The organism is Adhaeribacter rhizoryzae (assembly GCF_008629685.1).
GTDB lineage: Bacteria > Bacteroidota > Bacteroidia > Cytophagales > Hymenobacteraceae > Adhaeribacter > Adhaeribacter rhizoryzae.
The window spans coordinates 1-52,052 of the sequence record NZ_VWSF01000033.1; the positions used below are offsets into that span (position 1 = coordinate 1).

The 52,052-nt window shown below is 43.2% G+C and carries 42 protein-coding genes and 1 pseudogene; 22 read left to right on the forward strand and 21 right to left on the reverse strand.

The genetic code is table 11. The features are described 5' to 3' along the window. Positions 1 to 180: pseudogene (locus tag F0145_RS26380) on the forward strand (IS4-like element ISSysp3 family transposase); the annotation flags it as partial. A 135-nt stretch (positions 181 to 315) separates the two neighbouring features. Here the strand turns inward: F0145_RS26380 and F0145_RS24470 are convergent. From F0145_RS24470 to F0145_RS24480, 3 genes are all read right to left on the reverse strand, one after another. Continuing rightward, positions 316 to 825: a hypothetical protein gene (locus tag F0145_RS24470; RefSeq protein ID WP_150093016.1), complete on the reverse strand. Its 510-nt coding sequence runs from the start codon at positions 823 to 825 to the stop codon at positions 316 to 318. A gap of 76 nt (positions 826 to 901) precedes the next feature. Continuing rightward, positions 902 to 2,302: a dihydrolipoamide acetyltransferase family protein gene (locus F0145_RS24475; RefSeq protein WP_150093018.1), complete on the reverse strand. Its 1,401-nt coding sequence runs from the start codon at positions 2,300 to 2,302 to the stop codon at positions 902 to 904. Positions 2,303 to 2,402: 100 nt separating this feature from the next. After that, positions 2,403 to 3,644: a competence/damage-inducible protein A gene (locus F0145_RS24480; RefSeq protein WP_150093021.1), complete on the reverse strand. Its 1,242-nt coding sequence runs from the start codon at positions 3,642 to 3,644 to the stop codon at positions 2,403 to 2,405. 69 nt (positions 3,645 to 3,713) lie between these two features. On the opposite strand from F0145_RS24480, the gene F0145_RS24485 reads away from it, so the two are divergent. The 3 genes from F0145_RS24485 (at position 3,714) to F0145_RS24495 (ending at position 7,345) form a co-directional block, all read left to right on the forward strand. Further along, complete coding sequence (locus F0145_RS24485; RefSeq protein WP_150093023.1) at positions 3,714 to 4,445, forward strand: DUF4197 domain-containing protein; 732 nt, start codon at positions 3,714 to 3,716, stop codon at positions 4,443 to 4,445. Between the two features lie 221 nt (positions 4,446 to 4,666). Then, entirely contained in the window at positions 4,667 to 6,445 is a 1,779-nt protein-coding gene (locus F0145_RS24490; RefSeq protein WP_150093025.1) for a DUF885 domain-containing protein, read from the forward strand. Positions 6,446 to 6,874: 429 nt separating this feature from the next. Beyond that, the gene (locus F0145_RS24495; protein WP_150093027.1) at positions 6,875 to 7,345 is read left to right on the forward strand and encodes a nuclear transport factor 2 family protein; all 471 of its coding nucleotides are present in this window, start codon (positions 6,875 to 6,877) and stop codon (positions 7,343 to 7,345) included. Positions 7,346 to 8,068: 723 nt separating this feature from the next. Here F0145_RS24495 and F0145_RS24500 read toward each other — a convergent pair. Then, positions 8,069 to 11,167: a T9SS type A sorting domain-containing protein gene (locus tag F0145_RS24500; protein WP_150093029.1), complete on the reverse strand. Its 3,099-nt coding sequence runs from the start codon at positions 11,165 to 11,167 to the stop codon at positions 8,069 to 8,071. Between the two features lie 578 nt (positions 11,168 to 11,745). Here F0145_RS24500 and F0145_RS24505 point away from each other — a divergent pair. Together F0145_RS24505 and F0145_RS24510 are read left to right on the forward strand one after the other, a co-directional pair. Further along, positions 11,746 to 12,063, forward strand: coding sequence for an amidohydrolase family protein (locus tag F0145_RS24505; RefSeq protein WP_150093031.1), 318 nt, complete (start codon positions 11,746 to 11,748; stop codon positions 12,061 to 12,063). 60 nt (positions 12,064 to 12,123) lie between these two features. Next, complete coding sequence (locus F0145_RS24510; protein WP_150093033.1) at positions 12,124 to 12,432, forward strand: amidohydrolase family protein; 309 nt, start codon at positions 12,124 to 12,126, stop codon at positions 12,430 to 12,432. On the opposite strand, the gene F0145_RS24515 is transcribed toward F0145_RS24510, so the two are convergent. The 5 genes from F0145_RS24515 to F0145_RS24535 form a co-directional block, all read right to left on the reverse strand. Further along, positions 12,402 to 12,797 (reverse strand): DUF423 domain-containing protein, encoded by a 396-nt coding sequence (locus tag F0145_RS24515; protein ID WP_150093035.1) that lies wholly within the window; start codon positions 12,795 to 12,797, stop codon positions 12,402 to 12,404. The genes F0145_RS24510 and F0145_RS24515 overlap by 31 nt on opposite strands. A gap of 3 nt (positions 12,798 to 12,800) precedes the next feature. Next, on the reverse strand, positions 12,801 to 13,478 hold the full coding sequence (locus F0145_RS24520; protein WP_150093037.1) for a YggS family pyridoxal phosphate-dependent enzyme: 678 nt from the start codon (positions 13,476 to 13,478) through the stop codon (positions 12,801 to 12,803). Between the two features lie 254 nt (positions 13,479 to 13,732). After that, positions 13,733 to 14,782: a vWA domain-containing protein gene (locus F0145_RS24525; protein WP_150093039.1), complete on the reverse strand. Its 1,050-nt coding sequence runs from the start codon at positions 14,780 to 14,782 to the stop codon at positions 13,733 to 13,735. Continuing rightward, positions 14,745 to 15,680: a hypothetical protein gene (locus tag F0145_RS24530; RefSeq protein ID WP_150093041.1), complete on the reverse strand. Its 936-nt coding sequence runs from the start codon at positions 15,678 to 15,680 to the stop codon at positions 14,745 to 14,747. The genes F0145_RS24525 and F0145_RS24530 overlap by 38 nt, the downstream gene beginning before the upstream one ends. After that, positions 15,673 to 16,551: a DUF58 domain-containing protein gene (locus tag F0145_RS24535; RefSeq protein WP_150093044.1), complete on the reverse strand. Its 879-nt coding sequence runs from the start codon at positions 16,549 to 16,551 to the stop codon at positions 15,673 to 15,675. Before F0145_RS24535 ends, F0145_RS24530 begins: the two co-directional genes overlap by 8 nt. 61 nt (positions 16,552 to 16,612) lie before the next feature. Between F0145_RS24535 and F0145_RS24540 the strand changes: the two genes are divergently transcribed. Then, entirely contained in the window at positions 16,613 to 17,005 is a 393-nt protein-coding gene (locus F0145_RS24540; protein WP_150093046.1) for a DUF4296 domain-containing protein, read from the forward strand. Here the strand turns inward: F0145_RS24540 and F0145_RS24545 are convergent. Beyond that, complete coding sequence (locus tag F0145_RS24545; RefSeq protein WP_150093048.1) at positions 16,997 to 17,335, reverse strand: tRNA-binding protein; 339 nt, start codon at positions 17,333 to 17,335, stop codon at positions 16,997 to 16,999. The genes F0145_RS24540 and F0145_RS24545 overlap by 9 nt on opposite strands. 210 nt (positions 17,336 to 17,545) lie before the next feature. On the opposite strand from F0145_RS24545, the gene F0145_RS24550 reads away from it, so the two are divergent. Next, positions 17,546 to 19,099 carry an FAD-dependent oxidoreductase gene (locus F0145_RS24550; RefSeq protein ID WP_150093050.1) on the forward strand — a complete coding sequence of 518 codons (1,554 nt, stop codon included), beginning with the start codon at positions 17,546 to 17,548 and terminating at the stop codon, positions 19,097 to 19,099. A 235-nt stretch (positions 19,100 to 19,334) separates the two neighbouring features. On the opposite strand, the gene F0145_RS24555 is transcribed toward F0145_RS24550, so the two are convergent. The 4 genes from F0145_RS24555 to egtB all read right to left on the reverse strand — a co-directional run bounded on the left by F0145_RS24555 (position 19,335) and on the right by egtB (position 23,860). Then, entirely contained in the window at positions 19,335 to 19,907 is a 573-nt protein-coding gene (locus F0145_RS24555) for a DUF922 domain-containing protein (RefSeq protein ID WP_150093052.1), read from the reverse strand. Between the two features lie 60 nt (positions 19,908 to 19,967). After that, positions 19,968 to 21,302 carry an MATE family efflux transporter gene (locus F0145_RS24560; RefSeq protein WP_150093054.1) on the reverse strand — a complete coding sequence of 445 codons (1,335 nt, stop codon included), beginning with the start codon at positions 21,300 to 21,302 and terminating at the stop codon, positions 19,968 to 19,970. A gap of 277 nt (positions 21,303 to 21,579) precedes the next feature. Continuing rightward, positions 21,580 to 22,554, reverse strand: coding sequence for an L-histidine N(alpha)-methyltransferase (gene egtD / locus F0145_RS24565; RefSeq protein WP_150093056.1), 975 nt, complete (start codon positions 22,552 to 22,554; stop codon positions 21,580 to 21,582). A gap of 31 nt (positions 22,555 to 22,585) precedes the next feature. Continuing rightward, the gene (gene egtB, locus F0145_RS24570; protein WP_150093058.1) at positions 22,586 to 23,860 is read right to left on the reverse strand and encodes an ergothioneine biosynthesis protein EgtB; all 1,275 of its coding nucleotides are present in this window, start codon (positions 23,858 to 23,860) and stop codon (positions 22,586 to 22,588) included. A 159-nt stretch (positions 23,861 to 24,019) separates the two neighbouring features. On the opposite strand from egtB, the gene F0145_RS24575 reads away from it, so the two are divergent. Next, complete coding sequence (locus tag F0145_RS24575) at positions 24,020 to 25,108, forward strand: o-succinylbenzoate synthase (protein ID WP_150093060.1); 1,089 nt, start codon at positions 24,020 to 24,022, stop codon at positions 25,106 to 25,108. 66 nt (positions 25,109 to 25,174) lie between these two features. On the opposite strand, the gene F0145_RS24580 is transcribed toward F0145_RS24575, so the two are convergent. Both F0145_RS24580 and topA read right to left on the reverse strand, forming a co-directional pair. After that, positions 25,175 to 25,873: an SIR2 family NAD-dependent protein deacylase gene (locus F0145_RS24580; protein WP_150093062.1), complete on the reverse strand. Its 699-nt coding sequence runs from the start codon at positions 25,871 to 25,873 to the stop codon at positions 25,175 to 25,177. A 92-nt stretch (positions 25,874 to 25,965) separates the two neighbouring features. Continuing rightward, complete coding sequence (gene topA / locus F0145_RS24585) at positions 25,966 to 28,416, reverse strand: type I DNA topoisomerase (protein WP_150093064.1); 2,451 nt, start codon at positions 28,414 to 28,416, stop codon at positions 25,966 to 25,968. Positions 28,417 to 28,573: 157 nt separating this feature from the next. On the opposite strand from topA, the gene F0145_RS24590 reads away from it, so the two are divergent. The 10 genes from F0145_RS24590 to F0145_RS24635 all read left to right on the forward strand — a co-directional run bounded on the left by F0145_RS24590 (position 28,574) and on the right by F0145_RS24635 (position 41,225). Then, positions 28,574 to 29,050 carry a SixA phosphatase family protein gene (locus tag F0145_RS24590; RefSeq protein ID WP_150093066.1) on the forward strand — a complete coding sequence of 159 codons (477 nt, stop codon included), beginning with the start codon at positions 28,574 to 28,576 and terminating at the stop codon, positions 29,048 to 29,050. 304 nt (positions 29,051 to 29,354) lie between these two features. After that, complete coding sequence (locus tag F0145_RS24595) at positions 29,355 to 30,104, forward strand: ParA family protein (protein ID WP_150093068.1); 750 nt, start codon at positions 29,355 to 29,357, stop codon at positions 30,102 to 30,104. Between the two features lie 98 nt (positions 30,105 to 30,202). Beyond that, entirely contained in the window at positions 30,203 to 34,900 is a 4,698-nt protein-coding gene (locus tag F0145_RS24600; RefSeq protein WP_223816226.1) for a HAMP domain-containing protein, read from the forward strand. 5 nt (positions 34,901 to 34,905) lie between these two features. After that, positions 34,906 to 35,424, forward strand: coding sequence for a chemotaxis protein CheW (locus F0145_RS24605; RefSeq protein ID WP_150093070.1), 519 nt, complete (start codon positions 34,906 to 34,908; stop codon positions 35,422 to 35,424). Between the two features lie 39 nt (positions 35,425 to 35,463). After that, entirely contained in the window at positions 35,464 to 35,829 is a 366-nt protein-coding gene (locus F0145_RS24610) for a response regulator (protein ID WP_150093072.1), read from the forward strand. An 84-nt stretch (positions 35,830 to 35,913) separates the two neighbouring features. Further along, the gene (locus tag F0145_RS24615) at positions 35,914 to 36,978 is read left to right on the forward strand and encodes a chemotaxis protein CheB (protein ID WP_223816227.1); all 1,065 of its coding nucleotides are present in this window, start codon (positions 35,914 to 35,916) and stop codon (positions 36,976 to 36,978) included. 18 nt (positions 36,979 to 36,996) lie between these two features. Continuing rightward, positions 36,997 to 38,649, forward strand: coding sequence for a chemotaxis protein CheA (locus F0145_RS24620; RefSeq protein ID WP_150093076.1), 1,653 nt, complete (start codon positions 36,997 to 36,999; stop codon positions 38,647 to 38,649). 44 nt (positions 38,650 to 38,693) lie between these two features. Beyond that, on the forward strand, positions 38,694 to 39,326 hold the full coding sequence (locus tag F0145_RS24625; protein WP_150093078.1) for a chemotaxis protein CheC: 633 nt from the start codon (positions 38,694 to 38,696) through the stop codon (positions 39,324 to 39,326). Between the two features lie 385 nt (positions 39,327 to 39,711). Beyond that, a complete protein-coding gene (locus F0145_RS24630; protein ID WP_150093080.1) occupies positions 39,712 to 40,821 on the forward strand; it encodes an agmatinase family protein in 1,110 nt (369 codons plus the stop codon). A 65-nt stretch (positions 40,822 to 40,886) separates the two neighbouring features. Beyond that, a complete protein-coding gene (locus tag F0145_RS24635; RefSeq protein WP_150093083.1) occupies positions 40,887 to 41,225 on the forward strand; it encodes a phage holin family protein in 339 nt (112 codons plus the stop codon). A 76-nt stretch (positions 41,226 to 41,301) separates the two neighbouring features. On the opposite strand, the gene F0145_RS24640 is transcribed toward F0145_RS24635, so the two are convergent. Then, positions 41,302 to 41,649 (reverse strand): four-helix bundle copper-binding protein, encoded by a 348-nt coding sequence (locus F0145_RS24640; RefSeq protein WP_150093085.1) that lies wholly within the window; start codon positions 41,647 to 41,649, stop codon positions 41,302 to 41,304. Positions 41,650 to 41,786: 137 nt separating this feature from the next. On the opposite strand from F0145_RS24640, the gene recQ reads away from it, so the two are divergent. Continuing rightward, positions 41,787 to 43,919, forward strand: coding sequence for a DNA helicase RecQ (gene recQ, locus F0145_RS24645; protein ID WP_150093087.1), 2,133 nt, complete (start codon positions 41,787 to 41,789; stop codon positions 43,917 to 43,919). Between the two features lie 53 nt (positions 43,920 to 43,972). On the opposite strand, the gene F0145_RS24650 is transcribed toward recQ, so the two are convergent. After that, positions 43,973 to 45,133 carry a S8 family serine peptidase gene (locus F0145_RS24650; protein ID WP_150093089.1) on the reverse strand — a complete coding sequence of 387 codons (1,161 nt, stop codon included), beginning with the start codon at positions 45,131 to 45,133 and terminating at the stop codon, positions 43,973 to 43,975. A 599-nt stretch (positions 45,134 to 45,732) separates the two neighbouring features. On the opposite strand from F0145_RS24650, the gene F0145_RS24655 reads away from it, so the two are divergent. Together F0145_RS24655 and F0145_RS24660 are read left to right on the forward strand one after the other, a co-directional pair. After that, positions 45,733 to 46,509, forward strand: a complete 777-nt coding sequence (locus tag F0145_RS24655; RefSeq protein ID WP_150093091.1) for an XRE family transcriptional regulator — start codon at positions 45,733 to 45,735, stop codon at positions 46,507 to 46,509. A 159-nt stretch (positions 46,510 to 46,668) separates the two neighbouring features. Continuing rightward, positions 46,669 to 47,385 (forward strand): pirin family protein, encoded by a 717-nt coding sequence (locus F0145_RS24660; protein ID WP_150093093.1) that lies wholly within the window; start codon positions 46,669 to 46,671, stop codon positions 47,383 to 47,385. A 272-nt stretch (positions 47,386 to 47,657) separates the two neighbouring features. Here the strand turns inward: F0145_RS24660 and F0145_RS24665 are convergent, their stop codons facing one another. The 3 genes from F0145_RS24665 to rmuC all read right to left on the reverse strand — a co-directional run bounded on the left by F0145_RS24665 (position 47,658) and on the right by rmuC (position 51,790). Next, the gene (locus F0145_RS24665) at positions 47,658 to 49,445 is read right to left on the reverse strand and encodes a M2 family metallopeptidase (RefSeq protein ID WP_150093095.1); all 1,788 of its coding nucleotides are present in this window, start codon (positions 49,443 to 49,445) and stop codon (positions 47,658 to 47,660) included. Positions 49,446 to 49,467: 22 nt separating this feature from the next. Further along, positions 49,468 to 50,346 carry a substrate-binding domain-containing protein gene (locus F0145_RS24670; protein WP_150093097.1) on the reverse strand — a complete coding sequence of 293 codons (879 nt, stop codon included), beginning with the start codon at positions 50,344 to 50,346 and terminating at the stop codon, positions 49,468 to 49,470. Positions 50,347 to 50,440: 94 nt separating this feature from the next. Beyond that, positions 50,441 to 51,790, reverse strand: a complete 1,350-nt coding sequence (gene rmuC, locus F0145_RS24675) for a DNA recombination protein RmuC (RefSeq protein WP_150093099.1) — start codon at positions 51,788 to 51,790, stop codon at positions 50,441 to 50,443. Positions 51,791 to 52,052: the final 262 nt, after the last annotated feature.

Genomic DNA, 52,052 nt, shown 5'->3' on the forward strand with positions numbered 1-52,052 from the left:
GCCAAGCAGCGGAATCCTTACCCCCAAGACTCTTTACAATGGTGCTACTGGATAATAGCCCGATTAGGCGGGTGGAAACCCCACGAAAAGCAGGCGGGGGTGATTACCCTTTTGCGCGGTTGGAATTACTTCCAGCATATCTTGCACGGGTGGACCCTGGCCCAAAAATTTGTGTCCTAATCGTAGCCCTAATTTAGGGAAGGTGCCCGGAGGGCGGAAGGGTTAAGATATTCCAGAATAAAGGTAAATGCTCCTTGCGCCGGCGGAAGCAAACGAATAAAAAAGCTCAAATATTATTATAAAAAAGGTTTTAAACTAAATCTTGTAACTATCCACAACAACCCAATTAATACGGCCTGTAGCTGGTTGCACTTCGTACTTTAAGATCATGTAACCACCTTGGTGCCCATCTTCGAAGTAGGCCAGGGCATAGCGTTCGTTTAATATTTGTATATCCCGGATAGCCATAGTGCCGCCCAGGGTACCTTTTTGTGGGACAATATTTTGCTGATTTTCGGTTAAGTTTGTCTTTAAATCGGCTTCCGGGTTTTTTAACCCTTTGGCTTTTAACCGGTTTATTTCACTGGTGCTTAATTTACCAAGTGTGCTGGGGCTAACAACTACTTCGGGTTCTTTATTAAGGGTAGTATCTTTTATGCCGTTTTGTTCAACTTTCTTTTGCAGTCCGTAAATCATCGAATCACGATCAAGCACCCGCCGGTTGGCTAAAGTTAATTGTCTTTGTGTTTCAGCATATTGCCGGTAATAGTAAATGGCCAGAAATAAACTAAAGGCGCAAAACAGCAGGAATATTATATTCTTCATAGCTATAATTTGTTTAAACTCAAAAGAGCCTGCTTTTAATTAAAACAGGCTCTTTTAAGTTTTCTTAATGCTTAAATTAAATAGTAGTATTAATATCAAACGATTCGAGGTAATGCGCTACCCGCTGCACAAACATACCGCCCAGCGAACCATCTACTACCCGGTGGTCGTAGGAGTGCGACAAAAACATGAAGTGCCGGATACCAATTAAATCGCCTTCGGGGGTTTCGATAACGGCTGGTTTCTTCTTGATAGCGCCCAAAGCCAGAATAGCTACCTGTGGTTGTACAATAATGGGCGTACCCATTACATTACCAAAAGTACCTACGTTCGAAATAGTATAGGTACCATCCGATAAATCATCGCCGGTAAGTTTGTTTATACGGGCGCGGTTAGCCAAATCGTTTACTTTTTTAGCTAAACCATTCAGGTTCATTTGGTCGGCGTTTTTAATTACCGGCACAATCAGGTTACCGGATGGTAGCGCTACGGCCATACCAATATTAATATCACGTTTTTTAATAATATTATCTTCTTCCACCGAAACGTTTATCATTGGGAAGTCTTTAATGGCTTTAGCTACAGCCTCAACAAATATGGGGGTAAACGTGAGCTTTTCACCTTCCCGTTTCTGGTAAGCATCTTTGTGCCGGTTACGCCACAATACCATATTTGTAACATCGGCTTCTACAAACGAAGTAACGTGAGCCGATATCCGTTTACTTTCTAACATGCGCTGCGCTATCATTTTGCGCATCCGGTCCATTTCAATTACTTCGGCGTTACCACTTACCGATACGGCTGGTTTAGGCGCTGCTGTAGCTGGTGCCGATGTTGGTTTTTGCGTTACCGACACTTCTGTTTGCGACGCTGATGGGGCAGGAGCGGATTCCGATTGGGGAGCTTTCCGGTTTTCCAGGTAAGCCATTATATCGTGTTTTGTTACGCGGCCTTCTAAACCGGTGCCGGGTACCTGGTCCAGTTCCCGCATGGCAATACCTTCCTGGCGGGCAATATTCATTACTAACGGCGAATAAAACCGGCCTTCGGTTATTCCCGTGTGGGTGGCTGCCGGGGTTGGCTCAGGTGCTGACGCTAGTTCTGTTTCGGGTTCTGGTTCCGGGCTTGGTTGGGGCGCAGGAATTGCTGCCGTTTGCGGTTCCTTATCGGTATTTACCGGAGCCTGCAGGTTGGCCTGGGTAATGTGGGCAGCCGGGTTTACCAATGTATCACCTTCTTCCGTTTCGATAATAGCAATGGGTTTGCCAATGGTTATTACTTCGCCTTCCTGGGCCAATATTTCGTGTAATTTGCCGGCGTGAATAGCCGGTACTTCGGTATCAACTTTATCGGTGGCTACTTCCAGCACCGATTCATCTTCTTCAATATTATCACCAACTTTTTTAAGCCATTTCAGAATGGTGCCCTCCATGATACTTTCTCCCATTTTGGGCATCAACATTTCAACCAGTGCCATTTATATTTGGTTTAGAGTTTAGTTCTTCTTGTTCCGCATACGGTTTTAAAGAAAAGTGCGGGTCCGGAAACAGACCAAAGGTATAAAAAATAAAATATTCTTATACCCCCATTATTTGCTGCCTTACCAGGTTTAAAGCGGTATACGTTGTATATTCGATATTTAGCAGCCGTTCTTTGTTATAAAATATTTTTTTGGCTACAGTTTTTTCGGCATCGGCGTAAGCTACCCAAATGGTGCCAACGGGCTTTTCGGGCGTGCCGCCGCTGGGGCCGGCAATGCCGCTGGTGGCAACACCAATATCGGTGTTCAGGAGTTTACGCACATTAGCCGCCATTTGGCTTACTACTTCTTCGCTCACCGCGCCGTATTGCGCCAAATCATCGGCGCTTACGCCCAACTGATTTATTTTTACATGATTGTGATAGGCCAGCACACTGCCCATAAAATATTCCGAAGAGCAGGCAATACTAGTAAGTTTATGCGCCAGGTGGCCGCCCGTACAGCTTTCGGCGGTGGCAATGGTAAATCCTTTTTCTTTAAGTAAACGGCCTAAAGCTTCTTCCAGGGGTACTTCGCCGAGCGCAAATATATGTTCGGGAATCAAGGACTGTAATTTTTGCACTTGCGCATCCATTTGTTCTTCCAGGTTAGTAGCGCTGGTAGCCCGGCCGGTTAACCGTAACCGCACCCCAGATAACGATGGCAAATAAGCAAGTTTAATATTGGGCGGTAAAGCTTCTTCCCAATCAGCAATCCGGTCGGCCAGGAAAGATTCGCCTAAACCAACAGTTTGAATTACCCGATGAACTATCTGCGTTTTATTAGAACGTTTTTGCAATTCCGGTAAAACAGTATCCAGCATAATGCGCTTCATCTCGAATGGTACCCCCGGCATCGAAACAAATATTTTACCTTCTTCTTCGAACCACATACCTGGCGCAGTACCTAAAATATTGGGTACGGGCTTACAGTTGGCGGGTAATAATGCCTGCTGGCGGTTCAGTTCCGTTAGTTCGCGTCCGCGAGATCGAAATAATTCGGTAACGTGCTGCAAAGAGCCTGCATCTAATATTAACTGGGTGTTAAAGTACTTACAAAGCGTGTGTTTGGTTAAATCATCTTTGGTAGGGCCTAAGCCGCCGGTTATTAATATTACATCGCTTTGGGTTTTTACATCATCCAGCGTTTTTAAGATGTGCTCGGTGTTATCCGAAATAGAAGTAATTTGCCGGACTTTTATGCCAATTTTGGCTAATTCGGTGCCTAGCCAGGCCGAATTGGTGTCTACAATCTGGCCATAGAGGATTTCGTCTCCAATGGTAATAATATCAGCAAGCATTTATTTGTTTTTTGGTTCGATTTATGCAGAAACAGTAATATTACAGCTCAAAATTAATAGTAAGATTTTATGAAGAACTACCTGGTACCCGCTTTGTTTTTTATTGCCATGGGTTTGTTTTCCTGTGCCACTACTTCTCAGGGTATACAAATTCCGCCTTCAGTTAGCGATGCCGTGCTTAAAAACGTGCCGGTTTCGGATGCCGAAGTTGCCAGTGGCTTAAAAGAAGCATTATCTATTGGTATTTCCAAAGGCGCTACCACTGCTTCCCAAACCGATGGATATTTTAAAAATTCTTTAATCCGGATTCCTTTTCCGCCAGAAGTAAAAAAGGTAGAATCTACCTTACGGACAGTAGGCATGGGTAGTTTGGTTGATGATTTTGTTTTATCGCTGAACCGGGCCGCCGAAGATGCCGCCCAGAGTGCCAAACCTATATTTTTAGATGCCATTAAAAAATTGACTATCCGGGATGTGTGGGGAATATTAACCGGCGGAAAGGATGCCGCTACGCAATACCTGAAACGTACAACCAGCGAAGAATTAACCGCTGCTTTTACCCCCCGTATTCAAACCTCCTTGGAGAAAGTAAATGCAACTAAATATTATACCGATATTATTACGGCTTACAACCGGATTCCGACGATGCAACGCGTAAACCCCGACCTGACCGGCTATGCCACCGAAAAAGCCATTGACGGGTTGTTTTTACTCGTTGCCCAGGAAGAAGCAAATATTCGGGAAAATCCGATTGCGCGCACTACCCAACTATTAAAAAGGGTTTTCGCGAAGCAAGATTAATTGTAATTCCTCTTTTATTCTTTAAAAAGGCACTGGCGTAAGTTGGTGCCTTTTTTATTTTCTGGCAGGTATATGAAATTTCAACCACATCTAATGTAGGGGCGCTAGTGTCAGGCAATAAAGAAATAGCTTTAGATAATATAAAGATTAGTCTGTAAATAATTAAATAATTAAGTTTTATATAGGAATTATTATGTACATTTCAGCATACTAGTATTACTATGAAATATTTTTCCTTAATGCTCCTGGTTCTATTTCTTTTCGTTTGCTCTGTAATACGGGCCCAAACAACCGAAAAAGAAAATAATAAAGAACTGTATAAATTATTTGCTTCTTATAGTGAAGAAGAATTAAAGCTCTTTCCCATGCAGGCCACCTCCCGGGGCGACAACCGCTATAATGATTTATTACCCGCCACCTTTACCGATAATTATCAATTTGAACTGAAAGCCTTTAATACAAATTATTTAAACGCGTTGTCCAAATTCAAAAGAGCGGACCTGAATGAAAATGACCGGCTTAGCTATGATATATTTAAATGGAGCCTTAACATGAATGTAGAAGGGCTTAATCAGAAAAACAACCGCCTGCCCTTTGACCAATCTGTTTTTAGCTTTCCTTTACAATTTGCTCAATTGGGCAGTGGCACCGTAACACAACCCTTCAAAACCGTAAAGGATTACCATAATTGGATTAGCCGCGCAACCGCTTTTTCTGCCTGGGCCGACAGTGCCATTGTTTATTTTAGAAAAGGGATGGACGAGGGCATCGTACTGCCCAAAGCATTGGTAACCAAGATGATTCCGCAGATGGAGAGTTTTGTCACGGCTGATGCTACCAAGAGTGTATTCTATGGCCCAATCACTAATTTACCTCAAGATTTCAGTGCTGCCGAAAAGCAGCAACTAACCACGGCTTATATAAAACTGATTAAAGAGCAGCTCGTGCCGGCTTATAAAAAGCTCCATGCTTTTTTACAGAACGAATATTTGCCCAAAGCCAGAACCACTAGTGGTTTAAGCACTTTACCCGGTAGCGCGGCCTGGTACAATTACCAAGTACGCTTGATGACCACTACGGATAAAACGGCCACTGAAATATATACCACCGGTCTGGCGGAAGTAAAAAGAATCAGAGCCGAGATGGAGAAAGTAAAAAACTCGGTGGGCTTTAAAGGTGATTTAAAAGCTTTTTTTGAACACCTGCGCACCGACCCTAAATTCTTCCCCTATAAAACCCCGGAAGAAGTATTAACAGCTTACCGGGCTATCCAGCAGAAGATTGACCCAAACCTGTCCAAAATGTTTCGGCAAACGCCTAAAACTTCTTTTGAAATACGGCAGACAGAAGCCTTCCGGGCCGCTTCCGCCGCGGCGCAGTATAATGCTGGTTTAACTGATGGGAGCCGCCCAGGTATATTTTACGTTCCGATTGTAGATGCTACCAAACAAAGTTATGCCCGGGAAAGCCTTTTTATTCATGAAGCTATTCCGGGTCATCATTACCAGATTATGTTGCAGCGTGAAAATAAAAGTTTACCAGATTTTAGACGCTTTGGTCAATTTATTGCTTATTTGGAAGGCTGGGGATTGTATAGTGAAAGTTTAGGAAAAGAATTAGGCTTATACACAGACCCTTATCAGCAGATAGCTGCTCTGGGAGATGAAATCCACCGGGCCATCCGGCTGGTAGTTGACCCAGGCCTGCATAGCAAGGGCTGGACCAGAGAAAAGGCGATTAGTTATATGCTGGAAAATGAACCCATGTCGGAACAGGAGGTTACGGCGGAAATTGAAAGGTACATGGCTATGCCGGGCCAGGCCCTCGCTTACAAAGTAGGGGAGTTGAAACTGCAGGAACTAAGAAAGAAATATACCAGGCAATTAGGCGTGGCTTTTAATCTGGCCGACTTTCATGAGCAAGTGTTGAAAGATGGTGCCATGCCCCTTGGCATACTGGAAAAAAAAATTGATGAATGGGCGAAACGGCAAAAGAAATAAATATTAGCGGTTTGTCTTTGTACATTCTTGCCCTTTAGGTTTGCCCAAAGTAGTTACAGCTCAAAGCCAAATACTTTATGAAAAAATATGTGTAGGCATTAATGCTCTTCTTTGTCTGTAAAGATGCAATCGGACAAACTAGCGCTCTTGATGTAAGTCTTGTACAACTGAATAAGCAAAATAAGAGTGCAAAAGCACCGGCCGACACTATCGTACTAATGCCTATTGCTCTCTTCAACGGTATTCATTATTAATATTGGAGTTGATATTTTTCAATAACACCATGGTAGTTAGTTTGCTGACTGGCCCAACACTTTTGAGGGTGCTTTATTACGGTTATTGATGCGGCACGAGCTTCTTCCCGGATGCTCTTGCACCATGTAGGAAATTTAATAACTTAGCCCCTAGAGAAACGCAAAATCACTCTTCATGAAAAAAGAAATCTATTTTGTCTTAGCATTCCTTTCTGTGGTAGGCGGCTGTTCCGACAATACTTCCACCAGGGTACAGGATTCAAATAACAGTCAACGGGTGGAGGCGCCTAACCCTATAAGCGAGGATAAGACCAAGCAGGTACTCGATCACCATTGGGACGCTTTTACCCAGAATAATATGGAAGCCGTAATGGCTGATTATACCGAAGAGTCAGTTTTAATTACGCCCGATGCAACATTTAAAGGGTTAGATGAAATCCGGAAGAACTTTGAAAATGCTTTCATCACCTTCCCCAGAGATATAACTTCCTTTCAATTAAATAAATCCGTAGTTGATAGGGATGTGGCCTATATTCTTTGGCAAGCCAAAACGCCTACCCTTAATCTCTCTTACGCCACCGACACCTTCGTTATTAGAGACGGAAAAATTATTCGCCAGACCTATGCCGGAGTTGCTAAAGATTAACCTGTAGCCCTGGAATTATAGATGGTGCTAATACAGTTTTCCCTGTTTTCATATGCGATTTAATGGATTGAATATTTAAGAAGGTGGTGTTTTATGTCAATGCTTCTTTACGATATTCCTTAAATAGCTTGGTCTTCCTGTTTATCTTTTGAAAGATTACATCTTTCAATGCCTAAGAGCTAACTCTCTTTATAAGCCTAAGTTTGCTCCCGGCCGCGGGGCCCCGTTTGGTCATTCGGGCTGTTGATATTTCTTTTCCTCGTACCTCGGAATGCTAAAGCACCACAACCTTAGAAGGTCCTCATCGCCCAAACTGCTGTAGTTTGCTCCGTAGCTACTGCTTTTCTAAGCCTAAATTATTGTTAATAATTAACAAGCCATCTCAACAAAGCAAATCCGCAACTTTCCGGTTCGGCCGAGTTCCTTCCCTAATTTAGGGAAGGTGCCCGGAGGGCGGAAGGGTTAGAGCTACTCCAGCAGAAAAGCCGCACCGGCAAAAGCTAAACAGGTCGCAGAAGTACTACAGCTTACCAAATTGTACTGAATACACAACAAAGAACTTTAATTTTAAAATAATGCCTGAACAGCCTTCCTACGGAATATTGATTATTTGAATTGGTATTATATTGTATCTTACAATTTAAAGTAAAGCCCTAACTACAATGACTAGTTAGGGCTTTATTAAATATTCAAAAATATACTATATCTGAACTTTATTTAAGCTTAGCGTTCTACTACCAGGCGTTTAGAGGAAATACCTTTGTCTGTAATGAGCCTGAGTAAATAAATACCTTTAGAGTATCTAGCTACATTTATTTTGAGTTCAACTGTTTTATCAGCTGCAGCTTTTCCGGTAGCAAGAGTTTTTACTTTGGCACCCCGAATATCATACAACTCTAAGCTATACGCGCCAACTGGTAAATGTAAAGCTATAGTAGTATGGTTTTGGGTAGGATTAGGATAAACAGCTAAGCCGCTTACTTCTTCGGCAAACGTCTCTGTTAAAGTTGGCTTTTTGGTTGTAGTTAAGTGGGTTGTACCTGGTTCAAGTACTTGCACGGTTAAGGTTGCAGTTCGGCCAAAAGCATCGGTTACCACTACCGTATAAGTACCGGCGGCCAGGTTGGTTAAATCTTCGGTGGTGGCGCCATTGCTCCAGCGGTAAGTAGCCGGTACTACTCCGCCCATTACACTTAAATCAATAGACCCATCCTGCTGGCCTGTTCCGGAAACATTAATAGGCGAAGCAGCTAAAGTTAAAGGGCCATTTTTACGACCAACGTATACCGTAGTAGTGGCCGTGCAGCCTTTGGCATCGGTTACCGTTACGACGTACTTGCCCGGCGATGCAGCCGGAATATCCTGGGTAAAGAGCCCGGCATTCCAGCGGTAAGTATAAGGCGCGGTACCACCACTAACGCTTAAATCTATAGAGCCCGCTCCAGAAAAAGCACCCCACATGCCGTACCAGGGTTCGGCTTGCGTAACTTTAGAGGTAAGCACTAATGTGCAAGCTAAGTCCTTTATGGTAAGATTAACGCCATTGTCGGTGCCCACTACTACCGGATCATAACTTACTACCCTGATGCGATAATTATTTCCTGCCGGCGTATTAGCCGGAATAATGGCATCTATTGTACCGGACGTTGTACCCGCAATTGTTCCTATGTCTATCGGCGCATTAAAATTACCGGCGGCATCCGATAATTGGGCGGTAAAAGTGTTCCACGAACGGAAATTCCCGTTAGCGGCAAAAGGAACTGCAATGGCCTGGCCTTTACTGAAAACATTCCCGGACAAAGCAGACGTAGCGACTAAGCTTTGCGGTACAAAAGAATAAGAAATATCATCTATGGCAACACCTCTAATGGCAATACCTGAACCTGATCCCGAACCGCCACTATTAGCATATCTTGACTTTAAATAAGCTAGTTCTGTTACGCCATCTGAATCATAAACTCTGCCTTCAATAAACCCTGGAATAAAAGTTACTTCCAGCCGATACCATTTACCGGGTTGGGTATTAAATTCTGCCGCTGCCAATTGCTGCCAGGAATAATCTAAATACCCTGGAATAGAATGAAACGATATTCTATTGCCTCTTAATCCAAAGTAATAAGTCTGTAAATAAGATGATAAAAATCCCAGAGAGGCATTATCCTTCGCCCACATCGAAATTTTGTCTCCGGTCGCACCAATCGAAACATCAGTTCTTTGGGCCCAATCACCAATACTAATTCCATAATTACCAGAATGTGCCGCAGCAGAATTAAGGGTTCCGCTTACAGTACCAATATCGCCGGGAGCACTCCACGGTGACCAGGGCCAGGAATTTGATTGCTCAAAATCTTCCAGTATTTGCCACGAAATATTAGCCGGCGAAGCAATAACATGCAGGTCAGCGCCATTGTTAGAAACAATTACCCCTGCATTGGAATCTATTACCCGGATGCGGTACCCGGAGCCCGGAGGAGTGTTAGCCGGAATAGTGCCGCTGAACTGAAAATAGTTGCCGGAGTAGCCTAAAGAAGTACCAATATTTACCGGTGAACTAAAACTTCCCGTAGCATCGGATAACTGAGCAATAGGTTTACCTTTTACCTGGTAGTTGTTTGCTTTTACATTAGTCATCAGCTTTTGACCAGCGTAAAAAATGCTACTCGACAAAGAAAGAACCGGCGTGGCAGTAGCAGTGCCTAGTTGTACAGCTGCCTGAACTGGCACGGCGCTATCGGTAGTAGTTCCATTCCCCAGTTGACTGTAACGATTAGAGCCCCAGGCATAAACACGACCATCCGACTTAAGAGCCAGAGAATGAAAAAGTCCTCCCGCAATATCAGTTATGTCCGAAAGTCCTATTACCTGTACCGGTGTGTAATTAGATTTTGAAATACCATCATAACCCCAGTTATAAACTGTTCCATCCGATTTAATGGCTAAGGAATGCGATGAGCCTGCAGCAATAGCCCTTACACCTGACAAGTTAATAACCTTCACTGGTACTTGGCTACTTATGTTTGTGCCATTACCCAATTCTCCAGATTGGTTGCCGCCCCAAGTGTATACCGTACCATCTGATTTTAGGGCTATAAAATGATTATAGCCACTAGCAATAGCAGCAACTTGAGATAGGGTGTTTACTTTCTGGGGCACTGCCGTGACCGAAGCTCCCCAGAAATACACTGTACCATCTGATGTAAGCGCTAAAGAATGGTTAGAGCCAGCGGAAATGGCAATAACTTCTGAAATTCCCACCAGTAAGGGTGTTGAACTGGAAAATGCCTCATACTTATCATTAAATATACCTGTTCCTAACTGACCATCACCACCGAATCCCCAGGCGTAAACAGAACCATCTGATTTTAAGGCTAAGGAATGGGATAGACCAACCGCTATGGCGGTTATTCCGGAAAGGCCGGCCACTTGCTGTGGTAAAACCTTGTTGTTCTCTCCCCAGGAATACACATTGCCTTCTGCATCTAAAGCCAGCGCCCGGTAGCGTCCGGTAGCTACGCTTACAATTTTTTTTCCGGCCAGAGCGCCGGACGCCGAAATATCAACGGGGGTTGTACTGCTAGCAGTACCATTTCCCAACTGGTCGTTAGGTCCAGAGCCCCAGCCATAAACTTTTCCATCGGCCGATACGGCATAGGAACTTTCGCTCAAAGCGCCGCCGCCCTGGGCTAAAGATTGGGCAAACAGCAATTGCCCCGAGGTAAAGAAACACAACAAGATTGCTAAATCAAAGAATATTAAATTTTGTAGCGATTTTTTAATATTTAAGGTAAATGCATTAAAACTGAGTAAAAATTTTATTTCCATATAATATATTAAATAGAGGTAGAAAAATTTGAATTAACTAAATTATGAGGGGTGACAAAAGCCTGTAAAATATTGCTTTTTACATATTAACAGCTTTGCCAAACTATCTTAACCATCTCTGATTGAAGCAGGAGGAGCATTAGGAGACATGTTTTTGTAATTATAGTTGTATTTTTAAATAGGCGTGAAGTAATTCTCTATTTAGCCAGAATAGTTACTTCTTAAGTAGTAAACAAGTATTAATGCAAATTATGGAATATGTTATAATTAGCAATTAAATATTTAAATATTTTAATAAAAAATATTGTATTTCTATTAGCTAGTATTTAAAAGGGAATTTATTTATAATGCTTATTTATCTTACTTTTCGCAGAAAGTCTATTTAATAACCGGGATTACTTTGATTATTTGCAAGTTCGCTGTTTCTAATAAGCAATATTCAGATAGGTTGCTTTTAAAAACAGAGCAATAGAGTTATTAATAGTCATGCAATAAGCTGGTGTTTACAAAGCCGCCATCATCACTTCTTGGGATATGCAAAATAGCTATAGAAATATATCCATTTGCTATATGAGCTTATGTTCCCTTGCCCCAATGGGAAAGTGCCGTATAGTTTGCAGCCATGTTATAGTAATGGCGAAACCTGGCGTGCGGTTAATTGGGTAGAACAGCAAATTACCGAAGGCATGATTAACTACTTTGGTGAGATACTGTATCAATATTGCGGTATTTCTCCTTCCGATTCTTTGTTGTTTACTTATTATCGGTTAGCGCAAAAATATAATTTACCGGTTGGTATTCACACAGGAGGGGCCGGGCCCGATCATGGCAGCCCAGACATTAAAATGGAGATGGGTAAACCTTTGTTAATGAAAGCTGTGCTAACTCTCTTTTAAAAGTTAAAAGTTTGAATTATGCACAGCGGTGATCAGTAAACTAAAGAAACAATCAGCATCATGAAAGAAAACAAACAGGTGTATGCTGATATATCGGTTATTTCCAATCCAGATATTCTGCCCCCGGAGAAATTCTCCGTTATTATGAAAGCATTTCTGGACGCTGAACTTGCAGATTGCTTAATGTTTGGCACCGATAACGGCGATATAGCAAAAGTGATCAGCGCAGTTGAGTCACTTACGTTTATGTCAAAAAAGCAGAAAAAGAAGGTATACTATCAGAATGCCGAACAATTCTTTGGGCGTATAAAAAAATTAAATTATTATGAAACCACTTCTCATGTATTTGCCTTGCCGGGCCAGTTGTGAAAAATACCGTGTCCAAGGCTAAGCCATCCGGCAATCATAAACAATCCGCCAATAGGAGTAATGGCACCCAGCCAGCCAATATTGGTGAGGCAAAGAATATACAACGAACCGGAAAATATGAGCAAGCCAATCGTAAAAAATAAACCAGCCAGGCGCAGCGGTTTAGCCGGTATATGAAACAGCAAAGCACCGGTTAGCAGTAAAGCCAGCGCGTGATATAGGTGGTATTTAACGGCTGTTTCAAACGTATCGGCCCGGTTGTAGCTTTCCAGTAAAGTAGCTAAGCCGTGCGCACCAAAAGCCCCAATCATTACTCCCAGGGCACCAAATAATGCTCCGGCTATTAATATTCCTTTATGCGACATTTTTTATTTAGCGTAGTTTCTGGCCCCAAATATAGAACTTCCTACCCGAATCATGGTGCTGCCTTCTGCAATAGCCAACTGATAATCGGAACTCATACCCATTGATATTTCTTTAAAAGCTGCCTTATCCGGGAAAAAAATGGTTTTTAGTTCTTCGAAACATTTTCTTAAATATCGGAATTCTTTGCGCAATTGGGTTTCGGAAGAAGTGTTGGTGGCAATACCCATTACCCCGGTAATATTTACGTGCTGCATGGCCTTAAATTCTTCTGATTGCAGCAAAGCTTTAGCTTCTTCCGGCGATAAACCAAATTTACTTTCCTCTTCGGCAATATATATCTGCAGCAAACAATTTATTCCGCGTTCGTGTTTAGCCGCTTGCTTTTCTATTTCCTGCAATAATTTTAAACTATCTACCGATTGTATAGTGTGCACGAACGGCGCAATATATTTTACTTTGTTGGTTTGCAGGTGCCCGATTAAATGCCACTCAATATCTGCTGGCAAAGTTTCTTGTTTAGAAACTAGTTCCTGCACTTTATTTTCCCCGAAAACTTTTTGACCGGCTTCATAGGCTTCCAGAATGGCTTCGTTGGGCTGCGTTTTGGAAACCGCAATTAACCGGCAATTGGTATTTTTAAGTATTTCCTGAAACTCGGCAATATTTTGGGCAATCGACATAATGTTTTATGTTTTATGTGGTACTTTTTACGTTGTCCGCTTTAAATATTATTAGGTGTTAGTCTAAGTTTAAAGGAGAGGCAGATCGCCAGGTAATGCATCGAAATTTAAACTTTAATATTCCTTTTCTCTTTAAAATCTAAAAATTGTGTAAAAGTAATGTTTTTGATAGAATTTGGCTGCTTCAGCCCAATCTTAGCAAATAAAGCCTTGACTTTGCCACGTACAAAGTATCACGTAAAACGTACCACATCCTAATCTTCTAAGGCATTAGCTAAAAAAGTACTTTTTAGAAACAGCCAGATCAAAAAAAGTAAAATGGCCCATTTTAAATAAACCTGGTAATAATCCTGGGTGTTGCGGAAGCGGCTTTCTTTTATTTCGGCTTTCTCCAAACGATTAATGCGCTGAAAAACTAACTCCAGGGAGTTTTTATCAGAGGCGCGGTAAAAAGCGCCAGTAGCCGTTTGGGCAATTTCGCGTAGCGTGGTTTCATCGAGGCGGGTTTGCATATAATTTACCTGACCGTTCTCCTCTTGAAAAGGTACGATGCCGTCTTTACCTATGCCAATGGAGTAAATTTTAATATTAAAACCAAAGGCCAGTTTAGCGGCCGTAGCCGGGTCAATGTTGCCGGCTGTATTTTCGCCGTCGCTAATTAAAATAATTACTTTAGATTTAGTTACGGATTCGCGCATCCGGTTAATGGCCACGCCTAAAGCGCTGCCAATGGCCGTACCATCGTTTGAAATTAAGCCAAGCTTAACCGATTTGATATTTTCGCGCAACAAATTATAATCGGAGGTAAGCGGGGTAAGTGAGTAGGCGTCGCCGGCAAAAACCACCAGCCCAATACGGTCCTGGGCACGGCCGTTAATAAAATTAAGGGCGACTTCTTTGGCCGCTTCGAGGCGGTTGGGTTTAAAATCCTGTAACTCCATCGAGCCCGAAGTATCCAGCACCAGCATAATATCAATACCTTCGGAATATTGCGTTATCAGCTCATCGGTGCGCTGCGGACGGGCCAGCGCTACCAGCACCAGCATAACGAAAGCTATCAGGTAAATATCCGGAATAAACCGCAGCAAACTGCTCCAGTGCCAGGTAATGCCACCCTTAAAAAAAGCAATTTCGAGTTTCCGGCGCACGTCTAAAGCCAGCAGCCAGCGTATGATTAAAAGCAGCGGCACAGCCGGAATAAAATACAAAAATATTGGTTCGGCCCATTCAAAAGAATTAAAAGTGCTGAACCGGAACCAGTCTGGGTTAATCCAATTGAACAGGGTTTTCAGGGGTTGCAGCATATTTAGTTAAATCTTTTACAAATTCGTAACGTCGGTCGGCGAAATGGTGGAGCAGGAAAAAAGCAATAATGGTTTCGGAAGATTTATCCGAAACAATATTGCCGTAAATGGCTTTATCGAAAAGGCGCAGGGCGGTGGTTACATCTTCGTCGTCGTTGTAGTAAGCGGCAATTTCGCGGGTGGTAAAGCTGTTAATGGCATTGCCTTCGAGGTTAGTTAAATAATTTTTCCAAAGGGTAATCGCCTGTTCTACAATCTGCAACGATTCTGATTTATTAAATTTTTCGATGTAGGCATTAAATTTATTAATAAAGGAATTGTGGTCTTTCTTTAAAATATACAGCCGGTATTGAATAATAATTTTTCTGCCGAACAAAATCCAGACTAAAACCGCCACCAACACCAAAATGCCGGAAGCAATAAGCCAGTAAGCAAAATTAACCCGTTCGGGAATAGGGGCCAGTTGGGTTTGGGCTTTTAACTGGGCTAAGTTGGCGGGCCCTTTTACCAATTGCTTCAGGTATATTTCGGCGGGTTGGGCTTTAATTTGGAGGGTATCCTGGTTTTGCAGTTTAAAAATTGGCAAAGCCAAGGTTTGTACCGGCGCAATACTAAAGGTGCGCAACGTATAAACCACGCTGTCGCGACTAAGGTTATTGCGGGTGCGTGTCGGGAAATATTGCCGGCTTACAAATTCAAAAGGAGCAAAGTTATAGGTAGAATCCGGAAAAATAATTTCTTCGGTGGCGGGGTGGCGGTAATAAAACAAGAAATTTATTTCCTGCCCTATTTTAACAGAGTCGTCCTGAAACAAGCCCTGCGGCAAATTAGATTCGGGGGTTTGTGCCAGGCCAAATAGCGGCAAGAGCGTTATAAAAAAGAATATTTTCTTAAGCACTCTTCCTGATTTTATTCCGGAGCCTGAACAAATTAACCAGTTGGGGCACATAATCATCGTCGGTGTTAATGGCCAGATAATTGGCTTTTTGCTTCCGGCAAATTTTAACAATTTTTTCCTGGTTTTGGGCATTGGTAGCCAGGTACGTTTCCTGGAAATGCGCCGATGAGGTATTTACCCAAACAGTACGGCCGGTTTCTTTATCCAACAAAGGAATAATACCCATGGGTGGCAAGGCTTTTTCCCGCTTATCCATTAAATGAATAACCACTAAATCGTGTTTGCGGGCCAGCATGCTCATTTCACGTTCGTAATTTAAATCTATAAAATCCGAAATTAATAAAATCAGGCTCCGGCGCTTTATCAGGTTTAAAGCTTGCTTAATGCCGCCGGCTAAATCGGTTTTATCGGAAGCTGGCGTTAACTCAAACAAGGCTTTAATCATCGAAAAAGCATGATCGTTGCCCCGGCCGGGTTTTATATATTTTTCTTTCTGGTCGGAGATGCAAACCATGCCGATCTGGCTGGTTTGGCGGGCCGCTGCCAGCGCCAGTACGCCGCAAATTTCTTTACCCACGTTTATTTTTTGCTGCCCCTCCGGACCAATGGCTTGCGACGCGCTCACGTCCAGAATCAGAAAAACTGATTGTTCTTTTTCTTCTTTGTAAGTTTTAACAAAGGTACCGTGGCCTTTGGCCGATACGTTCCAGTCAATAGCCCGCACGTCGTCGCCGTACTGGTAAGCCCGCACATCGTCGAACTCCAGCCCGGTACCTTTAAAAACCGAGTGGAAATCGCCGTGCATCTGGTCGTTGATTACCTTCCGAATGCGAATTTCGTATTTTTGTAATTTTTTTATTAACTCCTTCATACTAGCAGCGGGCGGCAGCGTTAATATTTTAAAATTAGTCTAAATTCTGTAATTTTCCTCCGTGAAAAACGCTTTCTTCTTACTACTTGCCAGTTTACTCTTTTATACCTGCACGTCTCCCATTAGTCCGCCGCCGCCAAATTTAATTCCGGAAAAGAAAATGACCGGTATTTTATTTGATTTACACGTGGCCGAAGCTCGGATTGAACGCATGGGCATAATGTTGGATACTGCGGCTATTTATTACAAACAACTGCAAAGCCGCATCTTAAAAAAACACGGCGTAAACGAAAAGCAATTTTACAGAAGCTACGATTATTATTTACATAACGTAAGCGAGCTGGATAAAATATACGAAAAGGTAATTGACAGCCTGACAGTGCAGGAAGTAGAATTTGACAAGCGTCAGGATACCTTACGGAAAGCACAAGATACTTTACGGGTATCAAAATAATTTAACGCCGTTGGCTACCGGGGCCGCCGGCTGCGCCAAAACCACATTCCCGCTAGCATCCGGAAAACCTGTAATTAAAACTTCAGATACATAATTTGCAATTTGTTTGGGTTTAAAATTAACAACGCAAATTACCTGCTTGCCTATTAATTCTGCGGGGGTATAATTGGCCGTTACTTGCGCACTCGATTTTTTAATGCCTAATTCGGGACCCATATCTACTTTAATTTTATAGGCCGGCTTCCTGGCCTCGGTAAATTCAGTTGCCTCCACAATGGTGCCTACCCGCAGGTCTACTTTCTCAAAATCAGTCCAGTTAATATATTCCATTCTAATTTTTATTCTTTTTCTTTTTTGCTGGTGTCAGTCAGGTTTGCTACAACCTTGGTAAAATTCAGGTGGTAATATTAGCCATACCACATACAACGCGAGAGCGGGTTTATACCGTATAACGTGTAAAAGTGCCGGTTAATGCTAAAACCAAAGCTTGCTTTGCCGGTTGTAAGATGCAGGAAACAAAACTAACCCAAAAATAAAACTATGAAAAGCAATACAGGTTCAACCCAGTCGGTGTGGATGCACGGCATAGAAATGCCTTATACTGCCGATTTAACCGAAAATATTACCTGCGATGTATGTGTGGTAGGAGCCGGCATATCGGGCTTAACAACGGCCTATTTACTCGCCAAAGAAGGTAAATCGGTGGTGGTCATCGATTCCAAAACTATTGGCGGTGGCGAAACAGGCCGCACCACGGCGCACCTTTCCAATGTTTTCGACGACCGGTATTACGTGATGAATAAATTACGCGGCGAAAAAACATCCCGCTTAATTGCCGAAAGCCACACGTATGCCATCCGGAAAATAGAAGAAATTGTAAAAGAAGAAAATATTGACTGCGACTTTGAACGCGTAAACGGTTATTTGTTTGCCCAGCCCAGCGATTCGGAAGAATATTTAGATCAGGAACTGGAAGCTGCCCGGCAATTAGGTTTTCAGGATTTGGTAAAGCTGCAAAAATGCCCGGTACCGTCCTTGTCAGAAGGGGCGTGTTTGTGTTTCCCGAACCAGGCTATTTTTCATCCGCTCCAATATTTGGCCGGCCTAAGCCAGGCAATATTAAATAATGAAAAATGCGCTATATTCACTTATACCCACGCACAGGAATTTTCTTCGGAAAACGAGCTAAAACAGGTGAAAACCGCCGAAGGCTACACCATTACAGCCAATCAACTGGTGGTTGCCACCAATACTCCAATTAACGATCGGGTTACTATCCATACCAAACAGGCGCCGTACCGTACTTACGTAATTGGGGTAAAAATATTGAATGATGCCGTACCCAATGCTCTTTATTGGGATAATTCCGATCCTTACCACTACATCCGGTTAGTGAAAGACCGGCACCCAGATAGTTTAAACGCCGGCGAAGACGGTTACAATGTAATGATTGTAGGCGGCGAAGATCATAAAACCGGGCAGGAGCAAAGCGAGCAGGAGCGGCTGGATTGCCTGGAACAATGGATACGCGAAAAATTCCCAATGGCCGGCGATGTGGTATACCGTTGGTCGGGGCAAGTAATGGAACCCACCGACTACGTGGCTTTTATTGGCCGCAACCCCGGCGATGATAATGTTTATATAGCCACCGGTGACTCAGGACAAGGCATGACCCACGGTACCATTGCAGGCGTATTAATTACCGATTTAATTATGAACCGGCCCAATGCCTGGGAAGAAGTTTATGATCCGGGGCGGGTAGTTTTAAAATCGGCACCGGAGTTTATAAAAGAAAACCTGAACGTGGCGGCGCAGTACAAAGATTATGTTACGCCCGGCGAAGTGAGCGATGCCTCCGAAGTGGCACCTGGTACGGGTAATGTAATCCGGCGTGGTGCAACCAAAGTAGCCGTTTACTGCGATTTAAATGGTACGCGGCACGAAATGTCGGCGGTTTGCCCGCACCTGGGTTGTATTGTGCGCTGGAACGAGGTAGAAAAAAGCTGGGATTGCCCTTGCCACGGCTCCCGGTTTGATGCCACCGGCGAAGTTCTGGCTGGTCCGGCTCTTACGGGTTTAAGTAAGCCAGCTTAAGAATAAAAATTAAACTAAAAAGCCCACCGGTTTGGTGGGCTTTTTAGTTTATACATGCGGTTAGTTATTTCTTGCTGTTACACAAAGCCTAAGAAATATTTAACATAGCATTTTATCCTACCATCACCGTCATTCTGAAAGAATCTTATTTGCAAGTAGCCGATAAGATTCTTTCAAAATGACGATGGTCAGTGGTTTTATTTTTGCATTTTTATTTTTAGCCTATCACTGTTTACTATTTAAGCGCGTAAGTTTTGTAGCTAAAGGTCTCCAGTTCGGCTAAGCGGTTGGCTATTTTTTCTTCCCAGACTTTTTGTTGCTCATCCAGCAGGCCGTGGTTGGTTTCGGCATCGTACTGGTCTTGTTCTTTTTTCCAATCGGTAAAATATTTTTCTACAATCGGATCGAGTTTGATACGGCTGGTGCCGCAAATATTGGCCGTTTCGTTTAATTTCTGGCGGAGCAAACGGGCGTGTACTTCGGTCAGGTCGAAATGCATTTGTTCGTGGGCAAGCAATTTTTTAGACAACCGGTTTTTAGTCCAGGAATCTTTGGTAACAAACACGCATTTTACATCAAAACGCATTTGGTTACCGGTGCAATTAGCCTTCACCGCAATATTGGTAGAAGTCATGGCGTGGAGTGTTTCTTTCTCATCGGCCGGCGATTTAAAATCGTCCCAGGTTAGCCGGCGGTTATTTGTCCAGAGAATACCATGCTCTTCGTTGGCCTTAACAACAGAATTTTTTGAATCAGAAATAAATGGGTTTAGTAATAAAAGGATCAGGAGGAGCAAATTTGTTACCATGCAGTCTACACAAGTTTCTTTTTCGGAACCTAAAATATAAAAATATTCTATTCCTAAAAACTATTTTTCTAAACTTAGTTTCCTAAATCTAAAAAAAAGTAAAATAGCGGCTACTGTCAGGCCAAATAATAAGCCGGTCCAGATGCCGCTGGCACCACCATTTAAAACAAAACCAAACACATATCCAATGGGCAAAGCCACTACCCAATACGCCAGCAACGAGATCATACTGGGTATTTTTACGTCTTCCAGACCACGCAAAGCGCCCAAACCTACTACCTGCACGCCATCCGAAATCTGAAATAACGCCGCAATTATTAATAACCCACCGGCCAATTTTATAACTTCCGGATCTTTTACATACAGGTGCGGAATAAAATTATTGAGTAAAATTAATATTAAACCGGCCGAGGTCATGAACACAACGGCCATCAACAGGCTGCTGTAACCTGCCTTCTGCATTTCTGTAACCTGGCCCCGACCAAATAAATTACCTACCCGGATGGTAGCGGCGGTGGCAATGCCGCCGGCCATCATGTACGTTAAAGAAGCAATGCTAATAGCTATTTGGTGCGCCGCGAGGGCTTTGGCACCCAGCCAGCCAATCATTATAGCCGAAAAACTAAAAGCACCCACCTCAAAAGCCATTTGCAGCGAAATAGGCCAGCCCAATTTTATAATCCGGATCATGTGCTTCCCCGAAATAAATTTACGTTTCCAACGCAAGCGATAGGTTTTAAGTATTTCGGCATTTAGCACAAAATAACCCATAATAAAAGCCATTACTACGCGCGATAACATGGTAGAAATGGCCGCTCCGTTTAAACCCAGGGCCGGCGCACCCCATTTCCCGTAAATCAGCATGTAATTACCAACCACATTTAAGGCATTGGCGAATATAGAAATATACATCGACTGCTTCGTGAGCGACAAGCCTTCGGCAAATTGCCGGAACCCTTGGAATACCATTAAGGGCAGCATCGAAAAACAAAGAATATGTAAGTACGGAATAGCCAGTTCTACCACGTTTGCCGGTTGATTTAAATGCAGCAGCAACGGCGAAATCAGGTAGCCCGATAAAAAAAGCAGCAAGCCGGCGGCGCTACACACCAATACGCTGTTTATCATAAGCAGCGAAATGCGTTTTTTATTATTGCGGCCGTGCGCACCAGCAACCAGGGGCGTAATGCTTAAAGATAAGCCCATGCCAAATACCATAACTACAGTAAAAATACTGTTGCCCAGCGAAGCCGCCGCCAGCGGCAACGTACCGGTCCGGCCCACCATAATGCTATCTACTACGCTAACTAAAATATGCCCAAGCTGGCTTAAAACCACCGGATAGGCCAAAAAGAAGTTTTCGCGGAAATGTGTTTTGTAATCAGAAGAAAGCATAAGGTGGCTTTTGAATTGGGGTTGCAAAAGTAGTAAGCTTTTCGCAGCCACCCTAGTTTTGGTAAAGCCTAATCTTTTAAACCAGCGGCAAATTTGGAGGAAAGCAGTAATTTATAGAAGCAGTTTAGTATTTTGCCTAAAAGTAAAGTTGGTTGCCTTTGCTGGCATTATCATTACCAATTCTTCACGTATCGACAACCTACTTGCTGGTGAAAACACCGAGCAAGGGCAGCGGCTTCATTCATTTTTTAAATACACAACAGGTTCTTATTTTACTTTAAATCACCTCGAATAAAACATCGGCGAAATAATGTTTGGGGTCGGTAAAAACCTGGTTAATTTTTAAACCTACCGAGTTGCCTAATTGCTCTATTTCGGGTAAAGTAAATTTATGCGAAGTTTCGGTGTGGATGGCCTCCCAGGCCTGAAAAGCTATTTCCTGATCTAAATCGGCCAGGTATATTTTTTGAGCCCTTGTGCTCAGTAAATAACTTTTCATGTTGCCGGTAACGGGATTATATTCGGCAAAATGCTTAAAATATTCCGGGTTAAAATCGGCTGCAAATTCCTGGTTAATGCGGTGCAGCAGGTTGTAATTAAAAGCCGCTGTAATACCGGCTGCATCGTCGTAAGCCTGCCGGATTACGTGCGGATCTTTCTGCAAATCGAAACCAATAAAAACTTTATCCTGGGCTTGTAAATATTGCCGGAGCTTTTGGGTAAAATGATTAATGGCTTTGGTTTCGAAGTTGCCGATATTGGAACCTAGAAAGAAAACTACTTTAGGATTAGTTTCTTTTTTCGTGAGCCAATCCAGCGCCGCAAAATATTCGGAGGCCAGCGGCCGCACCTGTAAGTGGGGCAATTCGGTTTGCAGTTCGGTTTGCAGGTGCTCCAGGGCATCTGCCGAAATATCGACGGGCACGTACGTAAAATCTATTTTTTGCTGCAGTAATTCCCGTAGAAGCAAGCGGGTTTTGGTAGCATCGCCGGCACCTAAATCAATTAAATTAAAAGCGGTAGCTTGCCCCAGTAGGCTGTATATTATTTCGCGGCATTGGGTCCGGAATATTTCGGTTTCGGTGCGGGTAAGGTAATATTCGGGCAAGTCCATAATTTGCCGGAAAAGCTTACTACCGGTACCATCGTAAAAGTATTTGGAAGACAGCTTTTTCGGGTGGCTCGTTAAACCTTTAACTACATCGGTCGCAAATTGGTTTCTTTGCTTTTTTTCGTCCTGGGTATAGGTCATTTTTTTTATCTTACGGGTTGGGTAGCGGGGTTTATTTGGTCCCTAAGCGGATGCCGCTAAATTGCCAGCGCTTATCGGCCGGAAAAAAATTGCGGTAAGTAGCACGAATGTGGCTGATAGGCGTGGCACAGGAACCACCCCGCAAAACCATTTGGTTTATCATAAATTTGCCGTTGTACTCGCCCAAAGCGCCAGGGGCAGTTTCAAAACCCGGGTATGGCAAATAAGCGCTGTTGGTCCATTCCCATACTTCGCCTAAATATTGGTGTAAGTTATTTGCCGGTTGGTTAGTAGCTGGTTGCGGATCATAAAAACCTGCTTCTAAAAAGCTTTTGGCTTGCGGTTCCGGCCGATAAACCTGGGCGGCGGCTTCCCACTCAAACTCGGTTAAAAGCCGGTGCCCGGCCCAATTAGCATACGCCGCTGCTTCGTAAAAACTAACATGCACCACCGGCGCGTCCCAATTTATGGGCTGCAAGCCATTAAGGGTAAACCGAAACCACTCGTTTTGCTGTTTAACCCAATAAAGCGGGGCATCCCAATTATTTTGCCGGGCTAAATCATAACCTTCGCCTAACCAATATTTAAAAACCTGATAACCGCCGGCTTCCATAAAAGCTAAATATTCCTGGTTAGTTACGAGCCGGTTCTGCACCTTAAATTCAGGTAACCACACCTGATGCGCCTGATGCTCGTTATCGAAGCTAAAGCCTGCGCCCGTGTAGCCAATGGTATAAAACCCGGCCGGCACCGGTAAAAATGCTGGCTCTGGTAGTTGGGTATTAGCTGCCTGCTTGGTAGCTGGCGTATAAACCGGCAAAAGCGGATTGGTGCTCAGAATATATTTAATATCGGTAACTAATAATTCCTGGTGCTGCTGTTCGTGTTGTAAGCCAATTTCCAATAGGGGCCAAATTTCTTCCGGTAAGCTTTCGGATTGCTCGTGCAGCAATATTTGCATTTGCTGGTTTATGTAACTTCTGTACTGGTAAATCTCCGCTAAAGGTGGCCGCGAGAGGGTGCCGCGCTGATCGCGCATTACCCGGCTGCCAACGGCATTGTAATAAGAGTTAAATAAATAGCTGTAAAGCGGGTTAAAAACCTGGTAAGCCTGCAAATATTTTTCCAGAATAAAAACTTCAAAAAACCAACTGGTATGGGCCAAATGCCACTTGGGCGGACTCACATCCACGATGGGTTGTACCACCGTATCTTCGGGTAAAAGCGGCTGACAAATTTTTTCGGTTTCGGCCCTTATTAAAGTAAACCGTTGCCAATATTCCTGAATGTTAAACTTATTAGCCATTTTTCTTAAACTTTGGCATTGATGTAGCTCTTAAACCCAAATTAATCTTAAAGGTTTTAGGGTTTGTTCTGTATGCGCAGTAAGCAAATATTTTAAGCTTAATATTAATTTGTGCGTAAGTTATAGTTTTGCCTTGTTTTTAGAATTAATTTTTAGCTGATGTCTTTAAAACTGGAGGTAATTCCGCACACGCTTAATTTTAAATTTGATGCCCGCACATCGCGCGGCGCCATGCAACAGCACCAGGTTTATTATTTTAAACTTTATAATACCCGGCAAAAAGAAATATTTGGGCTGGGGGAGTGCGCACCGTTACCGGGTTTAAGTCTGGAGCATCATCCGGACTTTAGAAAGCAGGTATTTAGACAAATTGAATATTTAAACCGAAATATTCAGGAAGTAGATTTACCAGATTTAAAATCAATAATTTATAATTCAGATTTAAAGAGTTTTCCTTCGGTTGTTTTTGGTTTGGAATCGGCTTGGCGGGATTTACTAGCCGGCGGCAAAAGAATACTTTTTAATAATGCGTTTACCCAACAAAAAAACGGTATTCCCATAAATGGCTTAATCTGGATGGGCGATAAACATTTTATGCAGGAGCAAATAAAGAAAAAACTGCAGGAAGGTTATGCGTGCCTGAAACTTAAAATTGGCGGCCTGGACTTTAACACCGAACTGGAAATATTAAAGGCAATCAGGAAAGTAGCCGGCGCCGAACATTTAACAATAAGGGTTGATGCCAACGGCGCTTTTTCCCCGGCCGAAGCTTTACCAAAATTAGAGAAACTAGCCGCTTTTAACTTACATTCCATTGAGCAGCCCATCCGGGCCGGACAAGCAGCCGAAATGCAGCGGCTTTGTAAAGTAACACCCGTTCCTATTGCTTTGGACGAAGAATTAATTGGTGTTACTGGCATAGACCAAAAAGAAATATTGCTGCGGGAGATTGCCCCGGCTTACATTATATTAAAACCTACCTTGTTGGGCGGCCTGCAGGCTACCGAAGAATGGATAAATATTGCCAGTCAGCTAGGAATAGATTGGTGGATTACTTCGGCTTTGGAATCAAATATTGGCCTGAATGCCATTAGCCAGTTTACGGCGCAGTATCCGGTTACCCGCGAGCAAGGTTTAGGAACCGGCCAGTTATACCATAATAATATTTCTTCGCCACTTTCTATTAAGCAGGGCAAGTTATATTATGAAAGAGAAAAAAAATGGGATTTAGATTTATTCAGGAAATAAATTATTTAATATTAGTTATTTAAATACAAGTAATTAATTTGATTGTTTAGCTTTAAATTGGATCAATTATATAGCTTCTTCCATTAATTTTTGCGCGAGTTGAGGTAAAGCCTCGCCGGATTTTACTGGTATTAAATGCAGATTGGGCCGTTTACTCATCGGTGGCAAGTTTGGGTCTATAACGTAAATAGTTGCTTTGGCTGGCACGTAATGTACCAAACCTGCTGCCGGATAAACTACCAGCGACGTGCCCACCACCATGAAAATATCCGCTTGTTGCGCTTCGGTAATCGCCAGGTCCATTAGCGGTACCATTTCGCCGAACCAAACAATATTGGGTCTTAACTGCGAACCTCTTTCGCATTTATCGCCCAATTTCAGTTCCCAACCTTCTATCGGGTAAACTAAACTTTCGTCGGCGGTGCTCCGCGACTGAAATAAACTGCCGTGCAGGTGAATTACTTTGGTAGAACCGGCCTGTTCGTGCAAGTGATCCACGTTTTGGGTAATAATGGTAACAGCGAATTTTTTTTCCAGCTCGGCCAGCGCCAAATGGCCCGGATTTGGTTTGGCTTGGGCGGCTTGTTTACGGCGCTGGTTATAAAAATCTAACACCAAGGCTTGGTTATTTCGCCATCCTTCCGGTGATGCCACTTCCATTACATCGTGGCCTTCCCATAAACCATTGGCATCTCTAAAGGTAGCAATACCGCTTTCGGCGCTAATACCAGCTCCGGTTAACACAACCAGTTTTTTTCTTTGCATGTTGGGTTATTTTAAATAAAAATGCCTCTAATGTTTCTATTCTTCGGCAGAAAAACAGAAAGGTTAGAGGCAAAAAGGTTATTTAAAAGAAATTATTTCTTTTTGGCCGTAGCTGTTGCTTTTTTGGTAGTTGTTGCAGCTTTTTTAGTAGTTGCGGCCGTAGTTTTTTTAGGAGCAGCTTTTTTCTTGGGCGCTTCTTTTTCCGGTTTTTCGGCTACCGCTTTTTTCTTAAAACCACCACGCGTTGGTTTATCGGGAGTTTGCTCCGCCAACGTTAAACATTCTTCTAAGGTCAGTTCACTAGGCTCTTTGCCTTTCGGAATTTTAACGTTTTTCTTACCCACTACTATGTACGGGCCGAAGCGGCCATTCAGCACTTGCACTTCCGGGTTTTCCTCAAAAGTTTTGATGCTTTTCTCGGCATCCGCTTTCCGTTTAGCTTCAATTATGGCAACGGCTTCTTCGGTATTAACGGTGTACGGGTCGTACTGTTTGCCCAAAGAATAAAATTTATTGTTGTGCTTAATAAACGGACCAAAACGGCCAATGGCTGCACTCATTTCTTTCTCTTCGTAGGTGCCTAAAACGCGGGGCAGCTTAAATAATTCCAGCGCATCTTCTAAGGTAATGCTTTCCAGAAACTGGCCTTTGCGTAAGCTGGCGTAAATTGGTTTTTCTTTAGTTTCTTCGTTTTCTTCGCCTAATTGCACGTAAGGTCCAAAGCGGCCAAGCTTGGCAGAAACTTTCTTACCGGTATTGGAATCAACACCCAAATCGCGGGCACCACTTACCGCAGAGCGTTCAATATTCTGGCTCGATTCTACAGTTTCGTGGAAAGGACCGTAAAAATTCTGAAGCATTTTATCCCATTCCTTTTTGCCGGTTGCAATCTGGTCGAATTCTTCTTCTACTTTAGCCGTAAATTTATAATCAATAATTGCCGGGAAATAATCTTCCAGAAAGTCGTTCACCACCATAGCCATATCGGTCGGGAATAATTTTCCTTTTTCGGCGCCGGTAATTTCGGTTTTTGTTTCGGGTTTTATTTCGTCGTTAACCAGGGTAAGTACCTGGTAAGCTCTTTCTTTGCCTTCGCGGTTATCTTTTTCTATATAGCCGCGCTTCTGAATAGTAGAAATAGTAGGAGCGTACGTAGAAGGCCGGCCAATGCCCAGTTCTTCGAGTTTCTTCACCAAACTAGCCTCGGTATAGCGGGGAGCGGGCCGGGTAAAGCGTTGGGTGGCTTGCAGGCGCTCTAAATTTAAATTTTGACCTACCGATAATGGCGGCAACATGCCTTTAATATCGTCGTTCTGTTCGCCGTCGTCCTTCGATTCAATGTATACTTTCAGGAAACCTTCAAACGTAACAACCTCGCCGGTAGCAATTAATTTAGCGCTGGGCTGGGTAGAAATGCCAATGGTAGCCGTTGTTTTTTCAATTTCTGCATCGGCCATTTGGGAAGCAATGGCGCGTTTCCAGATTAATTCGTACAAACGTTGTTCACTGCGGTCAGAACTGGCTTGTTTGGCGTTAAAGTCGGTGGGCCGGATGGCTTCGTGGGCTTCCTGCGCCGAACTTGATTTGGTGCGGTATTGCCGGGTTTTCGCGTAATCGGCCCCAAAGGCTCTGGTAATTTCGGTAGCAGCACCGTTTATGGCATCTTCCGATAAGTTGGTAGAGTCGGTACGCATGTACGAAATTTTACCGGCTTCGTAAAGCTTCTGGGCTACCGTCATGGTTTGGGCAACCGAATATCCTAATTTACGGCTGGCTTCCTGCTGCAGGGTAGAGGTGGTAAAAGGCGCGGCCGGACTTCTTTTAACCGGTTTTTTCTCCAGGTTTTCGATGGTATATGCAGCGCCTTTGCAATTTTCTAAAAAGGCTTGCGCTTCGGGTTGGGTTTTAAACCGCGTCGGCAATTCGGCTTCCAGTTGCTTGCCGTTAACCAATAAATAAGCTACTATTTTAAAAGCCGAATCGGCCTTAAATTTTTCTATTTCGCGTTCCCGCTCTACTACCAGGCGCACCGCTACCGACTGGACCCGGCCGGCCGAAAGCCCGGTTTTTATTTTTTTCCAGAGTACCGGCGAAAGCTCAAAACCAACCAGGCGGTCGAGTACCCGGCGGGCTTGCTGCGCATTAACCCGGTTTATATCTATTTTACGCGGCGATTCAATAGCGTTTAGAATGGCATTTTTGGTTATTTCCCGGAATACAATGCGCCGTGTTTTGGCATCGTTCAGGTTCAGGGCTTCGGATAAGTGCCAGGAGATGGCTTCACCCTCCCGGTCATCATCGGATGCGAGCCAGACCGTGTCGGCTTCTTTGGCAAGTTTCTTTAATTGGGCAATTACCTCTTTTTTATCGGCCGAAACCACATAAGTAGGTTTAAAACCATTTTTAATATCAATGGCATTATTATCCTTGGGTAAATCGCGTACGTGGCCAAAGCTAGACTTAACTATAAAATCTTTACCCAGGTAACCTTCTATTGTTTTGGCTTTTGCCGGTGACTCAACTATAACTAAATTCTTAACCATTCTTACTTTTACTATAACTCCGACCCTACAAGCCAATTTTTTTCAAAGATGAATATTTTTTTTTTAATAAAACAACTGGCTATAACATTTGAAAGTTCTATAAAATTTAAATAAAACTTTATTTAGTACTGTTATATATAAACTGTAGTTGTTATTTATGCCTAAAAATTTATTTCTGTGCCGCCACGCCCACACCCCAGAGGCTTTAAAAAATCAATTGGATTTTGACCGGGCGCTTTCGCCAACCGGTGTACAAGAGGCAACAAAAGCTGGTTTTTTTATTAAAGCGTTCGGCCTTATCATCGACGAAATTATTTGCAGCGCCGCTGTCAGAACCCGCCAGACTGCTTATAAAATAGCAGAAGTGCTTAGTTATGAACAAAGTAAGCTAAAATCGAGCCAGGAATTATATAATTCGTCCGCCGCTTATATATTACACGAAATTGCTTCTTTGCCCGAATCGGCCCAGACCGTAATAATAGTGAGTCACAATCCGGCGGTTTCGCAAGTAGTTAGTAAATTAATCAACAGTAAAGTATACGTGCCAACCGGCGGTTGTAATTATTTTATTTCGGAAGCTACCGAATGGGCCTTGGTAGAGCACGAGCCGTTTAAACTGCACCTTAATTACTAATATTTTTAAGCTAATTAAGAGATACAATTAAGGCGGGCAAATGTACTTGCACATTTTAGTACCTCATGTGCTTGCATAAGCCAAAATAAACCTGAATATTATTCCGCTGGATTTCAGATTATTAATATTTAGCTTTCCGGCATGCAGATAAATTTTTGTAATATTATAGTAAATTACAGGTTTCAGGTATTGGTAAGTAATTCAAAAATGATAAAATTTGTAGTTACTTACGCAATAATTTAGTTCCTTTAAAGCTTTACCAACCAAATCAGCAATATTTAATTAAATACTTTTCTGCATAAGAATGGCGCCAAAAATAGTATCTGTGATTAACCAAAAAGGTGGCACAGGGAAAACTACTACCACAATAAATTTAGGAAGTGCCTTAAGTAAAACCGGGAAAAAAATATTACTGATAGACCTCGATCCGCAGGCCAATCTTTCTTATTCGTTAGGAGTGGAAGAACCGCAGGGTACCCTGGCCGATGTTTTTAGCGGCAGTAAAAGTTTAAACCAAATAATACTTAAACAAGAAAACTTAAGCATTGCCCCGGGTTCTAATGAGTTGGTAGATATTGAAATATCTTTGGTTACCCAGCCGCAACGCGAAAGTTTTCTGAAAAATATATTAGCCGAGGCCAAAGGCTATGATTTTATTTTAATAGATTGCCCGCCTTCGTTGTCGCTGCTGACGGTAAATGCATTGGCAGCTTCCGACGAAGTGTTAATTCCATTGCAAATGGAAGTATTAACCTTGCAGGGGTTAAGCCAGATTTTAAATACGGTTAAGCAAGTACAATCGGCTTTTAACCCTAAATTAAAGGTAAAGGGCATCGTGGTGGTTATGTTCGATAAAAGACGAAAACTTAGTTCGGAAATTCAGGAATATTTAGAGCAAAATATTGCCGAAAGAATATTTAAAACCCGGATTCGTCTGAACGTGAAGTTGGCCGAAGCGCCTTCGTTTGGCAAAAGCGTGCTGGACTATGACCCGGGTTCTTACGGCGCCCAGGATTACCAGGCACTGGCTGCCGAATTTTTAAATACAAAATAATCCGTTTAGTTTTCTTCGGCAGAAAATAACGGTCTTACAGTTACATTCCATTAGTTTATAATATACACAGGGTCAAGCATATGGCTTTAGGAAAAAACATGAAGTTGAATAAAGATAAACTGATTGCAAAATCGGAACAAGAAGAAACAGCACCGATGCAACCAGCGGAGAAGAACCTTACCAACGAGGCAACTGCTCCACCCGAGGCGCCGGTAACAGCTTCTAATCCGGAAGCAACCCCCAAACGCGCCGGAACCCGGGCCAAAGCTATACCGGCCGCTATAGCCACGGTAGCCGAACCGCCTGCCGATAAAAATGGTAAAATCAAGCTTCCGGCAGAAAACCCTGTGAACGGTGCTAATGGAAAAAACGGCTTTAAAGGCTTGGACGATGAATATGTAAACGAACAGCTTAACCGGGTATTATTTGCATTAGATGCCTTTAAAAAAGGCGATGTTTCAGTTAGGTTAACCAAGCAGCACAATGATATTTTTGCCGACATTGCCGAAGCCTATAACTCTATGGTAGAGATGATTGGGGGTGTAGGTGGCGAAGTATCGCGGATTTCGAAAGTTGCCGGAGTAGAAGGTAACCTGAAAGCCCGGGCCTCGGCCGAAAACGCGGCCGGCTTCTGGAAAGACATGATCAATAATATTAATGGTCTGGTCGATTCCATTGCGGTTCCGGTTTTAGAGGTAGGTAAGGTATTAAAGAATATTTCGCGGGGTAACCTCGACGAAAGCTTCCAGATTCCGGTATCCGGTGATTTTAAAGTAATGGCCGAAACCATTAACCGCACCATTGATAACCTGAATATTTTTGCCGGTGAAGTAACTCGGGTGGCCTTGGAAGTAGGCTCGGAAGGTAAATTAGGTGGCCAGGCGGGTGTGCCTAACGTAGCGGGTGTTTGGAAAGAACTCACCGACAACGTAAACACCATGGCCAGTAACCTGACTTTACAAGTTAGGGATATTGCCAACGTAGCCACCGCCGTTGCCCGCGGCGATTTAAGCCAGAAAATTACGGTAGATGTAAAAGGCGAAATGCTTTTATTAAAAGAGAACATCAACCAAATGGTGGACTCTTTAAATATTTTTGGCGATGAAGTTACGCGGGTAGCCCGCGAAGTAGGTTCCGAGGGTAAACTGGGTGGCCAGGCCAATGTGCCCAACGTGGGTGGTACCTGGAAAGTGCTGACCGACAACGTAAACACCATGGCCAGCAACTTAACCTTACAAATGCGCGATATTGCCAACGTGGCTACTGCGGTAGCCAAAGGTGATTTGCGGCAAAAAATTACGGTTAATGTAAAAGGCGAATTCCTGGAGTTAAAGGAAAATATTAACCAAATGGTTGATTCGCTTAACGTATTTGCCGGAGAGGTAACCCGTGTGGCTTTAGAAGTAGGAACGGAAGGTAAACTGGGCGGCCAGGCTAAAGTGCCCAATGTAGCCGGGGTTTGGAAAGACCTGACGGAAAATGTGAACGCCATGGCGGGTAACTTAACCAGCCAGGTGCGCGATATTGCCAATGTTGCCACCGCCGTTGCCCGCGGCGACTTAAGCCAGAAAATTACGGTGGATGTACGGGGCGAATTATTGCAATTAAAAGAGAACATCAACCAAATGGTGGACTCTTTGAATATTTTTGGACGGGAAGTTATTCGGGTAGCCCTGGAAGTGGGTGCCGAAGGAATATTAGGCGGCCAGGCCAAAGTGCCGAACGTGGCCGGCGTGTGGAAGGATTTAACGGATAACGTTAATTTTATGGCGGGTAACTTAACCAGCCAGGTACGCGATATTGCCAACGTAGCTACCGCCGTGGCAAAAGGCGATCTAAGTCAGAAAATGACCGTTAATGTAAAAGGCGAAATCCTGGAACTCAAAAATATTCTGAACCAGATGGTAGACTCGCTGAACGTGTTTGCCGGTGAGGTTACGCGGGTGGCTTTAGAAGTAGGAACCGAAGGTAAACTGGGCGGGCAAGCCGAAGTGCCGAATGTAGCTGGCGTTTGGAAAGAACTTACGAATAATGTAAACGCCATGGCGGGTAACTTAACCAGCCAGGTGCGCGATATTGCCAATGTAGCCACCGCCGTTGCCCGCGGCGACTTAAGCCAGAAAATTACGGTGGATGTACGCGGCGAATTATTGCAACTAAAAGAGAACATCAACCAAATGGTGGACTCTTTGAATATTTTCGGCGATGAAGTTACGCGGGTAGCCCGCGAAGTAGGTTCCGAAGGTAAACTGGGTGGCCAGGCCAATGTGCCCAACGTGGGTGGTACCTGGAAAGTGCTGACCGACAATGTAAACACCATGGCCAGCAATTTAACCTTGCAGGTGCGCGATATTGCCACCGTAGCTACTGCCGTTGCCAAAGGTGATTTAAGTAAAAAAATTACGGTAGATGTACGGGGCGAAATGCTGCTGTTAAAAGAGTACATTAACCAAATGGTGGACTCCTTAAATATTTTCACCAATGAGGTAACCCGCGTAGCGCTGGAAGTAGGCTCGGAAGGTAAATTGGGTGGCCAGGCGGGTGTGCCTAACGTAGCGGGGGTTTGGAAAGAACTTACCGAGAACGTAAACACCATGGCCAGTAACTTAACCAGCCAGGTACGCGATATTGCCAATGTTGCTACGGCCGTTGCCCGCGGCGATTTGAGCCAGAAAATTACCGTTGATGTAAAAGGCGAACTCTTGCAGTTGAAGGACAACATCAACCAAATGGTAAACTCCCTGAATATTTTCGCCGACGAAGTTACCCGGGTATCCCGTGAGGTAGGTTCCGAAGGTAAACTGGGCGGCCAAGCCAATGTACCTAATGTAGGCGGGGTTTGGAAAGAGCTTACCAATAATGTTAATACCATGGCTACCAACTTAACCAGTCAGGTACGCGATATTGCCAACGTAGCCACGGCCGTGGCCCGCGGCGATTTGAGCCAGAAAATGACGGTAGATGTTAAAGGCGAAATTCTGGAACTCAAAAATATTCTGAACCAGATGGTAGACTCGCTGAACGTATTTGCCGGTGAGGTTACGCGGGTAGCCCAGGAAGTAGGTTCCGAAGGTAAGCTGGGTGGACAAGCTGCCGTGCCAAACGTAGGTGGGGTTTGGAAACAGCTTACCGATAACGTAAACCGGATGGCGACCAACCTAACGGTTCAGGTGCGGGGCATTGTAAAAGTAGTAACGGCGGTATCGAAAGGTGACCTTACCCAAAAGCTGACGCTCGAAACCAAAGGCGAAATGGCTGATTTGGCCGAAACTATTAATAACATGGTGGATGACCTGAACCGTTTAGCCGGTGAAGTAAGCCGGGTAGCCAGAGTGGCTGGGGTAGAAGGAAAACTTACCGAGCGCGCCACAGTACTGGGTGTAAGCGGAAGCTGGAAAGAATTAGTAGATACCCTCAACGACCTGCTAGAATCAATTGTATCGCCGGTACTCGAAGTATCGCGTATTGTACGCGCTATTTCCGAAGGTGATTTAACCCAAAAAGTAGAAATTCATACGGCCGGCGATATACTGGCCATGGCCAACGCCGTTAACCTGGCGGTAGATAACCTGAACTCCCTTTTGGGCGAAATTAACGACAGCTCTTTGGTTGTGGGCAGCTCTTCCGAAGAAATGGCGAATAAAGGTTTAGACATGAGCCGCGTAATGGTAGATGTGGCTTTATCGATGCAGCAAATGGCAGAAGGTGCTGCTAACCAGGCCCTTAAAACCGACCAAGCGTTTAAGCTGATCGAGGAAATTATGAAAGCCACGAAAGAAACCGCCAACAAAGCCGATGTGGTAAACCGGGCGGCCATCATGGGTGAAGAAACTTCCCAGTTAGGCTTAAAAACTGTGGCTGAAGTGGTGAAGAACATGGAAGAAATTTCGACGGCAGCGGCCCTGACAGCAAAAACCATTGAAGTACTAAGTACCCGTTCGCAGGAAATATCTAAATCGTTGGGCGTTATAACCGATATTGCTTCGCAAACCAACTTACTGGCCTTGAATGCCGCCATTGAAGCGGCCCGGGCCGGTGAAGCTGGTCGCGGTTTTGCCGTAGTAGCCGAAGAAATCCGGAAACTGGCGGAAGGCTCCCGTAAATCAGCCAATGAAATTGCTACGCTGGTAGACGATGTTAAAAAAGATACTTCATCGGCGGCGGCGGCGATCTCGACCATGGAAGGCCGGGTATTAAAAGGAAAAAATGCCACCTTCGAAGCTTCCGGCGCCTTTAAAAATATTGCCAATTCCACCGGCGAAACCTTGCGTTCTTCACAAGATATTTTAACTGCTACCGAAGTACAAAAATCATCTATTTCGGATGTGGTGAAATACGTGGAAGAGGTGGTAGCTATTGCCGAACAAACGGCCAATGGTACCCAGCAGGTGGCAGGTACGGCCAAGCAATTATCCGGCTCGATGCAGGAACTTACCGCGTCTAGTCAGCAACTGAACGAAATTGCCGATGATTTACAAATTGCTATTTCGGCCTTTAAGTTAATTAACGGTAGCTATATACCGCACGGCCGCACTATTCGCCGCATGGGCTTCCCGGCCAATAGCCGCGATTATTTAGTTACTCCGCCGCGCATGCAGGAATTAAATAGAATTCCGGATGTAAGAAATTCAGGATTTAACAGCGCTCCCGACGATAGGTTTACCGGCAGTGGCAATTTTTCTAACGGGCGCTCGGGTGGGTTAAACACGGGTAATACCGGCGGCAGTAATTCATCCTTATCTGATGATGCTAAAAAATCGCCAGCCAAAAAAGGTTCTCCTAAATCTAAATCTTAAAAAGAATGGAACTGGAAGAACGGCGGGAAAAACGCGACCGGAAAATGGAACCCATGGTTCACCTGATAGTATTTAAGTTAGGTTCTGAAGAATACGGTATCCGGATTGAGCAGGTAAAAGAAGTAACGGTTACGCCCGAAATTACCCGCATGCCCAAAACACCTAAGTTTATAAAAGGTATTGCCAATATTCGGGGCGATATTATAGCTATTATGGACCTGGAAGAACGGTTTAATGTGGCGCCCCCGGCCGATGTAAACAACCTGAATTACTACAAGAATACGTTTACACTGGCCCTGGAGGCCAGCGATTATACCATGGGTTTAATTGTGCGCGAAATGCCCCAATCCTTAACCATTCCGGTATCGCAGATAGATAAAACGCCTGCTTTTATACAGGATTTAAATATTAACGAAAACTTTATTGAGGGAATTGGTAAAATAAATGGCCGATTAATAATTGTGCTGGATATTTTACGTATTCTCACCAGCGATGAAGTACAACAATTAAAAATGTCTTCCTGAACCAAGACTTTTTTGTTTTAAAACTGCCTTATTTAATTTATGAAAAAAAGAATATTAATCGTTGATGATTCCTTTTACATGCGCACCATGCTCAAAAATATGCTCACGGACGCAGGTTACGAGGTAGTAGGCGAAGCGCCTAACGGGCAAACCGCTTTGCAAATGGCCAAAGAAACCAACCCGGATTTAATAACCCTAGATGTTATTTTACCGGATAATACGGGTTTAGATGTGTTAAAAGGCATCCGGAAAGACCAACCCGATATGAAAGTGGTTATTGTGAGTGCTGTGGGGCAGGAAGTAATTGTAACCGAAGCCATAGAAAACGGTGCGCTGGCTTATATTGTAAAGCCTTTTTCTGAAGATAAAGTGTTGGAAGTAGTTGGCAACGCGCTGAAAGACTAAAACCTGGGTTAAGCGGTTTTTATTTAACTGATTCAGGAAGTAAGCGCATTTGGGAGTGGGGTTATCAAGAAAATAAAAATAATAATTGCGGATTTCTCGGGTTTTTCGCGTTTGGTATTAACCAATATTTTAAACGCCGAAGTAGACCTGGAGGTGCTGGATACAGCCGAAAATGGCGATGATTTGCTCCGGAAATTGAAAGCCACAAGGCCCGATTTGGTAATTGCCGATTACGATTTGCCGAAGAACAGCCGTTTATTTTGTTTCAGGCGCATTAAGTTGGAGTACCAGATACCCATTTTGTTGCTGGTTAGCCGCGACAACGTGGCCGAGGATTTTATATTTAAAGCCATGCAGGTAGGCGTTTACGATTACGTAAAAATTTCGACGCATACCATGTTGCCGCAGCTCCGGCAGATTCAGGAAGAAATTGTGCTGAAGGTTAGATCGGTAATGGAAATTAAAAATTATCAGCAGGCATTGGTTAAACCAACTCACCTGGCTCATAATTTACGTTTTCGGGCCCATCGTTTACCAACAAAGCAATTACAGCGGCAGCCGCAGTCTGTTGTTGTATTAGGGGCTTCAACCGGCGGCGCCAAAGCCATTGAATATATTTTAAGCCGGATTAAACCCGACTTAAAAACAGTAGTGTTGGTAGCCTTGCATTTGCCGGTTAGGTTTACGGGCATTTTTACCGCGCGCTTACAAAGTTTAACCAGTTTAAAAGTACTGGAAGGTAAAGCCGGTATGCGTTTAGAAGCCGGTAAAGTAATTATTGCTCCCGGAAATAAAAATATGGTAGTTAACCAGCATTTAGGCCAGCATCACGATTTTCGGATTAATTTTTCCGATGAACCCGCCGATGAATTTGATTGTCCGTCAGTGGATATTCTGATGCGTTCGGTAGCTGAACTGGCCGGGCCGTTTACGTTGGGGGTAATACTCACCGGCATGGGAAAAGACGGCACCACGGGCACGCAGGCTATTTTACAAAATGGCGGCGATACCGTGGCCCAGGACGAAGCTTCGTCGGCTATTTTTGGAATGGCCAAATCAGCAATTGAAAACGGAAATATTAAAAAAATATTAAGCTTAACCCAAATACCAGATTACATTAACCGGTTTGCCGAGTACCATCAGATTTAGGCCAGCCGACTATTACGGATGAAATCGAGAGAACAAGAATACAAGGAAATATTTATTGGCGAAGCGCTGGAATATTACGATGCCCTAAACCGGCACATCAGCGATCTGGAGAAAAATCCGGAAAACGAAACGCTGCTAGCCGAAATATTTCGCTTGCTTCATAACCTGAAAGCGAATGCGAAAGCAATTGGTTACCTCCCGATTGCCGATTTATCGCATAAACTCGAAACCGCTTTTGAGCTGATCCGGAATAAAAAAATTGCTTTTGCCGATGAAACCGTAACCGTATTATTTGACGGCATTGATTTGTTAGGCGAACTTATTCATAACCTGGACCGGGAAGGTTATCAACCCCAGGACGAACCCATCATCCGTAACCTGGATCTGGTAGTAGAATCGGCGGATAAAGGCAGTAAACCCAGCGAACGCGCCGTTGAAGTGGCCAAAGGTCCCAAATACCTGAATGCCAAAAATATTCAGTTATCCGACCTGATTTATATTCAGATTAAAAAACTGGATCATTTATTAAACCTGGTGGGCGAATTAATTATTGACCGAGACCGGATTATTTCTATTAGTAAAGAACTGGACCATCCGGATTTGGCTACGGTTAGTTCGCATTTATACCGGCTTACCGAAGATTTGCAATTTAGCGTAATGGATGCGCGGCTGGTAACCATTGGTTCTTTGTTTAACAAATTTCCCAGGATTGCGCGCGACATTGCCGTTGCCGAAAAAAAGGAAATTCATTTGGATATAAGCGGCCAGGACATTCAGATTGACCGGAATATATTGCAGATAATTACCGATTCGCTGCTGCACATTATGCGTAATGCCATTTCGCACGGCATAGAACCGGCCGAAACCAGGGTAGCGGCTGGTAAACCAGCCGTAGGTAATATTAAGTTATCGGCGCAAAGCGATCGCGAGCTGGTACAGATAAGGTTAAGCGACGATGGCAAAGGCATTGATTTAGACGATGTGCGCCGCGGCATTGTGCAGAAAGGGTTTTTACCGGCCGAAGCTGCTAACGAACTGCGCGATTCGGAGGCGTTATCGTATATTTTTGAACCGGGCTTTTCGCTGGCCAAGCAAATTACCGAAGTTTCGGGGCGGGGAGTTGGGCTAGATGTTGTAAAAAATGCCATTGACAGCATTGGCGGCCGCATTCGGATTGATTCGGAAAAAGGCAAAGGCACTACGTTTACTTTGCATTTGCCCACTTCTATTGCGGTAAAAGGCGCTTTGTTGTTTGAGGTAGATAATAGTTTTTACGCCATTCCGCTGATGCATACCGATTCGGTGGTGGCTTTGGATAAAGACGAACTACACGAAATTGGCGGCTTGCTGGTGGCCGATATTAAAAACGAAACCATAACGGTAATATCGTTAAATCAGTTTTTAACAGCCAGCGAGGCCACCATGAACCTGGGCAGCAAAGCAAAACTGCAGGGCGTGGTCCAGAATATTATTATTGTTACTTATAACAACCGTAAACTGGGTCTCATTGTCGATAAATTATACCGGCAACAAGATATTGTAATTAAACCCCTGAATAAACCGGTTGATAGTATTGAAATTTACGGTGGGGTAACCTTATTGGGCTCCGGCAAAGTTTGTTTAGTGTTGGATGTACCGGCACTCACTCGTTATTTTTTAACTAAAAAGTAAAAAATACGCTTAAAGCAAAGTTACCTATATTTAAAAATTAGTACATGGAACTTAGAATAAGTGAACTGGAAAAAGACATTATTAAGGAAATCCTGAATATAGGGTTGGCGCGGGCGGCAGATTCTTTTGCATCCATCTCCCGCGACCGGGTTTTGCTGAAGGTGCCCAACATGGAGCTTATTAGCGCCAAAGAAGTAATAGATACTTTGGAACAGTTCGAACAAAATCACGAGATTATTCAATCAGATATTAAAGGTGATTTTAACGGCACCACCCTGATGAATTTTTCCCGGTTACATATTCAAAAGCTTTCCGAGGTTTGTTTAAACATGAAGCCTCCCTTTCCGGAAGAACTGAACGACATGCAGGAATCGTTGCTGCTGGAAATCAGTAATATTATTACGGGGGCTTTTGTAACGCAATTAGCCAATATTTTAAAAGCCAATATTTACGGTTCGCCGCCGGTACATCCCGAAAAAGGTAACCTGGGCAGCTCGCTGAATCATATTTTTGACAGCCATCCTTTTTTTCAGCCCATTATTTTTACGGTAATTACGCATTTCACCAATTTTGAAGAAATGGTAGAATTGCCGTTGTTCCTGTTCTTCGATACCGAAACTTTTACCAAAATTCTGGAAATTATTCGGTCCTATAACTTTTATGAACTTAACAATTAGGTTTTTAATAAATATTTAACCCTTAACCAGATATAATATTAACCTTTAAGCTTAATGCTTTTCATAGCTATTTAAACTAAAGAATTATTGCCTGGCTTTTCTGTTAAAACTAAAGTTTTGCTTAAATATTTGTAACTGGTGGTGCTATCTGGCAGCGTTATAGTAGCACATACAAAAGTTAAAGGCAGAAAGAAGCCCGCTAGATTGGTGCTTTGGGTTTTGTTGTTTAAGCCGAAAGAAATAATTTGTAAAAACCCGGAGCTTTAAAACCAAGTAATATTCTACAACCAATAACCAAACTGGGTTGGCAATACCTTTGTTTTAGCGCCTTAAAGCCCCAATTGGCCGGGGAGTGCTGCCCAATATTATATTTACAGAACCACTTATGTACGATAAATCAGCAATTGCAACATCCAAAAAACAAAAAATAGAAAAGTTTGATCCAAGCGGAGTTGGCAATGTTACAGGTGGTATTTTCGGGTTACCGTTTACCCCCGATGAAGCCGAAGTGGTGCTGATTCCGGTGCCCTGGGAAGTTACTGTTTCGTATAATGCTGGTACGGCGCATGGTCCTGCAGCCATCAAAGAAGCCTCTTACCAGTTAGATTTATATGATCCGGCTATCGAAAATGCCTGGCAACTAGGAATTGCCATGGACGAAATATCGGAAGAGTGGCTACAGGAAAACAGCAATTACCGACATAAAACGCAAACGTATATTAACTGGCTCGAAGGTGGTGGCAGCAATATTTCGGAAGCAACGGCAACCGAATTAACGCAGGCCGTAAACCAAAAAGGAGAGGAGTTATTGCACTGGCTAAAAAACAAAGCCACGCATTATTTAAACCAAGGCAAATGTGTGGGCGTGATTGGCGGCGACCATAGTACGCCCTTGGGTTTAATGCAGGCCTTAGCCGAGCAGCACGAAGAATTTGGCATTTTGCAGATAGATGCACACGCCGATTTACGGAACGCCTACGAAGGTTTTGAATATTCGCATGCCTCAATTATGTACAATGCCTTAAAAATAAAACAAGTAAAAAAGCTGGTGCAGGTAGGTATTCGCGACATGGCCGAATCAGAAGCCGAACTGGTACATTCTTCTAATGGCCGGGTAATTACTTTTTACGATGCCATGCTAAAAGAAAATTTGTACGAAGGCGATACCTGGAAAAAGCTGTGTAAAAAAATTATTGCTCAACTTCCACCAAAAGTTTACATTAGCTTCGATATTGATGGCCTCGATCCCAAATTATGTCCGGGTACCGGAACCCCGGTAGCCGGCGGCTTACAGTTTGAAGAAGCAATTTACCTGATTAAATCGCTGGTGCGGAATGGCTGCAAAATAATTGGCTTTGATTTATGCGAGGTGGCACCTGGTTCTGACCAATGGAACGGCAACGTAGGCGCCCGCTTGTTGTATAAATTGTGTAACTGGATGGCCGTATCGCAGAATAAATTAAATGCTGCCGGCTATAATACCAGCGAAAAATAGCAAACCGGGCAGCCGTTTGTTTTAAGTTTTAATATTAAATTAACTTTAATCTAACAGATAAAGCGATGGGGTTTATTATTAAACTTTTATTTACGGCTATTGCGGCGGCTATAACCGCCTTTGTTTTACCGGGTGTAAAACTAGATGGCGCCGTTAGCGCGCTTTTACTAGCGTTGGTCTTAGCCTTATTAAACGCAATCGTGAGGCCTATTCTGGTATTGCTTACTATTCCGGTAACAATTTTTACGTTGGGGTTATTTCTGCTGGTAATTAATGCGGTAATTATTTTACTGGCCGATTACCTATTGGATGGCTTTCAGGTAAATGGTTTTATCTGGGCCTTAATTTTCAGCCTGATCCTTTCGGTTGTAACCGGTGTAATAGATTTAATTCGCGGATATTAAATAAATAAAGCAGCGCAGCCGACATTAAATTACCAGCAGCGCTGCTTTATTTTTTGTAAACGTAAATTTATTAATTCTAAAAAGTAATATTTTTTTCCCGCAGCCAATTTCGGCAAGCATCCGCACATTCCTGGCACGCTTCGGCGCACTTCTGGCAATGGTCATGTTCGTGTTTAACGCACTCGTCGTGGCAAGCCTGGCAAATTTCAATACACTCCCGCATTACATGGGGGGCATGCACCGAGTTGCGCGCCACAAACCTAGAAGTTAAGGCGCAAATATCGGCGCAGTCCCGGTCCAGTTGAATACAAGGCACCATCATTTTAACGTCATCTTCCTGCAAACACATGGTAATGCAGGTTTCGCAAGCGGTAATACATTTAATGAGCACATGCTCCAGGTTATTCGTTACTTCCGATTTCATAGCTTATTTTTTTAGTTCAATTATTTAAAAATACGGCCCTAACCCTGATTAGTTATTTTTAGTGCGCTTTGCCTTAGGTAGGTATTATAGAACGGGCAGTTTTCTGTATTTTTGTAATTCCTACCCGCACTAAAATAATGAGAGAGAATCCGCAGTTGGTATTAAAAAAATATTTTGGTTACGATGTTTTCCGACCGATGCAAAAATCCGTTATTCAAACGGTGCTGGCCAAGCAGGATTGCCTCGTACTGATGCCAACGGGCGGTGGTAAATCGTTGTGCTACCAGGTGCCGGCGCTGGTGCTGCCGGGCATTAGTGTGGTAGTATCGCCACTGATTGCCCTCATGAAAGACCAGGTAGAAGCTTTACTGGCCAACGGCATTGCGGCCGGTTATCTTAATAGTACTTTAGCAGCGCAAGAACAATACGAACTCGAAAATAAATGCCTGGCCGGCGAAATAAAACTGCTTTATGTTTCGCCCGAAAAATTATTGTCGGCGGGCTTTTTTTCTTTTTTAAAACGGCTCCAGGTTAATTTATTTGCCATAGATGAGGCACATTGTATTTCGGCTTGGGGCCACGATTTCCGGCCTGAATATACCCTGTTGCGCCATATAAAAGAGCAGTTTCCGGCAGTACCCATTATTGCCTTAACTGCCACCGCCGACCGGCTTACCCGGCTGGATATATTAAAGCAGCTAGGTTTGCCCCAGGCGCAGGTATTTGTTTCTTCTTTCGACCGGCCCAACCTGAATTTAGCTGTAATGCCTGCTAAAAATCGTTTTAAGGCCATTCTGGATTTTTTGCAAACTCATAAAAATCAACCTGGTATTATTTATTGCCTCAGCCGGAACAGTACTGAACAACTGGCGCAGAAATTAATGGGCGAAGGTTACAAGGCAATTGCTTACCACGCCGGCTTACCAGCCCCCACACGTTCGCGGGCTCAGGATGCTTTCCTTAAAGATAACGTACAGATTGTTTGTGCTACCATTGCGTTCGGGATGGGCATTGATAAATCTAACGTGCGATGGGTAATTCATTATAACTTGCCTAAAAACATAGAAAGTTATTACCAGGAAATTGGCCGGGGAGGCCGTGATGGTGCGCGAGCGGGTGCTTTGTTATTCTATAGCTATGCCGATGTTATGCGCCTGCGCGATATGTTAAAAGAAGGCAACCCGGAACAAGCTACTTTGCAGTTGGCTAAGTTAGAACGCATGCAACAGTTTGCCGAAGCGGCTACCTGCCGCCGCAAAATTTTACTGCAATATTTCGGCGAAACAGTAGAGAAAGATTGTGGTAACTGCGATAACTGCCACAACCCGCCTACTACTTTTGATGGCACTTTGCTGGCGCAAAAAGCTTTGTCGGCGGTGGCCCGCACCCAAGAAAAAGCCAATATGGGCTTACTTATAGACGTGCTGCGCGGAGCCCGCAACCAAGCTGTTTTGCAGAAAGGATACGATAAAATTAAAACCTACGGTGCTGGCCGCGATTTATCGGCATTGGACTGGCAAAGTTACCTGCAACAATTGCTAAATGCTGGGTTGCTTGAAATAGCTTACGAAGAAGGCTATGCCTTAAAGTTAAGTGCCCGCAGCCGGGAAGTTTTATTTCAGAACCAGAAAGTTAAACTTGTTAAGTTTCAGCCAACCACCGAGAAACCAGCAGAAAAAGAAGAACGCCGGCCCAAAAAAGAATTTATCAAAGATGCCTTGTTTGAGCGGCTACGGGCCTTGCGTAAAACTATTGCCGATGAAAAGCAAGTACCGCCTTATGTTATTTTCTCGGATAGTACTTTACTGGAAATGGCGGAAGAAAAACCTACCAACCGGATTGCCATGCTGGCTATTTCGGGTGTGGGCATGGTTAAGTTCGAAAATTACGGAGCTAGTTTTATAAACGAGATTATTGGTTTTATTACCAGCCAGCAGGAGCAAGGTAATAAGGTAAAAGGGTCCACGCATTTAATTACTTACGAAGCGTACAAACAAGGCCAAAAACCCGAGCAGATTGCGGCCCAACGCAACTTAAACTTAATTACCATTTATTCGCACCTGGCCACCCTGTACGAACAAAATTACGACGTAAACTTAGGTAAATATATTTCCGTCACAGAGTACCGCACGTTAGCGCATTATTTCGACCGGCATGGTTATGAGCAGAACTTAAAAGAAATATTCGAATCTTTATCCGAAGCCATAGATTACCATAAAATAAGGTTAAGTATTGCAATTTATAAAAAGAAAAAACAACACGTTTTGTAACAAAAAAAGCCGCTTAGAGCGGCTTTTTTTGTTAATGCAATTATTTAAAATTATTAAAATTTGGCAATTCGGTCGGCATTGCTGTCTTTATCACCAATTACAGTACCATTGGTACCAATAGCATTACCTCTTAACAATAACAAACCGGCTACGTGCGGGGCAGCAAAAGAAGTGCCGTGGCCGTAAGTATAAGTACCATTTTTACCGGTAGTGGTAATATTTACGCCTGGAGCAGCCCGATCGATTGGAGCGCCAAAGTTAGAAGCATTGTAAAAATATTTGTTTTGGTCCATGGCCGATACCGTGTAAACATTAGTCGCGTTTACCCGCTGCGGAGAATTATTGCTGCAATCTACCCCGCTATTACCGGCCGCTATAGCTACGAATATTCCTTTAGCTGCCACTTGTTTAATATAATTATCTAAAATAGAAGAAGCGCCGGAGGCCAGGCTAATATTTACTACATCGCCGGGTTTGGCGTAAGTATTTACATGTAAAACTGCTTTAACTAAATAAGATAAGCTACCAGCGCCGTTATTATCCAACACCCGTAAAGCTACAATCTTAGCATTTGGGGCTACGCCAACAACGCCTACTGAATTATTTTTAGCTCCAATAATGCCCGCAACCATAGAGCCGTGGCCATAACCATCTTCCACGCCGCTCACATTAGGGTTAAAGTTTGCGCTACGCGCAACATCTACATTTAAATCAGGGTGGGTGGTGCTTACGCCGCTATCAATTATCCAGGCTGTTTTGCCGGTACCATCGCCGGAGCCAACCATTGAAACTCCCCAGGGAACACTTTGGGTTGTGGTTGTAACTGTAGTAGCGGTAACACCTTGCGCCGAAATAATTTGATCAGGCTCAATGGCGGCAATTTCAGCATTCCCTTTTAATTCCTGCAACTGCGTTTTAGTAAGTTTACCCGTAAAGCCATTTAGGTTACCTTCCAGTTTAAATTTAATATTATCCTGGTTCACCTTTTTAGATGCCACCAATTTATTTAATATATCAGTCGGGTTTCTGCCTTTATCTTTAAAAACAACAATATACTCGCCTTCTATAATTTTACCGGTATTGGCAGCTTCTTCAGCAGCAGTTATTTTAGGGGTAGGCTCTTCAACTAAAGCCTCTTTCTGGCAACCAGCCAGGGAAAATGCGGATGCAAGTGCAAAAAATGATACTGCTTTTTGAAATTTAGTTGCCTTCATAAAGTATATAAGTGGTTTATAATAAATTTAGCATGTACTGGTTTAGCTTAACTACCAGGTTACTTTAAAATTATATATTTTTTTTTAATTGTTGATGTCGTGCTAACAATCTTTTTTTTGTATTTAGTTCATAGTAGCTAAAGTATATAAAAATATATATTTAAATATTATTAAATTGTTTATACAACTATGTGGCATTTACTTTTATAAATTAGCAACACTTTTTTAAAATAGTATTCTATAAAATCTATTTTTGTTTGTTTAAACTTTATTGAAGCTATTTTTAATTAAAATATTATAAAATGGTATTTATAATTAATTATTTTGGACACATAGAAATATGCAATAAAAAAAAGTTTTAAGTTTTTCACGATTGTAGTTATATCAAGACGCTCACATTCGGAAATATTGAATCTTTTACTTGAAGTTAAGGTAGATTCATAATTATTAGAATAGAATAGGAAGCTATAGTGAGGTGGGGTATTACTAAAAAAAGTTACGGATTAGCAATAAACAACTAAAATAATTAGTATTTTAGTAAATTAATTTCTATATTTACGTATAAACCTATTTTATTAATTCTTATTTTTTTATGGCTTATGGTTGATGGCAACTTAAAGTTTCTTAGAAAGAAAAATGGCTTAACCCAAGCCCAGTTAGCTGAAAAGCTAAATATAAAAAGGTCCTTAATTGGAGCTTACGAAGAAGGTAGAGCGGAACCCCGCTTAAGTACCCTGGTAAATATTGCTCGGCTTTTTGATATTTCATTAGACCAATTGGTCACGAATGATTTAAGTAAAAATGGCTTAACCTTAGTTAAAGATAATAATAGCGGCGCCGAAAACAACAAACTGCGGGTGCTGGCTATTACCGTTGATAAAGAAAATCGCGAAAACATAGAATTAGTGCCATTTAAGGCTAGTGCGGGTTACCTGAATGGGTATGCCGATCCGGAATTTATTGAAGAGCTGCCTAAATTCAGGTTACCCATGCTCAATACTACCGGTACGCATCGGGCCTTCGAAATTAAAGGCGATTCTATGTTGCCAATTGCTTCTGGTACCGTAATTATTGGCAAGTTTATAGAAGACTGGGCGTCTATTAAAGATGGCACCCCTTGTATATTGGTGAGCCAGCAAGAGGGTGTCGTATTTAAAAGGGTGTACAATAAAATGAAATCCGAAGCTGTGCTGCGGTTGCACTCCGATAACCCGGTATACCAGCCTTACGAACTAGCCGTTGATAATATTTATGAAATCTGGGAGGCAAAGGCTTATATTAGTAACAGTTTCCCGATTGCGGATTTCTCTTTGAGTAAGCTTACTTCTATTGTAATGGATTTGCAGCAGGAAGTAATAAAACTTAAAAAAGCATAAAGCTAAAATTCAACAAAAAACCTCCTGCCTAATCTCAGGAGGTTTTTTTGTTTTTATGTGTCTCTAATCAGGCCAAAATAACCAAAGGTTTCGGTTGCCGTAATTATTATATATTTTTTAAAATATAGGTGCTCATTAATAGCTATAAAATCCGAAACCATGACAGAACTAATAAAAGCCACAGACAGGCATTTTACCTCGGCCGGTTGGCTTAAATCACACTTCTTATTTTCTTTTGCCGATTATTACGACCCGAACAATGTTCATTTTGGGCCGCTCCGCGTTTTCAACGATGATGTAATAATGGCCAAGAGCGGTTTCCCGCAGCATCCGCACTCCGAAATGGAAATTATTACCATTGTGCTGGACGGAGAAGTAGCCCACGAAGATAGCCTCGGCAATAAAACAACTATTAGCGCCGGCGAAGTGCAGCGCATGACGGCCGGCACCGGCATTACCCACTCCGAACAAAACAACCAAGACAAAGAACTGCATTTGTACCAATTGTGGTTTATATCGAATAAAAAAGGTTTACAGCCTTCTTACGAACAAAAGCGCGTTGATTTTTTAGATGCTAAAAACGAATTAATTCCTTTGGTAACCGGCCAGAAAGTGCTGGAAGATGTGGTGTTTATGAATTCAAACTCCACGGTTTATTATGGCAGTTTAAAGGAAGATAAAGAATATAATTTTCAAACCTTTAATATTAGGGGAACCCTGCTTTACTTAACCGATGGGGAATTATTTGCTAACGGTCATCAACTTTTCCAAAACGACCAGCTCCGGATTACCGATGTAGATTTAGTTACCTTAAAAGCCGTTAAAGACTGCAATTTTATTTTAATTGATGTACCACTGGTGCAGGCTAATTATTAAAAGTTAAAAGGCGATTAATATTTATATAACTGATACTACACAAAAGTTCACGAAATATTAAATATTAGTACCTCCAATTCAATTCTGTCATTCAGGAGGAAACTATTTGGCTGCCTGTTAAATAGGTTACTCCTGAATTACAAGGGGGGGCTTAAACCAATATTATTTATAATGTTGCTTAACATCAGATGAATATAAAACAGTAAAGAGCCGGAATATTTCCAGCTCTTTACTGTTAAAGCCATAATGGACTTTTATAATCAATGGTTAAGCTACAAGGTATATTTCCGGCCTTTATTTTGTTCTTGCAGGTAAGTCATTAAAGGCTCAAAATACGCGACCATAGCCCGTGCACTTAAATCTTCGCCGGTTTTCTCTTTTAACATTTTCCGCCAGTCGGCACTTTCGCCCGGCGACATAATGCTGGCCAGAAACTTACCTACTTCTTTATTACCGTAATAATTGGTAGCGTGCGGATCTTGCTTTAGAATATTCTTCGCAATATGGTCGTGAAATTGAAATAAAATTACGTACGACAGGGCATAATCGTAATATTGCGCCGGGTCGTCGTTGATGTGGGTTTTGGAAGCTGCATCGGCGTACTCGGGTCCGCGTTGGGTAGGCGGAGCTATGCCCTGGTACTGGGCCGCTAATTCCCACCACCGTTGGTTAAATTTTTCCGGGGCCAGGTTTTTGGCGTATAAATCGTGTTCAAATTCACTCATCACCCCGGAAGCAAACGGAATAAATACTACGTAATTTAAAGCTTCTTTCAACAAGGTTTGCACCTCATCGGTTTTGGCATTTTTATCTACCAGGTTTAGTTGGGCCAGGAATGGCTTTTGCATAGCGGCCAAGCCCATTAAACTACCCATTGCTTCGTGGTAGGCCCGGTTTGCGCCGCCCCGTAATAACAAAGGCACCTCAGGGTTAGAATAGCTCATGTAGTAATACACGTGGCCCAATTCATGGTGGGTGGTTTCGTACCATTCGGCATTCGGCTCTACGCTCATGAGGCTGCGCACATCTTTATCCAGATCCATGTGCCAGGCCGAAGCGTGGTTGTTTTTCTTGTAAGTGGCATTGGCCGGCACTGGGTACAAACTTGATTTTTCGTAAAAACTCTTGGGCAAGGCCGGAAAACCCAAACTCTGGTAAAAACGCTCGGCTTGCTGCACCTGCCACTCGGCCCCTTTGGACCGTAATACAGCATCCAGGTTTATGCCGGCTACTTCTACCATGCTGCTCCAATCCTGACCCCAGCGGTTAGGCAACCAATGCGCCGGCAATAAATCCGGAACCTGGCTCTGCTTGTATTTTTTGGCTAATTCGTAACGGGCATAGGTGTGCAACTCCCGGTACAGCGGCATTAATTCTTTGTTAATGCGGCGCATCAGGTTTATCATTTCTTCCCGCTTCATACCATAGTCCGAAGCCTGGTAACTGAAATAATCATCATAACCCAAGGCTTGCACCGTTTCGTTGCGGAGTTGACGCAAGTTCACCAACCCACCTTTAAGCCCTTTACCTACTTCTTTACTGGCTTCCCAGGCTTGCTGCCGCTTAGTTAAATCTTTTTCTACCCGCAGAATGGAATCTATCTGGTTAGTAGAAATTGGTCTGCCGTTTAATTGATAGTTGAATCCGTATAATTTTTCGGTTTGCTCTGTTTCGGCTTTAATGCGTTTTTTAACTACCTCCGGAATGGTTTGCGGGTTATTGGCTGCGGCAAAAAGCATATTTTCCAGTTGTTTAACCTGTAAATCGGTTAAATCTGCTTTATGCTCCAGCAACTCGCGGGTCTTTTTAATATTTTCTTCGCTGCCGGTAAAAGCGGCCATGGCTTCGTTGGCCTTCCGGGTAGCAATGGCATTGGTGGAGTCGCCTTCTACAATCCTAGTGTTAGAGGCCCACTCAGCTTCGGAGGATTGGGTGTACAGCTTCTGGAACCGCTGAATGTACTCCTTTATATAAGTATCAGCTTCCTGTTGATAGTTTTTTTTATTTCCGCAGGACCACACCAGGGTTAAAGCCAAAGCAGGAATGAATAGTTTTTTCATGAAAGCGTTTTAGCGGGTAAATTTAAGATTGTTGAACGCCGGTTAAGTTGGCTACCAGGGATGCAGCTTCGGGCTTTTCCGGAATTAAATCTAGAGAATGCAAGGTATCTATTACGGTTTCTACCATATCCAGCGGCACAGTGGCTTCTGTAGCCCAACGGGTATGGTTAAACCAGGTAGCAGCATCTTCAGGTTTTAAGTTAAATTTTTCGGCTACTAGTTGCGGAGCCTGCGGATTTTGCATAAAGGCCTGGTTAGCTTGGTGAATTACAGCTAATAATTGCTGCAACTCCGGGGTATATTTATTAATTATTTCCTGGCGGGCGGCTATCACAAAACAAGGCCAGGGCGTCGGACATTCGCCCACGCGCCGGAACTCGCCGCTATCTACCAAAGGCTTGGTCATAAATTTTTCCCACATAAATACATCGGCCTCGTTATTCTGGAAGGCCTGGCGAGCGCCATTAATATCACCTACCAGCACCAATTCCATGTTATTAGGGTCCCAGCCTTGCTGCTGGGCATTTACAAAGGCCATTAAATGAGACCCCGAACCCATGCGGCTAATGGCGTAGCGCTTGTCTGCCAGTTGGTTTACTTCTTGTAAGTTGGAATTGGCCGGCACGTGAATACCCCAGATTAAAGGTGAGGCCACATACACACTAATTATTTTACTTTTATTACCTTTTACAATATCGGCCACCATGCCTTCGGTTAACAGCACGGCCAAATCTAAATCGCCGCTGCGCAAATCTTTGGCCATGGCCCCAGTACCGCCGGGATAGTCCTGCCAATTTATTTGGATTCCTTGTTCCTGGAACAAGCCTTGTTCCATGGCCTGGTGCCAAGGCAAATTAAAGTGTTCGGGTACACCGCCTAATTTAAAGGTTATGGGGTTCATAGTTTTATTTTGAGTTTAGAATATTCAATAGAGTTGTATTCTTTCTAAAAGGAGAAAAGGTTTTTCCGAAGGTGACCAGCAAAAGTGCCTGAAGTTAATTTTCTTCAGAATATTCCGGTAATGCTAATTGGGGATCGTCTTCGGCCGCTCTTACCAAAGAAGAATCAAGGGATTTGCTGGTGCGGGCACCTAATTTCTTTAGTTGCTCTACTTTCTTAATCAGGTTGCCTTTGCCTTCGGTTAGTTTACTCAAAGCGGCCTGATAGCTGGTTTGGCTGTTGTCGAGTTGGCGGCCAATGGCTTTCATGTCTTCTACAAAGCCCACAAATTTATCGTAGAGCAAGCCGCTTTCTTTGGCAATGCGCAGTACGTTGTTTTTCTGATTTTCCTGTTTCCAAACGCCTTCTACGGTGCGTAAGGTAGCCAGCAGGGTAGAAGTAGTAACAAAAACAATATTGTGGTCGAGGGCCTGAATAAATAATTCACGGTCGTGCTGCATGGCCAAATTAAAAGCCGGCTCAATGGGAATATACATCAGCACAAAGTCCGGGGAGTTTAAGCCAATTAAATGCTGGTATTCTTTTTTACTTAAATCCTGGTAGTGCGTACGGATTGACTGTATATGGCTAATAAGATGCGCTTGCTGCAAGGTTTCGTCTTCGCAATTGCAATAAGCATCGTACGCCACTAGCGAAACTTTAGAATCAATAATTAAATGCTTTTCGCCCGGCAGGTTTATAATTACATCGGGGCGGTAATATTTATTTTCTTCGTTTTTGTAAACCGTTTCGCGGAAATAATGCTCGCCCGGCCGCAAACCCGATTTTTCTAGTAATACTTCGAGTAAATATTCACCCCAATTACCTTGGGTTTTGCGTTCACCTTTCAGCGCTCTGGTCAGGTTAATGGCATCCTGGCTCATTTGCTGGTTCAGGCCGGCCAGCATGGTAATTTGTTCTTTCAAGGCTATATTTTCTTTTAAACTCTTTTCGTAGGTGTTATCTACTTTGGTTTCAAATTCCTTGATGCGTTCTTTTAGCGGGGTTAAAATGGTTTCCAGGTTTTCGGCCGAAGCTTTTTTAAAATGTTCGGCATTGTGCAGCAATACCTGGTTCGAAACGCTGGAAAACTGCTGCAGAAAAGAACTTCTTAATTCTTCGAGTTCGGCTTTTTGCTCGGTCAGTTTTCCTTTCAAATGGTATAAATCAGTTTCGGTTTTGGTAAGTTCGGTTTGTAAACTCAATACCGTAGCCGAATGTACCCGACCTTGTTCTTTTAATTGCGTGTTCTCCTGTTGTTTTTCCTGAATTTGCAGTTGCAAAACCGATTGCGCCACCTGCGCCTGGTTTACCTCTTTTTGCAGTTGGGCGGTTTTGCTACGCGATAACAAATAAGTTACGATTATACCTATGGCAAAACCTAAAATTCCAAATAAAATGTCCATTTGGTGAAGTTAAGCGAAAATGGGATGGCTCGCAAATGCTCTGATTTCCTAAACCCAATAGTAATGGAAATATTATTCAGTTTAAGAAGATGAGTAAAATTTATCTATATACCTCACCCTAAATCCCTCTCCTAAAGGCGCTACGATTAGGACACAAATTTTTGGGCCAGGGTCCACCCGTGCAAGATATGCTGAAAGTAAAGCCAACCGCGCAAAAGGGTAATCACCCCCGCCTGCTTTTCGTGGGGTTTCCACCCGCCTA

Excerpts from the sequence above, each read along its gene's own strand:
- F0145_RS24470 (WP_150093016.1), bottom strand. The coding sequence starts at position 825 with ATGAAGAATATAATATTCCTGCTGTTTTGCGCCTTTAGTTTATTTCTG.
- F0145_RS24475 (WP_150093018.1), bottom strand. The coding sequence starts at position 2,302 with ATGGCACTGGTTGAAATGTTGATGCCCAAAATGGGAGAAAGTATCATG.
- F0145_RS24480 (WP_150093021.1), bottom strand. The coding sequence starts at position 3,644 with ATGCTTGCTGATATTATTACCATTGGAGACGAAATCCTCTATGGCCAG.
- F0145_RS24485 (WP_150093023.1), top strand. The coding sequence starts at position 3,714 with ATGAAGAACTACCTGGTACCCGCTTTGTTTTTTATTGCCATGGGTTTG.
- F0145_RS24490 (WP_150093025.1), top strand. The coding sequence starts at position 4,667 with ATGAAATATTTTTCCTTAATGCTCCTGGTTCTATTTCTTTTCGTTTGC.
- F0145_RS24495 (WP_150093027.1), top strand. The coding sequence starts at position 6,875 with ATGAAAAAAGAAATCTATTTTGTCTTAGCATTCCTTTCTGTGGTAGGC.
- F0145_RS24500 (WP_150093029.1), bottom strand. The coding sequence starts at position 11,167 with ATGGAAATAAAATTTTTACTCAGTTTTAATGCATTTACCTTAAATATT.
- F0145_RS24505 (WP_150093031.1), top strand. The coding sequence starts at position 11,746 with ATGTTCCCTTGCCCCAATGGGAAAGTGCCGTATAGTTTGCAGCCATGT.
- F0145_RS24510 (WP_150093033.1), top strand. The coding sequence starts at position 12,124 with ATGAAAGAAAACAAACAGGTGTATGCTGATATATCGGTTATTTCCAAT.
- F0145_RS24515 (WP_150093035.1), bottom strand. The coding sequence starts at position 12,797 with ATGTCGCATAAAGGAATATTAATAGCCGGAGCATTATTTGGTGCCCTG.
- F0145_RS24520 (WP_150093037.1), bottom strand. The coding sequence starts at position 13,478 with ATGTCGATTGCCCAAAATATTGCCGAGTTTCAGGAAATACTTAAAAAT.
- F0145_RS24525 (WP_150093039.1), bottom strand. The coding sequence starts at position 14,782 with ATGCTGCAACCCCTGAAAACCCTGTTCAATTGGATTAACCCAGACTGG.
- F0145_RS24535 (WP_150093044.1), bottom strand. The coding sequence starts at position 16,551 with ATGAAGGAGTTAATAAAAAAATTACAAAAATACGAAATTCGCATTCGG.
- F0145_RS24545 (WP_150093048.1), bottom strand. The coding sequence starts at position 17,335 with ATGGAATATATTAACTGGACTGATTTTGAGAAAGTAGACCTGCGGGTA.
- F0145_RS24550 (WP_150093050.1), top strand. The coding sequence starts at position 17,546 with ATGAAAAGCAATACAGGTTCAACCCAGTCGGTGTGGATGCACGGCATA.
- F0145_RS24555 (WP_150093052.1), bottom strand. The coding sequence starts at position 19,907 with ATGGTAACAAATTTGCTCCTCCTGATCCTTTTATTACTAAACCCATTT.
- F0145_RS24560 (WP_150093054.1), bottom strand. The coding sequence starts at position 21,302 with ATGCTTTCTTCTGATTACAAAACACATTTCCGCGAAAACTTCTTTTTG.
- egtD (WP_150093056.1), bottom strand. The coding sequence starts at position 22,554 with ATGACCTATACCCAGGACGAAAAAAAGCAAAGAAACCAATTTGCGACC.
- egtB (WP_150093058.1), bottom strand. The coding sequence starts at position 23,860 with ATGGCTAATAAGTTTAACATTCAGGAATATTGGCAACGGTTTACTTTA.
- F0145_RS24575 (WP_150093060.1), top strand. The coding sequence starts at position 24,020 with ATGTCTTTAAAACTGGAGGTAATTCCGCACACGCTTAATTTTAAATTT.
- F0145_RS24580 (WP_150093062.1), bottom strand. The coding sequence starts at position 25,873 with ATGCAAAGAAAAAAACTGGTTGTGTTAACCGGAGCTGGTATTAGCGCC.
- topA (WP_150093064.1), bottom strand. The coding sequence starts at position 28,416 with ATGGTTAAGAATTTAGTTATAGTTGAGTCACCGGCAAAAGCCAAAACA.
- F0145_RS24590 (WP_150093066.1), top strand. The coding sequence starts at position 28,574 with ATGCCTAAAAATTTATTTCTGTGCCGCCACGCCCACACCCCAGAGGCT.
- F0145_RS24595 (WP_150093068.1), top strand. The coding sequence starts at position 29,355 with ATGGCGCCAAAAATAGTATCTGTGATTAACCAAAAAGGTGGCACAGGG.
- F0145_RS24600 (WP_223816226.1), top strand. The coding sequence starts at position 30,203 with ATGAAGTTGAATAAAGATAAACTGATTGCAAAATCGGAACAAGAAGAA.
- F0145_RS24605 (WP_150093070.1), top strand. The coding sequence starts at position 34,906 with ATGGAACTGGAAGAACGGCGGGAAAAACGCGACCGGAAAATGGAACCC.
- F0145_RS24610 (WP_150093072.1), top strand. The coding sequence starts at position 35,464 with ATGAAAAAAAGAATATTAATCGTTGATGATTCCTTTTACATGCGCACC.
- F0145_RS24620 (WP_150093076.1), top strand. The coding sequence starts at position 36,997 with ATGAAATCGAGAGAACAAGAATACAAGGAAATATTTATTGGCGAAGCG.
- F0145_RS24625 (WP_150093078.1), top strand. The coding sequence starts at position 38,694 with ATGGAACTTAGAATAAGTGAACTGGAAAAAGACATTATTAAGGAAATC.
- F0145_RS24630 (WP_150093080.1), top strand. The coding sequence starts at position 39,712 with ATGTACGATAAATCAGCAATTGCAACATCCAAAAAACAAAAAATAGAA.
- F0145_RS24635 (WP_150093083.1), top strand. The coding sequence starts at position 40,887 with ATGGGGTTTATTATTAAACTTTTATTTACGGCTATTGCGGCGGCTATA.
- F0145_RS24640 (WP_150093085.1), bottom strand. The coding sequence starts at position 41,649 with ATGAAATCGGAAGTAACGAATAACCTGGAGCATGTGCTCATTAAATGT.
- recQ (WP_150093087.1), top strand. The coding sequence starts at position 41,787 with ATGAGAGAGAATCCGCAGTTGGTATTAAAAAAATATTTTGGTTACGAT.
- F0145_RS24650 (WP_150093089.1), bottom strand. The coding sequence starts at position 45,133 with ATGAAGGCAACTAAATTTCAAAAAGCAGTATCATTTTTTGCACTTGCA.
- F0145_RS24655 (WP_150093091.1), top strand. The coding sequence starts at position 45,733 with ATGGTTGATGGCAACTTAAAGTTTCTTAGAAAGAAAAATGGCTTAACC.
- F0145_RS24660 (WP_150093093.1), top strand. The coding sequence starts at position 46,669 with ATGACAGAACTAATAAAAGCCACAGACAGGCATTTTACCTCGGCCGGT.
- F0145_RS24665 (WP_150093095.1), bottom strand. The coding sequence starts at position 49,445 with ATGAAAAAACTATTCATTCCTGCTTTGGCTTTAACCCTGGTGTGGTCC.
- F0145_RS24670 (WP_150093097.1), bottom strand. The coding sequence starts at position 50,346 with ATGAACCCCATAACCTTTAAATTAGGCGGTGTACCCGAACACTTTAAT.
- rmuC (WP_150093099.1), bottom strand. The coding sequence starts at position 51,790 with ATGGACATTTTATTTGGAATTTTAGGTTTTGCCATAGGTATAATCGTA.